Annotated in this window: 56 protein-coding genes, 1 pseudogene, 1 riboswitch and 1 other annotated feature (2 of these 59 cut by a window edge); of the genes and pseudogenes, 44 read left to right on the top strand and 13 right to left on the bottom strand. The window is 31.6% G+C overall.

What is annotated here, in order from left to right; all coding sequences use genetic code 11:
* The 4 genes from BAQ46_RS04465 to BAQ46_RS04450 all read left to right on the top strand — a co-directional run.
* Positions 1 to 808: the 3' portion of an RNaseH domain-containing protein gene (locus BAQ46_RS04465; RefSeq protein ID WP_071741678.1), read on the top strand. Its footprint begins 1580 nt before the window's first position; the window shows 808 of its 2388 coding nt (coding positions 1581–2388); its start codon lies off the left edge, out of view; it ends in the stop codon at positions 806 to 808.
* Between the two features lie 208 nt (positions 809 to 1016).
* The gene (locus tag BAQ46_RS04460) at positions 1017 to 1790 is read left to right on the top strand and encodes a DUF3959 family protein (RefSeq protein ID WP_061130282.1); all 774 of its coding nucleotides are present in this window, start codon (positions 1017 to 1019) and stop codon (positions 1788 to 1790) included.
* 126 nt (positions 1791 to 1916) lie between these two features.
* Entirely contained in the window at positions 1917 to 2333 is a 417-nt protein-coding gene (locus BAQ46_RS04455) for a DUF3995 domain-containing protein (RefSeq protein WP_000905442.1), read from the top strand.
* Between the two features lie 124 nt (positions 2334 to 2457).
* On the top strand, positions 2458 to 2661 hold the full coding sequence (locus tag BAQ46_RS04450) for a hypothetical protein (protein ID WP_000878365.1): 204 nt from the start codon (positions 2458 to 2460) through the stop codon (positions 2659 to 2661).
* A 297-nt stretch (positions 2662 to 2958) separates the two neighbouring features.
* Here BAQ46_RS04450 and BAQ46_RS04445 read toward each other — a convergent pair whose 3' ends face one another.
* Positions 2959 to 3171, bottom strand: coding sequence for a hypothetical protein (locus BAQ46_RS04445; RefSeq protein WP_000416834.1), 213 nt, complete (start codon positions 3169 to 3171; stop codon positions 2959 to 2961).
* Between the two features lie 295 nt (positions 3172 to 3466).
* Between BAQ46_RS04445 and BAQ46_RS04440 the strand changes: the two genes are divergently transcribed.
* The 6 genes from BAQ46_RS04440 (at position 3467) to BAQ46_RS04415 (ending at position 8816) form a co-directional block, all read left to right on the top strand.
* Positions 3467 to 4471, top strand: coding sequence for a DUF1835 domain-containing protein (locus tag BAQ46_RS04440; RefSeq protein ID WP_071741677.1), 1005 nt, complete (start codon positions 3467 to 3469; stop codon positions 4469 to 4471).
* Between the two features lie 146 nt (positions 4472 to 4617).
* Entirely contained in the window at positions 4618 to 5022 is a 405-nt protein-coding gene (locus BAQ46_RS04435) for a hypothetical protein (protein WP_000282712.1), read from the top strand.
* Between the two features lie 158 nt (positions 5023 to 5180).
* Complete coding sequence (gene cypA, locus BAQ46_RS04430; protein ID WP_000062100.1) at positions 5181 to 6416, top strand: cytochrome P450; 1236 nt, start codon at positions 5181 to 5183, stop codon at positions 6414 to 6416.
* Positions 6417 to 6684: 268 nt separating this feature from the next.
* Positions 6685 to 7968, top strand: coding sequence for an MFS transporter (locus BAQ46_RS04425; protein WP_071741676.1), 1284 nt, complete (start codon positions 6685 to 6687; stop codon positions 7966 to 7968).
* A complete protein-coding gene (locus BAQ46_RS04420) occupies positions 7958 to 8590 on the top strand; it encodes a Vat family streptogramin A O-acetyltransferase (RefSeq protein WP_001069232.1) in 633 nt (210 codons plus the stop codon). The genes BAQ46_RS04425 and BAQ46_RS04420 overlap by 11 nt, the downstream gene beginning before the upstream one ends.
* 70 nt (positions 8591 to 8660) lie before the next feature.
* Entirely contained in the window at positions 8661 to 8816 is a 156-nt protein-coding gene (locus BAQ46_RS04415; RefSeq protein ID WP_000046091.1) for a DUF1540 domain-containing protein, read from the top strand.
* A 100-nt stretch (positions 8817 to 8916) separates the two neighbouring features.
* Here the strand turns inward: BAQ46_RS04415 and BAQ46_RS04410 are convergent, their stop codons facing one another.
* Entirely contained in the window at positions 8917 to 9414 is a 498-nt protein-coding gene (locus BAQ46_RS04410) for a PadR family transcriptional regulator (RefSeq protein WP_071741675.1), read from the bottom strand.
* A gap of 140 nt (positions 9415 to 9554) precedes the next feature.
* On the opposite strand from BAQ46_RS04410, the gene BAQ46_RS04405 reads away from it, so the two are divergent.
* From BAQ46_RS04405 to tet, 5 genes are all read left to right on the top strand, one after another.
* Positions 9555 to 10769, top strand: a complete 1215-nt coding sequence (locus BAQ46_RS04405) for a cytochrome P450 (protein WP_000158000.1) — start codon at positions 9555 to 9557, stop codon at positions 10767 to 10769.
* A 113-nt stretch (positions 10770 to 10882) separates the two neighbouring features.
* A complete protein-coding gene (locus BAQ46_RS04400; protein WP_000954454.1) occupies positions 10883 to 11461 on the top strand; it encodes a cysteine dioxygenase family protein in 579 nt (192 codons plus the stop codon).
* A 176-nt stretch (positions 11462 to 11637) separates the two neighbouring features.
* Positions 11638 to 12489, top strand: coding sequence for a Cof-type HAD-IIB family hydrolase (locus BAQ46_RS04395; RefSeq protein WP_000766401.1), 852 nt, complete (start codon positions 11638 to 11640; stop codon positions 12487 to 12489).
* Positions 12490 to 12828: 339 nt separating this feature from the next.
* Positions 12829 to 12891 carry a tetracycline resistance efflux system leader peptide gene (locus tag BAQ46_RS31645; RefSeq protein ID WP_106081929.1) on the top strand — a complete coding sequence of 21 codons (63 nt, stop codon included), beginning with the start codon at positions 12829 to 12831 and terminating at the stop codon, positions 12889 to 12891.
* A gap of 37 nt (positions 12892 to 12928) precedes the next feature.
* On the top strand, positions 12929 to 14305 hold the full coding sequence (gene tet / locus BAQ46_RS04390; protein WP_001097891.1) for a Tet(L)/Tet(K)/Tet(45) family tetracycline efflux MFS transporter: 1377 nt from the start codon (positions 12929 to 12931) through the stop codon (positions 14303 to 14305).
* Positions 14306 to 14543: 238 nt separating this feature from the next.
* On the opposite strand, the gene BAQ46_RS04385 is transcribed toward tet, so the two are convergent.
* From BAQ46_RS04385 to BAQ46_RS04370, 4 genes are read right to left on the bottom strand one after another with little or no spacing between them, the layout of a single operon-like run.
* Positions 14544 to 15017: a hypothetical protein gene (locus BAQ46_RS04385; protein WP_001072817.1), complete on the bottom strand. Its 474-nt coding sequence runs from the start codon at positions 15015 to 15017 to the stop codon at positions 14544 to 14546.
* On the bottom strand, positions 14983 to 17124 hold the full coding sequence (locus BAQ46_RS04380) for a site-specific integrase (RefSeq protein WP_000104012.1): 2142 nt from the start codon (positions 17122 to 17124) through the stop codon (positions 14983 to 14985). Before BAQ46_RS04380 ends, BAQ46_RS04385 begins: the two co-directional genes overlap by 35 nt.
* A gap of 2 nt (positions 17125 to 17126) precedes the next feature.
* On the bottom strand, positions 17127 to 18473 hold the full coding sequence (locus BAQ46_RS04375; RefSeq protein ID WP_000529730.1) for a tyrosine-type recombinase/integrase: 1347 nt from the start codon (positions 18471 to 18473) through the stop codon (positions 17127 to 17129).
* A 34-nt stretch (positions 18474 to 18507) separates the two neighbouring features.
* Complete coding sequence (locus tag BAQ46_RS04370) at positions 18508 to 19059, bottom strand: helix-turn-helix domain-containing protein (protein ID WP_000708737.1); 552 nt, start codon at positions 19057 to 19059, stop codon at positions 18508 to 18510.
* Positions 19060 to 19752: 693 nt separating this feature from the next.
* On the opposite strand from BAQ46_RS04370, the gene BAQ46_RS04365 reads away from it, so the two are divergent.
* The 3 genes from BAQ46_RS04365 to BAQ46_RS04355 all read left to right on the top strand — a co-directional run bounded on the left by BAQ46_RS04365 (position 19753) and on the right by BAQ46_RS04355 (position 25396).
* Positions 19753 to 21540 carry a PAS domain-containing sensor histidine kinase gene (locus BAQ46_RS04365; RefSeq protein WP_071741674.1) on the top strand — a complete coding sequence of 596 codons (1788 nt, stop codon included), beginning with the start codon at positions 19753 to 19755 and terminating at the stop codon, positions 21538 to 21540.
* 214 nt (positions 21541 to 21754) lie between these two features.
* On the top strand, positions 21755 to 23848 hold the full coding sequence (locus BAQ46_RS04360; RefSeq protein WP_061130313.1) for a peptidoglycan D,D-transpeptidase FtsI family protein: 2094 nt from the start codon (positions 21755 to 21757) through the stop codon (positions 23846 to 23848).
* Between the two features lie 369 nt (positions 23849 to 24217).
* The gene (locus tag BAQ46_RS04355) at positions 24218 to 25396 is read left to right on the top strand and encodes a macrolide family glycosyltransferase (RefSeq protein ID WP_071741673.1); all 1179 of its coding nucleotides are present in this window, start codon (positions 24218 to 24220) and stop codon (positions 25394 to 25396) included.
* A 49-nt stretch (positions 25397 to 25445) separates the two neighbouring features.
* On the opposite strand, the gene BAQ46_RS04350 is transcribed toward BAQ46_RS04355, so the two are convergent.
* On the bottom strand, positions 25446 to 26126 hold the full coding sequence (locus tag BAQ46_RS04350; protein ID WP_000864406.1) for an aspartate/glutamate racemase family protein: 681 nt from the start codon (positions 26124 to 26126) through the stop codon (positions 25446 to 25448).
* Between the two features lie 153 nt (positions 26127 to 26279).
* Positions 26280 to 26395: riboswitch (SAM riboswitch) on the top strand.
* 139 nt (positions 26396 to 26534) lie between these two features.
* Between BAQ46_RS04350 and BAQ46_RS04345 the strand changes: the two genes are divergently transcribed.
* From BAQ46_RS04345 to BAQ46_RS04330, 4 genes are all read left to right on the top strand, one after another.
* On the top strand, positions 26535 to 27083 hold the full coding sequence (locus BAQ46_RS04345) for an ECF-type riboflavin transporter substrate-binding protein (protein ID WP_001038200.1): 549 nt from the start codon (positions 26535 to 26537) through the stop codon (positions 27081 to 27083).
* 10 nt (positions 27084 to 27093) lie between these two features.
* Positions 27094 to 28794, top strand: coding sequence for an ABC transporter ATP-binding protein (locus BAQ46_RS04340; RefSeq protein WP_071741672.1), 1701 nt, complete (start codon positions 27094 to 27096; stop codon positions 28792 to 28794).
* Positions 28787 to 29587: an energy-coupling factor transporter transmembrane component T family protein gene (locus tag BAQ46_RS04335; RefSeq protein ID WP_000282909.1), complete on the top strand. Its 801-nt coding sequence runs from the start codon at positions 28787 to 28789 to the stop codon at positions 29585 to 29587. The genes BAQ46_RS04340 and BAQ46_RS04335 overlap by 8 nt, the downstream gene beginning before the upstream one ends.
* A gap of 135 nt (positions 29588 to 29722) precedes the next feature.
* Entirely contained in the window at positions 29723 to 29830 is a 108-nt protein-coding gene (locus BAQ46_RS04330; protein WP_000120182.1) for a YjcZ family sporulation protein, read from the top strand.
* A 92-nt stretch (positions 29831 to 29922) separates the two neighbouring features.
* On the opposite strand, the gene BAQ46_RS04325 is transcribed toward BAQ46_RS04330, so the two are convergent.
* Together BAQ46_RS04325 and BAQ46_RS04320 are read right to left on the bottom strand one after the other, a co-directional pair.
* Positions 29923 to 31191, bottom strand: a complete 1269-nt coding sequence (locus BAQ46_RS04325) for a sensor histidine kinase (RefSeq protein WP_001012258.1) — start codon at positions 31189 to 31191, stop codon at positions 29923 to 29925.
* A gap of 88 nt (positions 31192 to 31279) precedes the next feature.
* The gene (locus BAQ46_RS04320; protein ID WP_071741671.1) at positions 31280 to 32161 is read right to left on the bottom strand and encodes a protein kinase family protein; all 882 of its coding nucleotides are present in this window, start codon (positions 32159 to 32161) and stop codon (positions 31280 to 31282) included.
* Positions 32162 to 32289: 128 nt separating this feature from the next.
* Here BAQ46_RS04320 and BAQ46_RS04315 point away from each other — a divergent pair, with 128 nt between their 5' ends.
* The 12 genes from BAQ46_RS04315 (at position 32290) to BAQ46_RS04260 (ending at position 44848) form a co-directional block, all read left to right on the top strand.
* The gene (locus tag BAQ46_RS04315; protein WP_000437686.1) at positions 32290 to 32802 is read left to right on the top strand and encodes a GrpB family protein; all 513 of its coding nucleotides are present in this window, start codon (positions 32290 to 32292) and stop codon (positions 32800 to 32802) included.
* Between the two features lie 167 nt (positions 32803 to 32969).
* A complete protein-coding gene (locus BAQ46_RS04310; RefSeq protein WP_000644319.1) occupies positions 32970 to 33959 on the top strand; it encodes a zinc-binding dehydrogenase in 990 nt (329 codons plus the stop codon).
* A gap of 261 nt (positions 33960 to 34220) precedes the next feature.
* Positions 34221 to 34820 (top strand): undecaprenyl-diphosphatase, encoded by a 600-nt coding sequence (locus tag BAQ46_RS04305; protein WP_001104979.1) that lies wholly within the window; start codon positions 34221 to 34223, stop codon positions 34818 to 34820.
* 314 nt (positions 34821 to 35134) lie between these two features.
* Positions 35135 to 37273 carry a penicillin-binding protein gene (locus BAQ46_RS04300; protein WP_000549357.1) on the top strand — a complete coding sequence of 713 codons (2139 nt, stop codon included), beginning with the start codon at positions 35135 to 35137 and terminating at the stop codon, positions 37271 to 37273.
* 180 nt (positions 37274 to 37453) lie between these two features.
* Positions 37454 to 38050 carry a TetR/AcrR family transcriptional regulator gene (locus BAQ46_RS04295; RefSeq protein WP_071741670.1) on the top strand — a complete coding sequence of 199 codons (597 nt, stop codon included), beginning with the start codon at positions 37454 to 37456 and terminating at the stop codon, positions 38048 to 38050.
* Positions 38051 to 38134: 84 nt separating this feature from the next.
* Positions 38135 to 38956: an SDR family NAD(P)-dependent oxidoreductase gene (locus tag BAQ46_RS04290; protein ID WP_000504475.1), complete on the top strand. Its 822-nt coding sequence runs from the start codon at positions 38135 to 38137 to the stop codon at positions 38954 to 38956.
* A gap of 55 nt (positions 38957 to 39011) precedes the next feature.
* Positions 39012 to 39270, top strand: a binding site (T-box leader).
* Positions 39271 to 39335: 65 nt separating this feature from the next.
* Positions 39336 to 40574: an MFS transporter gene (locus tag BAQ46_RS04285; protein ID WP_071741669.1), complete on the top strand. Its 1239-nt coding sequence runs from the start codon at positions 39336 to 39338 to the stop codon at positions 40572 to 40574.
* 111 nt (positions 40575 to 40685) lie between these two features.
* Entirely contained in the window at positions 40686 to 41708 is a 1023-nt protein-coding gene (locus BAQ46_RS04280) for a serine hydrolase domain-containing protein (protein WP_000849933.1), read from the top strand.
* A 4-nt stretch (positions 41709 to 41712) separates the two neighbouring features.
* Positions 41713 to 42306, top strand: a complete 594-nt coding sequence (locus BAQ46_RS04275; protein WP_000350625.1) for a GNAT family N-acetyltransferase — start codon at positions 41713 to 41715, stop codon at positions 42304 to 42306.
* A 142-nt stretch (positions 42307 to 42448) separates the two neighbouring features.
* On the top strand, positions 42449 to 43081 hold the full coding sequence (locus BAQ46_RS04270) for a VanZ family protein (protein WP_071741668.1): 633 nt from the start codon (positions 42449 to 42451) through the stop codon (positions 43079 to 43081).
* Between the two features lie 254 nt (positions 43082 to 43335).
* Complete coding sequence (locus tag BAQ46_RS04265; protein WP_000576329.1) at positions 43336 to 43842, top strand: DUF3189 family protein; 507 nt, start codon at positions 43336 to 43338, stop codon at positions 43840 to 43842.
* A gap of 199 nt (positions 43843 to 44041) precedes the next feature.
* Positions 44042 to 44848, top strand: a complete 807-nt coding sequence (locus tag BAQ46_RS04260; protein ID WP_000831948.1) for a DegV family protein — start codon at positions 44042 to 44044, stop codon at positions 44846 to 44848.
* Positions 44849 to 45021: 173 nt separating this feature from the next.
* Here BAQ46_RS04260 and BAQ46_RS04255 read toward each other — a convergent pair whose 3' ends face one another.
* Complete coding sequence (locus BAQ46_RS04255) at positions 45022 to 45594, bottom strand: DJ-1/PfpI family protein (RefSeq protein WP_071741667.1); 573 nt, start codon at positions 45592 to 45594, stop codon at positions 45022 to 45024.
* A gap of 567 nt (positions 45595 to 46161) precedes the next feature.
* Here BAQ46_RS04255 and BAQ46_RS04250 point away from each other — a divergent pair.
* From BAQ46_RS04250 to BAQ46_RS04220, 6 genes and pseudogenes are all read left to right on the top strand, one after another.
* A pseudogene (locus BAQ46_RS04250) lies at positions 46162 to 46731 on the top strand (recombinase family protein).
* A 63-nt stretch (positions 46732 to 46794) separates the two neighbouring features.
* Positions 46795 to 47757 (top strand): helix-turn-helix transcriptional regulator, encoded by a 963-nt coding sequence (locus tag BAQ46_RS04245; protein WP_001124123.1) that lies wholly within the window; start codon positions 46795 to 46797, stop codon positions 47755 to 47757.
* Between the two features lie 74 nt (positions 47758 to 47831).
* On the top strand, positions 47832 to 48464 hold the full coding sequence (locus BAQ46_RS04240) for a type 1 glutamine amidotransferase family protein (RefSeq protein WP_071741666.1): 633 nt from the start codon (positions 47832 to 47834) through the stop codon (positions 48462 to 48464).
* Between the two features lie 319 nt (positions 48465 to 48783).
* Entirely contained in the window at positions 48784 to 49233 is a 450-nt protein-coding gene (locus tag BAQ46_RS04235; protein WP_000072998.1) for a GNAT family N-acetyltransferase, read from the top strand.
* Positions 49234 to 50054: 821 nt separating this feature from the next.
* Entirely contained in the window at positions 50055 to 51278 is a 1224-nt protein-coding gene (locus BAQ46_RS04225) for a MerR family transcriptional regulator (RefSeq protein ID WP_071741665.1), read from the top strand.
* Between the two features lie 112 nt (positions 51279 to 51390).
* Positions 51391 to 52695 (top strand): MFS transporter, encoded by a 1305-nt coding sequence (locus BAQ46_RS04220; protein ID WP_000202837.1) that lies wholly within the window; start codon positions 51391 to 51393, stop codon positions 52693 to 52695.
* 40 nt (positions 52696 to 52735) lie between these two features.
* On the opposite strand, the gene BAQ46_RS04215 is transcribed toward BAQ46_RS04220, so the two are convergent.
* Entirely contained in the window at positions 52736 to 53434 is a 699-nt protein-coding gene (locus BAQ46_RS04215) for a hypothetical protein (RefSeq protein WP_071741664.1), read from the bottom strand.
* A gap of 509 nt (positions 53435 to 53943) precedes the next feature.
* On the opposite strand from BAQ46_RS04215, the gene BAQ46_RS04210 reads away from it, so the two are divergent.
* The 3 genes from BAQ46_RS04210 (at position 53944) to BAQ46_RS04200 (ending at position 56091) form a co-directional block, all read left to right on the top strand.
* A complete protein-coding gene (locus BAQ46_RS04210; protein ID WP_048557879.1) occupies positions 53944 to 54744 on the top strand; it encodes a GNAT family N-acetyltransferase in 801 nt (266 codons plus the stop codon).
* A gap of 45 nt (positions 54745 to 54789) precedes the next feature.
* A complete protein-coding gene (locus tag BAQ46_RS04205) occupies positions 54790 to 55656 on the top strand; it encodes a glycerophosphodiester phosphodiesterase (RefSeq protein ID WP_071741663.1) in 867 nt (288 codons plus the stop codon).
* 87 nt (positions 55657 to 55743) lie between these two features.
* Entirely contained in the window at positions 55744 to 56091 is a 348-nt protein-coding gene (locus BAQ46_RS04200; RefSeq protein WP_001022864.1) for a VOC family protein, read from the top strand.
* 156 nt (positions 56092 to 56247) lie between these two features.
* On the opposite strand, the gene BAQ46_RS04195 is transcribed toward BAQ46_RS04200, so the two are convergent.
* A complete protein-coding gene (locus BAQ46_RS04195) occupies positions 56248 to 56709 on the bottom strand; it encodes a DUF2306 domain-containing protein (protein ID WP_000021744.1) in 462 nt (153 codons plus the stop codon).
* 173 nt (positions 56710 to 56882) lie between these two features.
* On the opposite strand from BAQ46_RS04195, the gene BAQ46_RS04190 reads away from it, so the two are divergent.
* Positions 56883 to 57413 (top strand): DUF4269 domain-containing protein, encoded by a 531-nt coding sequence (locus BAQ46_RS04190; protein ID WP_071741662.1) that lies wholly within the window; start codon positions 56883 to 56885, stop codon positions 57411 to 57413.
* A gap of 44 nt (positions 57414 to 57457) precedes the next feature.
* Here BAQ46_RS04190 and norG read toward each other — a convergent pair whose 3' ends face one another.
* Positions 57458 to 57671, bottom strand: the final stretch of a protein-coding gene (norG, locus tag BAQ46_RS04185; protein WP_444551291.1) for an efflux pump transcription regulator NorG. 1223 nt of this gene lie beyond the right edge of the window; the window shows 214 of its 1437 coding nt (coding positions 1224–1437); the start codon falls outside the window, past its right edge — the gene reads right to left on this strand; it ends in the stop codon at positions 57458 to 57460.

Below are 57671 nucleotides of genomic sequence, written 5' to 3'. Positions count from 1 at the left end.
AAATTTACCTTGTACATATGTTAATTTATCAATTGAACGAATCTCGAAATTTGATTTCTTACCCATTTTTTCAAAAATAAAAGGAAAAGAAATTTCATATAAATTATATGGGAATATAGAGTGGCAAACGATTGATCGTTTATTATTAAATGTAGATAAACATAACACCTTTTTACCGCAGCCTTCAAAAAGAAATGATATGGGCATTCAATTTAAACAATTTGTTTCTGAAACATTAGCGGAAATTTTACAACCTGCAAAAGAGCAAAATGAGCAAGTATACTTCATTATAGATGCGAATGTAAGAAAATATTGGATAAAAGAGTTACAAAATGAAAAAATTGATATAGATACTTTCCCTGACATTGTTCCAGATGTGCTAAGGGTTCCAAACTTAAATGCTGTAAGAATAAATACATCTTTTGATGTACCCAAATACGGTGTGATAGAATGTGATGACGTATTAGATAGTACGAGTTTATATATAGATCAAAAGGGAATGTATTATAGCACTGGTGAGTATCTGTGTAATGATAGTGAAACATTGCATCGATATATACTTGAAATATTACCTCTAGGTGTAAAAGCTGTTGAAAGGAACTATATTGCCAAAATGGTACATTACATGTGCTGTAATTCAAGTATGCTTTTGGAAAAGAATATACACATGCCATATTCTATGCATATGGCGAAAGTAATAAAAAGTTATATGACGGATATAGATGCAAGAGAGTTTAAAGAGTTTGATGATGAATTGGATGTAGATATTATAAAGATAGAAAAGAAAGAATCGGTTATTCGGAGTTAAATAATAATAGACAAATCCTGCTCATTATATCGATCAGGATTTGTCATTTTTTCATGTAAATAAGGATATCTTTTGTCATGTATCTTCTCTTTTATATATTTACTTTATTTCCATACAGGATTAAGATGTTTTTTAGAAATAAAAAACTATATCATTTGGAAAAGCAATATGAATGAATTCAAAAGAAATTTGAAAGGAATGAGGAATTGTGAAGAAATTAGATGTGCTATTCATGCTATTGAGCGGCCTCTTTCCAGTTGCAGGAATTTTAAAGCAAATCCCACTAGAACAATCTTTATATATTGGAGGTCTTTTATTTTTTACTAGTTTCGGTAGTTATTTTGCGAAAAAAATATATTCACGTATATGTAGTTGGATAGCGTATGCGCCATTTATTACATTATTGTTAATCATTTGGCATCAAGATATTTCAACTAGTTCAATAATAGCGAATGCGAAAATTGCCTCTTGTATCGCTTTAGTCCCATGTTTATTCCGTTTTCGTACATATGGACTTACTTTCGGTTTATTTGCATTATGGTCCGCTTTACTTTGGGATATGAAAGAAGTACAGTCGTTAGTCATACTTGAACGTATGTCTAGCTTAATGACAAGCAATTTCAAATATATCATGCTTTTAGTTGGTGGACTTATATTTGGTGGATTACTTGCGATGTTAATTCACCGCAAAGAGAAAGATGATAATAAAGAAAATATAAATCTATTTAAACAAAAAAAGAAACGCAAAAAATTATCCTTTAAGATTCCACTTCCAAGATTACCTAAATTTAGGATGAAATTATTTAAGTTTGGTAAAAAAGTATCAAAACGAAAAACACCAGAAAAACTACATGAGCATAATTACGAAGAACCGGCTCCAGCTGCAACATATGAAATGAAAGAGCAAATACATCAATATAAAGAAGGTACTGTTCAAGGACAAACAAGGATGGAACGTCGTAGAAATAGGTATAATGCATAAGAAATATTAGTAAGCCTTTAATGATTTATCATTAAAGGCTTTTTTGTAATTACATATAGATTGCTAATGAGAAATTTATAGCATAATCTAAAACTGAGGACTCCAATAAAATAATGGGAGGATAAAATGCTTATTATTATATATATTGCCGTCAGTATATTATTTTTAGTTAGCTTTTTACATGTTTACTGGGCTTTCGGAGGTAAGTGGGCGACAAATAGTGTTATTCCGACTAAAGATGGAGAAAAGGCGTTTACACCAGGTGCAGGAATGACATTGATCATTGCGTTATTATTAAGTATGGCAGCAATAATTTTATTACAACAAACTAATATTGTTCATTTTGCATTTCCTAATAGTATTGTTCAAGTGGCATCCTGGGTGTGTATGATTGTATTTCTCATAAGAGTAATTGGTGAGTTTCATTATTTTGGTATTTTTAAGCGAAAAAAAGATACTCAATTTGCTAGAATGGATACTGTTTTATATATACCACTTTGTGCATTTTTATCTTTATCATTCTTATTAGCAATTATAACTTGAACATAAAATGGTGGCTGTTTTCTTCAAAATAGCAAATGTAAAAGTGAAAAATCTAGGGGTAAATAAAAAGGATGTAAGCGCCTTTTTACCGAATTATAGATTATTATGAAAGGCGGGTGACACTATGAAGTACGTAAAAGTCAGTATGAATGGTGGAAGTGAACACAAATTTTCGATGACTTTAGCTCGGTTTGAAGAACTTATTACAACAGAGAATGGGCTATTAGAAAATAAATTAGTTAGCATTGAAAATGTAATGATTAATCCTACTAATATATCTTCTGTAGTTGAAAAAATCGGTGTACCGGCTAAATTTATGGAAGCTTAAAAATGTGTACATAAAAAACATCCAGGGGGATGTTTTTTTATATGATAATTGTACAATGGATATTTGAACAAATTTTTTAACGATACCTATGCATGTATGAAGTAGCTAGATATGATATTTAATATATGCACAATAAAATAAGTACAAGTATATATTAAATAGTAGGACAAGATCTTCGTGTCTGAATCAATACTCAGAAAAAACCTCTAATCACATTAGAGCATCCAATAGCAGGGTGCTCTTATTTTTTATGAAAAATGTAGCTCTACAATGGCTTCGTTTCAATTATAGTTTTCTTTAACCTTTAATTTTAAACTTATCTTTTACGTTAATAAAAATTAAGAATAAAATGACAGCAATAATTAAATTAGACAGATAGAAATTTTGGTGAAACAGTAGTTCAAAGGTAACATCAAGTGTATACAATAAAGCGACAGCAGGTAATATACAAATAAATATAAATCTCCAATTTTTTAAATAATGTTTATAATTAGTAAGTACTTTTTCCATTAATATTGCTCCTACAGTTTTTATTTTCTATATAATTATACATTTAAATAAGTAGATTTACAAAGTGTTTAAAATTTATTTAGCAACTATTGTGATTTTGTGTGATTGATAACGTGGAAGCAAAAAATATTTTAGGTCTATAAGTTGAGGAGGAGATGGAGAAAGATTTCATTAAAAACTTAGATAGCTGCATTAATCAATGTAAGAAATGATTTGACTAAAAAGCTTTTAAAGAACGATAGTAAAATGATACACTATACTCTACGTTATTTTTGAAATGAATAGAGGGATTTACGTGATAGATAAAATTAAAAACGTTGTTGAAGATATGTATGAAGATGAAGCAAAACATTTACTTCAAAGTATTCTAATACAGTTAGATGTATTAGACGGGAATTATAATGAAGATATGATAAAAAATTTAACGAGTATTCCTAAGCAATTAACGAATGATACAACTAAGGAAAAGAATATAAGTGAAAGTATACACATTCATATCGCTTTTGATGATTCAACAGCCGGTTGTTTAAAATATATGTTGAAACAGGAAGGGTTACTCGAGGAGAGTGTGGTTTCATTCTCTGAATTCTTTTCAATTGGGCCAATACATCAATTACATACAAATGAAGGTCAGTTAGCAAGAAAAGAATGGTTAGTAAACAACTTAACCGCTTATGATAGTTATTTTGAAGATGAGTATTTACCAAGATTTAAGAAAACGGTAGAAGTTCTACATTCAATTCCGCATGAAACACCAATTACCATTTGGAAGGCAAATAACGCGCATGAACATGTAGGCTTAAGTTTTGTAATCGCGCAATTAAAAGATAAGAAAAACATTCGATTTATAAATACGTCTGAAGCGAGTAAAGAAATATTAAAACAAGAGTATGATATTCGTGGAACTGGAGAATTAGCGCCTGAAAGTTTAGCCCTAATTCAAAAAAGTTTTGTAGAACTGCCGTATTTAACTGTGGAGAAACGTATGCAGTTTGAACATGAGTGGGATAGTCTATCGAAAAGTACGGAATTTTTAAGAGTTTGGACAGACAATGAAGTGCATTCTGTACAAGAAGATTATTTTGATCAATTTATAATTGAATGTGCGAAAAGTGTAGGTGCTGATCAAGAATTTCTAAAAGCTCCGATAGTAATTGGTGAAGCACTTGGTCTTGTAGAGCAGTTAGTTGGCGATACGTTTTTAGAATATCGCTTAAAGGAATTAATTAAACAAGAAGTATTTGAATTTGTAGGTTCACTAGATGAAATGCGCTTTTATAGTGTGAAGTTAAGGAAATAATAAATACATTTTATGTTTAAAAACCTCGTATTTTTAAAAATGCGAGGTTTTTAAACTGAAGTTGGGCTATAACATAAGCTTCCTTTAGAGGGCATATCACATATGAATGTTAAAGGTACTGAATGAAAAGAAGGTGATTTGTTAACATGTATAACCAACAATATTATCCATATGATCAAGCGATGTATTATAATCCACAAAACTACGAATATGAATCTACAAATGAAGTGAGAGATATGGAACAAGAAGATTATAGACCAGATGATGCGGAAGATGCTCCAACGTCACCACCACCGTCTCAAGCTCCATCGTTACCATCTACATTTTCCTCTCCAGCACAAGCAGGCAATATGAAATCATGGATGTGTAACTGTTTAGGAAGGTGGGGCTATTTACGTTTACATCGTCCTGGACCTTTCGGAAGAGACTTATGGTTCTTTCCGACTGAAGTGAGAAGAAACGGAGTATCAGGTTACACTTGGCAAGGTGGTCGTCGTCGTAAAGTAAGTTACCGCTATCAACAAATTAGTAATTATATGTGCTTTGCATAAAAAAGTGAGAGAGTAGAAGTATTTTACTCTCTCACTTTTTTTATTTTTCAATATACGAAGTAAGATTTTGATTAAAAATTTACAATTTTCACGTTTTTATTAGAGTATAATGCATATGTTGGTTGGTTTTCAAAAACAAATGAGAGTGAGGGAATACAATGTCAATGAAAAATAAAGTTGGGCTAAGAATAGAGGATGGCATCAATTTAGCTTCAGCTCAGTTTAAAGAAGATGCATATGAAATTTATAAAGAATCTCGTAAAATGCAACCTATCTTATTTGTGAATAAAACAGAATTAGGTGCAGAGTGGCTTATAACAAGATATGAAGATGCTTTACCACTATTAAAAGATAATCGCTTAAAAAAAGATCCGGCCAATGTATTTTCTCAAGATACATTGAATGTGTTTCTTACTGTTGATAATAGTGATTATTTAACGACGCACATGTTAAATTCTGATCCACCTAACCACAATCGTTTACGGTCACTCGTACAAAAAGCTTTTACACCGAAGATGATCGCGCAATTGGAAGGAAGAATTCAGCATATCGCAGATGATTTATTGAACGAAGTCGAGCGAAAAGGTTCATTAAACCTTGTGGATGATTATTCATTCCCATTACCAATCATTGTAATAAGTGAAATGCTCGGCATTCCAAAAGAAGATCAAGCGAAATTTAGAATTTGGTCTCATGCTGTTATTGCTTACCCAGAAACACCAGAAGAAATAAAAGAAACTGAAAAGCAACTATCTGAGTTTATTACATACCTTCAATATTTAGTTGATATGAAACGAAAAGAGCCGAAAGAAGACTTGGTTAGTGCTTTAATACTTGCAGAAAGCGAAGGACATAAACTTAGCGCTCGAGAACTATATTCAATGATAATGTTATTAATTGTGGCGGGACACGAAACAACGGTAAATTTAATAACAAATACAGTATTAGCGCTTCTTGAAAATCCGAATCAATTACGGTTATTAAAGGAAAACCCAAAATTAATTGATGCAGCTATTGAGGAAGGATTACGATATTATTCTCCAGTTGAAGTAACAACTTCAAGATGGGCAGATGAACCTTTTCAAATTCACGACCAAACAATTGAAAAAGGAGATATGGTTGTCATTGCATTAGCTTCTGCAAACCGTGATGAAACCGTATTTGAGAATCCGGAAGTATTCGATATTACTCGCGAGAACAATCGTCACATTGCTTTTGGTCATGGTAGCCATTTCTGCCTAGGCGCTCCACTTGCTAGGTTGGAAGCAAAAATTGCTATTACTACTTTGTTTGAGAGAATGCCTGAACTACAAATAAAAGGGAATCGTGAAGACATTAAATGGCAAGGTAATTATTTAATGCGTTCTTTAGAGGAATTACCATTAACATTCTAGAATATTTATTGTAAGACATGCATACATAGAAAATGATTTACATAGAGTATGTATGTGTTATTTAAATTCGAAACGGAAGGGTGAAAACATCCCAATGATCAACTAATTCTATTTGTAAGAGATCTTCGTTAAAAAACGAAATATTCTTCTGAATAGGATTAGTCTGTACATTTATAGAAAAGGGATGTATTTCGCTCTGCGAAAAATATAGTCTTTTCATATGATTTGTGCTGCCTCCTGTTCAGAACATGAAATAGGAGGCTTTTTTATGTCGACAAATGTAGAAATGAAACAAAATAATGGGGTATCACAAGTATTAAAAAACAGGTTTGTACAAGGAATTTTAGCATCAGCATTATTTTTACAAATTGGAATATGGGTTCGGAACTTTGCGGTATTACTATATGTAATGGAAATGACAAAAGGTGATGCTTTTGCTATCTCGATGATTTCAGTTGCGGAGTTTGCTCCAATTTTCATCTTTTCCTTTATTGGTGGAACGTTTGCCGATAGGTGGAAGCCGAAAAAGACAATGATATGGTGTGAAACGTTAAGTTCTATTTCAGTATTTGCTGTATTAATTACTCTAATGTTCGGAACGTGGAAAATCGTATTTTTTGTAACACTTATTTCTGCAATCCTTTCGCAGTTTTCTCAACCATCTGGAATGAAATTATTTAAACAACATTTATCGGCAGAACAAATCCAATTAGCAATGTCTATTTATCAAACAATATTTGCGATATTTATGGTTTTAGGACCGATTCTTGGAACATTTATTTTTCATAGTTTTGGAATTTATATTTCAATTATTATTACAGGTATCGCTTTTTTACTTGCAGCAGCGGTGTTGTTATTTCTTCCGAAAGATCTTGAGAATGATAATGAGAAGAAAGAAATCACTCTGTTACAGGAAATGCTTGATGGTATTAAGTATGTCAAAAAGAAAAAAGCATTAACTTTGCTAGGGCTTTGTTTTATGGCAGCAGGACTAGGTATAGGTTTAATTCAGCCATTAGGCATATTTATCGTAACTGAGCAGTTAGGGCTGTCAAAAGAGAGTTTACAATGGTTACTAACAGTAAATGGTGCAGGAATGATTGTTGGCGGTGCTTTAGCGATGGTGTTTGCAAAAAACGTTGCGCCGCAAAAGATGTTAATTATCGGTATGCTCGGTCAGGCGATTGGCATCGGTATTATAGGTTATTCGACAAATTTATGGGTAACACTTACAGCGCAACTTTTTAGTGGGTTAGCTCTTCCATGTATCCAAATAGGTATTAATACGCTCATTATTCAAAATAGCGATACAGATTTTATTGGTCGTGTAAATGGCATTTTAAGTCCACTATTCACCGGTTCAATGGTAGTAACGATGAGTATTGCTGGCTCATTAAAGGAGATGTTTTCATTAAGTATGATGTATGAAGGAACGGCTTTCCTATTTATAATTGGATTATTGTTTATTTTACCTATATACAATTTAAAGCCAACGATAGCAATAGAAAGTGAAATGAATGGGAAAGGAAGTGCTATACAAAATGAATCCTAATCCAAATGTTAAATACCCTATTGAAGGAAATCAAAACGTCCATTTTATAAAAAATACAATAACAAAAGCTAATATACTCGTTGGAGACTATTCATATTATGATGCGAAAGATGGAGAAACATTTGAAGATCGAGTATTACATCATTATGAATTTCTTGGAGATCGCCTTATTATTGGAAAGTTTTGTTGTATTGCAAGTGGAGTTACCTTTATTATGAACGGAGCGAATCATCGGATGGATGGGTTTTCGGCATATCCATTTAATATATTTGGAAATGGGTGGGAGAAGTATACACCTAATTTGTCTGATTTACCTTACAAAGGCGATACAGTTATAGGAAATGACGTTTGGATCGGTATGGATGCAACCATTATGCCTGGAATAAAAATAGGGGATGGTGCAATAATAGCAGCTAAATCTGTTGTGACGAGAGACGTCGCACCATATACAATTGTTGGCGGAAACCCTGCAAATAAAATAAGGGAGAGATTTTCAAATGCAATAATAGAAGAATTATTACAAATTCAATGGTGGCATTTTGATATTGAAAAAATAACTGAAAATATAGGTGCTATTGTACAAGGAAATATAGAGCCATTAAGAAAGCTAAAAAGAGAATAAAAAATGCATAACAAAGAGTATCATACCTCCGAATTTTGTTAATGATAATAGAACAAGGAGGTGTGATACTATGGCACAAGACGTTTTATGTGAAGTAAACAACTGTAAATTTTGGGCTAACGGTAATAAATGTAGCGCAGACGCAATTTATGTAGTAAGTCATAAAGGGAAACAGGCATCGACTACAGAAGAAACAGATTGCAAAACTTTCGATCCGGAAGTATAAATTTTTAAGGGTAACCAAATCGTGGTTGCCCTTTTATTAATTATAGTATTGATAATAAATCTCATTTTCATTCATTGTTTTTAACTTTTCTTGTTATTTTTCATATTTTCTTCATAAGTGATGTAATCCAGAGCAATTCATGTTCAATACACGATTTACTAAATTCAATGACTTCTGTAATAAAAGATGAACTAGCATCTAAAGATTGAATAGCAGTAAGCTGTTTATGTAGTACGTTTTGGCGTATTGTTAAAATTTCTTTTCTAGCTTCATAATCAAGTTTTTCAAATAGCGCGATACGAACAAGAAATTCTGCATTATTTGTCGCGAGTTTTTCGGGAAACTCGCGTAACATTTCAGAAAAAATTTCTTCTCCTGCTTCAGTAATGTCATACATATTTCGGTTTGGTTTTCCGACTTGTGTATGTACCTTTTTCGTTATAGCCCCCATATTCTCAAAACGTCGAAGAGAAGGATAAAGCATATTATGATTTAATTCAAAATTCTCTCCTAACCGATTTTGGATATTTTTCTTTATTTCATACCCATATTTTGGCCCTGACGTCAATTCTGCGAGCAATAAAATATCAACATACATAAAAATCCCCCTTATTTATTTCTCAAGTTCTCCTACGAAAAATCCACTTTAGTATATGTTAAAATAACATATGTTAGATTATACAACTTTGAATTACCGACCCATCACTTTTATTGTAAAAGAAAAGGGAGGAAAGGACTATGGCTTCGCCTGAAAATGTGATTTTAGTTCATGAAATTTCAAAGCTGAAAACGAAAGAGGAATTGTGGAATCCGTATGAGTGGTATCAATTTATGAGGGATAATCACCCCGTACATTATGATGAAGAGCAAGATGTTTGGAATGTATTTTTGTATGAGGACGTAAATCGTGTTTTATCAGACTATCGCCTGTTTTCAAGTAGAAGGGAGCGAAGACAATTCTCAATCCCTCCTTTAGAAACTCGAATCAATATTAATTCTACTGATCCACCAGAACATCGCAATGTACGTTCTATCGTTTCTAAAGCATTTACTCCAAGGAGTTTAGAACAATGGAAACCTCGAATACAGGCTATCGCAAATGAACTTGTACAACATATTGGAAAATATAGTGAAGTTAATATCGTTGAAGAGTTTGCTGCTCCTTTACCCGTTACTGTTATATCCGATTTGTTAGGAGTGCCAACAACTGACCGCAAAAAAATTAAAGCATGGTCTGATATTTTATTTATGCCGTATAGTAAAGAAAAGTTTAATGATCTGGATGTAGAAAAGGGGATAGCACTAAATGAATTTAAAGCATATCTTCTACCAATCGTTCAGGAAAAGAGATACCATTTAACGGATGATATTATCTCAGATTTAATACGAGCTGAATATGAAGGCGAAAGATTAACTGATGAAGAAATTGTTACTTTTTCATTGGGTTTATTAGCGGCTGGCAATGAAACAACTACAAATTTAATTATTAATAGTTTTTACTGTTTCTTAGTGGATTCACCAGGAACATATAAAGAATTAAGAGAAGAACCTACATTAATTTCAAAAGCAATTGAGGAAGTATTACGCTATCGCTTTCCCATTACATTAGCTAGGAGAATTACAGAGGATACAAATATATTTGGCCCTTTAATGAAAAAGGATCAAATGGTGGTTGCGTGGGTAAGTGCAGCAAATTTAGATGAGAAAAAGTTTTCACAAGCCTCTAAATTTAATATACACCGAATAGGAAATGAAAAGCATTTAACATTTGGTAAAGGTCCTCACTTTTGCTTAGGGGCACCACTTGCACGTTTAGAAGCTGAGATTGCATTAACTACCTTTATAAATGCTTTTGAAAAGATAGCATTATCTCCATCGTTCAATTTAGAACAATGTATATTGGAAAATGAACAAACTTTGAAATTCTTACCTATCTGCTTAAAAACTCAATAAACTGTTCAGCAAGGTACAAATTTACTGTACCTTGTTTTTTTATTTCTCAATTGTAAAATTTTAGTTAGTTATTTAGTATGGAAGTGTGTGAATAAGAGTAGAGGAGGATGCTTATGTTAACGTGTAATGGAAGTAAGACGTTCCAAACATTTATTAAAGCTGTAACGGATTTAATAAATAGTAATTTGTTAGAAGATCAAATTGTTTGTGGGATTGAAAAATTATTAGAAGAACTTTTAGAAAAGAAAACATGGCTTCCGTTAGAAAAACAGAAGGCGAATTCGGCTCAATATGCACGACACTTGCTTTATGAAGATCCTTTAAATCGTTTTGAAGTATTAGCTCTTGTATGGAAAGATGGACAATCGACTCCTTTGCATGATCATGATGGCACATGGGGAGTAGAAGGCGTATTTACAGGAAGAATAATGGTGCAGAACTTTATACAAACGAAGCAGCTTGAAAATTCACTTGTTTATTTAACTCATACAGGAAATCTTTATTTGGGAGAAGGAGAAACAGATAAAGTCATTCCACCAGCTGATTGTCATATTCTTGAAATAGCAGAAAATGAAAGCGTTGTCACTATTCATGTTTACGGAAAACGTTTAGAAAAGTTTAAAATATATGTCCCAACTGAAGAAAAGAATGTGTACATGTGTGAGACGAAATATATTAGTTATAGTTCATAGTTTAAAATCAGAAGCTTTTCTTTAAAAAGAAAAGCTTCTGATTTTATTTTTAATTATTTCTTGACCTGAAACGCTTTTCATAAATTATAACTAAAGAGAACCTCACGAGACCAATGTGAAAACGATACCTTGAATATAGGTAGAACTCGTGTATTTTAGAAAGTGGTGAAGAAATAATGAAATTAATAGCAATTGATTTAGATGGAACCCTTCTTTCAGGGAATAAAATGATTAGTACAGAGAATGCAAAAGCAATTCGAGCATGTCAAGAAGCGGGCCATGTTGTAGCGATTTGTACAGGACGTTCTATTGTCGATATTGAACGATTATTGTTAGAAGCTGATTTAGAGTGTCCGATCATTGCAGAAAATGGTGCACTTATATATAAAGATAAAAAAATGATGAAAAGATATCCAATTCAAAATATGCAGGCACTTAAAATAGTAGAATATCTTGAAGAGAATGGTTTATATTATCAACTTTATACAGATAAAGGCGTATATGTTCCAGAATATGGAGTGGAAAGTGTACGCAGGGAAATTGAGGATTTGAAAAATTCAAAAACAAATGTGGATATACAAGAATTAGAAACAATTGCAGCATTATACCTTGAGCATACAGCATTTCATAGTACGGAAAGTTGCAAGTCAATTGTAGAAACAGAAATACACGTGCATAAATTGTTGCCATTTTCTTATGATATAGAGAAATTAAAAAAACTAAAAGAAACATTTCTTCATAATTCAGATTTAGCAATTACATCTTCATATTGGCACAATTTAGAGATTAATCATCGAGATGCTCAAAAAGGGAATGGATTATACACTTTAGCTGAATATCTTAATATTTCAGTTGAAAATACTGTTGCGATAGGTGATGGGCTAAACGATGTTTCTATGATGGAAAAAGCGAACATTTCAATTGCAATGGGAAATGCTGTTGAAGAAATAAAAGCGATGTGTAAATATGAAACATTATCTAATGAAGAACATGGTGTTGCACATGCTTTATATAAATATGTAATGTAACATAAAAAGAAAAAAAGAATCCAATTGTTTTATTAAAAGGACAGATGATTAGTAAGTCCTATAATAAACAAGGGATTCAATAAAATGTTACACATTTTATTAAGGAAAGTACATCACTATTGAATAGTGGTGTATTTTTCTTTTAAAAGACCTCTACATGACCTCATTTACTACTACAACATTTGAGTTTTATCATAAATAATTTTATTGTAAAGTGACGAAAAAGTTGCTTGATTTACAATAAAGTCGTTTAAAAAATAATAAAGTTGCTAAAAAAATGAGAGTCATTTTAAGCTATATGTGATAAAATATACAAATCAAATTTAGGAGGAGTTATTTATGAAGTGCAATAAATATAATTGGGTACATTTAAAGAGGGAAAGCGTATCAATGACCCTATAAACTACGTCTACCCTCATTATTTATTGGAGGGTTAAATGTGAATACATCTCATTCACAGTCAAATTCACGTCATAATCAAGTTTTATTATGGCTTTGTGTTCTTTCTTTTTTCAGCGTTTTAAATGAAATGGTTTTAAATGTTTCATTACCTGATATTGCTAGCGATTTTAATAAGGAACCAGCAAGTGTAAACTGGGTAAACACAGCGTTCATATTAACTTTTTCCATAGGAACAGCTATATATGGAAAGCTATCGGATCAGCTAGGCATCAAAAAGCTACTCCTATTTGGAATTATAGTGAACTGCATCGGATCAGTTATCGGATTTGTTGGGCATTCGTTCTTTTCTGTAATTATTTTGGCTCGGCTTATCCAGGGCGCGGGTGCAGCTGCATTTCCAGCACTTGTGATGGTTGTTGTGGCGCGCTATATCCCAAAAGAAGATAGGGGTAAAGCATTTGGACTTATTGGGTCCATTGTAGCAATGGGAGAAGGTGTAGGACCATTTATTGGTGGAGTGATTGCTGAATATATCCATTGGTCTTATTTACTGCTTTTACCACTTGTGACGATTATCACTGTTCCATTCCTTGCAAAATTAATGAAACAGGAAGACGTAATAAAAGGCTCTTTTGATACTGTAGGGATAATATTCATGTCCGTAGGTATTGTATTTTTTATGATGTTTACGACATCTTATAGAATTTCCTTTCTAATCGTTAGCATTATATGTTTCCTGATATTTGTTAAACATATTAGGAAAGTATCTAATCCTTTTGTTGATCCTGCGCTAGGAAGAAATGTCCCATTTATGATTGGAATCATTTGTGGAGGACTTATATTTGGAACTGTAGCAGGATTTCTTTCTATGGTTCCTTATATGATGAAAGATGTGTATCAATTAAGTACTGCTGCAATTGGAAGTGGGATTATTTTCCCTGGTGCAATGAGTGTTATTGTTTTTGGTTATATTGGTGGAGTTCTTGTTGATAAGAAAGGCTCTTTATTTGTGTTAACAACTGGAGTTGCATTTCTTTCTATCAGCTTTTTAGTAGCTGCCCTTTTTATAGAAACAACACCATGGCTCATGACAAGTATATTAATTTTTGTTTTTGGAGGGCTTTCTTTTACGAAAACAGTTATCTCCACCATTGTTTCAAGTAGTTTGGAACAAAAGGAAGCTGGTGCTGGAATGAGTTTGCTTAATTTTACAAGCTTTTTATCAGAAGGAATGGGTATTGCAATTGTAGGTGGATTATTATCGATAGGTTTGCTAGATCGAAAATTGTTACCTATAAATGCTGATCCATCCACTCATTTGTACAGTAATATGCTATTTCTTTTTGCGGGGATCATCGTCATTAGCTGGTTGGTTACTATGAATATGTATAAGCGTTCAAGAAGAAATAGCTGAACTTGACTGGGCCGCTATTGTTGAATAAAACTTAGATTTTCAAATGACTTTATCGTTATTTTTTTTAGTGTAGTGAAATATCTTACATCAAAAATTAAACAACTTTAAGTATAACCCCGTCCTAAATTTAGAACGGGGTTATATTTATTTGAGCTTTTAAAATTTAATAACTTTATTGTTATTTTACATTTATACAATGAAAAAAATTCCGAGAAGTTATTCTTCATTAAATAACTAATTATTTAAACATTTCAAAATGACCTGTAACCCACTTTTGATGATTACGAGCAAGGTATTGTTCCGTCTGAATAAGTTTATCTACAAGTTCTTCTTTAGATAATTTCATATATTTACTTCTTACTTTTAAAATATTGCGACTAGGTGAAATGTTTCTTATAGTCGATTCATCAAATGTGGTTTGTGGTGCAGTCTTTTTCTTGTTTTGTTTTATTTTAAAAGTCTTACTATATTGTTTGTAATAAGAATACAGTTCCTCATTTCTTTTTATTGTATTAGAATGGATACCTTTTCCTGTTACATCAAGTTCTTTTGATTTCTCATGAATGTTTTTGTATGTTACAGGAATTCCATTTGAAATGAGAGTATCAATTGTCAACATACCTAATTGAATAGAACGATTTTTTCTTTGTTCGTGAACAGACCTCAACCAAGAACGACTACCAGAAGGTGTTAGATTTGATAACTGGTTCATATCTCTGTTCCTCTCTATATTTTTTGATTAAATCAATTTCTTTTAATTCAATTTTAGCTTGTTTCCGCATTTCTTTTGCTTTTCTTACTTCAATTTCGAGCCCAATTTTTTTGAAACGTTTTTCCATGTCCTCTGCAACCTTAATAGCTTCTAATAGTTCATGTTCTTGTTCTGGTTGTGGGATTTTTGCTTTGCACCCTAAACATGCCATCTTCGTCGGACATACATAATCTGTCACACAAGTGCCGCCTAAAACGTTATTAAAAACTCCAACTTTTTCACTATACTCTGTAAGTTCTTTTTGAAGTTCTACTGGACTTCGTAGTAAAGCATCATCTATGTCAATATAGCTAGAAATTACATCTTGAAGTTCACCGACCGATTCAGCAATTTGACTTGGAGTTGGAGCCGAATAGTATTCAGTTACCACTAAGTCTCGTTGATGCAGAATTTTCGCCAAAATATCAATAGGCATCTTTTGACGTTGTACAGCTTCTGTTGCAAATGCATGCCGTAACAAATGTGTTTTTACAATTACAGGAGAGCCCTCTTGTGTTTCAAATCTTAACCCGTGTAGTAGAAATCGAATACAGGCATACACTGCATGAATCTTAAAAGCTTTATGATTATATTGAAAATAATAAGGCTTTTCTCCTGGAAACAAGTGCTTTCTATCATGACGATATTCAACACTGGGAATTTTTCCTCCATAATGATCCTTTAGCATTCGTGAAACAGTTTGGATAATTTGCATTGTTTGTTTACTCACATAAAATTCTTCTACAATATCTCTTCCTTTTGGAATCGCATAAAATGAATAATGAAGTTTTTCTTTTACCAATTTAGTTTGTATACATTCTTTCGTGTTGCTAATTTGTAATAGTTCATTTATTCTTGCTCCTGTTGTTGTAAGAATATCTATCGCCAATAAACCAAATGTACATCCAGCATAAAAAGGTTCTACATCAAAAAAAACACCTTTTACATTATTCCTATAACGACCTAAAAAAGCAGAAAAACTAATTATATCTTTATGACCACTAGCAAACGGAGGGGATTTACTTTCAGAATTCTTATCCATATACCCCCACAATTTTAGAAAGTCTTGTTTTTGTTTTATTTCTTCTTTGTTGGCCCTTTGAAATAAATTTCCTAGAACATCATTTTCAATTAAATCAGTAAACCATAATCCATCTACTTCGTCATCTTCATCTAAAGGTTCAGATTTTACAAATTCTAAAAAGTGGTGATTATTATTTTTCGAATAGGTTGATTTACGTTCTTGTGCTTGTTTAACTACTGTTTTGGGGAAGTATTCTTCGTGGTGTAATACAAATGACTGCTTATCCCATAAACGAAAATAAAAACGTTCTCCAATTCGTGTCGGTTCTTCGTAATGAAATTCCAGTGGAAGAGATAAGTTTTGTTCCTCAACACGTTCTATTGTTTTTTGAAAACTTTCCCTTATACGTTTTATTTGATTCCAGCGGAAATGGGCTTCCGATCGGATTTTGGGTAGAAAAGGAACTATAGCATCTGTTTCATCTTTCCGACTATTTTGTGCCTGTTCCGTCGCTAATTTTTCAAATAGAAAATCATTTGAGTTAAATAAAGGTATAGGAAAAAGAAATTGCTCAAAATATTCTTGTTGTTCGATTGATAATTTATGAGTTAACCACTTTTTCATTTGAGAGGAAAGTGCTCTATAATTTTTAAAAAAACTCATTCTCATAGAATTGGAATGTTCGGGATAAATTGTTCCTTTAAAATATTTATACAAATGTTCCATAACATCAAATTCTGACATCGTATTCAAGTTAAATGCTAAAAAAATATCTTGGAATCTTGGATTAGCATTTATTAATGTATTTCTAATTGTATGCGAATCTAGATTTTTATCCGCACTAGTAAGTATCCCTAATAAGAGATGATTTGCCCAAGGTTTATTAACACAAGCACTCAAGAAATACTTTAAGTTTCTTTCATCTAATTTATCTAAAAGAAAAATACCTCTTGAGTCTTTTAAGTGAAGAATTTTTCCGTCCACTTTTTCCTTTAACTTATCATACCATTCATTATTTGGTACATCTCTAATTATTGTTGACATACTTACTCCAACCCTTCTAACAGTTCTTGTAAATCATGATCTATTTCTTTTTGGACTTCAATTGTTGTATGTTGGAATTCGATGTTTTTCTTCATTTTTTTACTTTGTTCATATTCGATTTCATTTTTTTGCATATTTTCAAACATTTGGTCATGTGATTCTCGATGTTTTTCCTCATCGAAATAATGCTCATACACTCTAATGGTATCTGGATTTTTCCATTTCATATACTTAATAAGTTCATTCTTTCGTTGGTGGATTTCGGAATCATATTTAGAAATGTTATGAATCTCTCTAAGTCTAGTTGTGACAAACCAATGCCTTGCTTTATGTGGATTCAACTTAATATCGCCATTTGTCATTGCTTTGTTCCAATGATAGTACCAAGCATGATACGTTAAAGGTGTACCAAACTCTGAAAGGAATATAGGAGCTTCATCAGATAGTTGTTCATAATTAAAATGGTTTATATCATATTTCATTCTTTCGGTATTAATATATTGAAAAAGGCGTTTTACAGTGTCTTTGCTAAATCGAAGAAACTTTACCTTTCTTCCATAGCTACCTTTACTGAATGTAATGACTTCTTGATGACTTTTTCTTGAACGATAATCTCCAATTGTTAATTCAATGATTTCAGAAGCCCTAGCTCCAGTTTCAAAAAGCATTCGTGATATAACCGTTTCTCTTTGAGACCAATTTATATTTTTCCCCGCTTGATAGACTTGAAAGGGTAAGTGGGGATCGTCAATAATCTTAGGTTGCCATTCATCATTGATAATTTTGAAATAAGAATCCGTTAATCTACGATGTTCTAAAGGTTCTTCTGTTCCGCTAATAGCGGGCATGCGTGGTTTGTCCTTTCTAACACCTTCAACATGACTACGATAGTCATTGAGAATTGCTTCGGAATCTATTAATGGATTAGGATGATTATACTCGTCTAAACGAATAAGCGATTTATAGAATGATTTAATCGCAGATAAAAAAAGATTTACGGTATTGGGGCTTTTGTTTGTTAGATTAACAAAGCAAAAACTATCCTTTTCACGAACTCTACATTCCATTTCGCTTTTTAAATAATCTTCAATGGCTATTCGTATAATTTCTGGTGAATCATCCCATTTCACATGTCTTTCTTGATAGTTGCTATGCTGTTCTAACCAATAAAAAAAAGGTAACAGACATTGTAAATAAGATAAAGCTGAACTTTTCGATATTCTTCCTATACTATCTTGGTAAAAGTCCGTTAAAGGCAAAAATGGTTCATTATTACTATTAAAAACTAGCAATTCATATCGACTCTCAACATCCTTCGGACAATATGCATAATAATATCCTTGGCCCATTGTGCAAATCACCTTCCAGCAACTTTAAATAAAATTAATCTTCTAACCAGTTGTAGAGTGCAATCTTTGATTGGTATGTGTTTTCTGCTTTGTTTTGCATCGCATCGTAGTCTTGCTGTGTAAGATCAGATAAGTGTTTGTTTTGTTTTTTAGGTATTTTAACGAGAAGAGTAGTTGGACTCCAATTTTCACGAATCGCTTTTTTAATAAATCCATCAGGGTTTTTCACTTTTGTAGTAGACTGCTGCATAATAAGTAGTATTTCTAAAGTACGTTTAATTCCAACAATAGATAAGACTGAATGAATTTCTTTCGTAGGTGAGGTAAGTGTAACAGCTTCGTATGCTAATTTTATTAGCGTAGCTTCTTCATTTTCAAATGACTTTATGTGGGATTCTTGATGGGGTTCTTCTTTTGTGGGAACGATCTCTGTAATATGAAGCAAATCACTTTCAAGTATCCGCCATCCTTCTTTATCACTATTGCGATATGAATTAGGCAGCTTACCAGAACGTATCCACCTTTTAATCGTTTCTTCATGCTTCCCTATGAGGGAGGACACTTCTTTGACTGTGTATATTTTCATAAACACACCTCATTAAAAGTTTTTGTTTCCAGAATATTCTATTTTAATTATACAAAAATTGAATGCTGTAGTAAATCTATTTTTTTGTTGTGGTAGCAAATGAGGTCATAAAGAGGTCTTCTAAAAGAAAAATACACCACTAGAAATTAGTGATGTATTTCCGTTAATAAAATGTGCAACATTTTATTAACATAAAGGCTTATAAAAGCTTTGTGTGTTAGAACCTACTTTAATATTACATAGTAGATTCTTTTTTTCTTTTTATTAGGGGTAAGGTATTCTATGAGATTCATAGAAGCCTTATTACATTTTATTATATAGAATATATTGGAATAAATGTTTATATTTTTCATGATAATTGTGAAAATTTTATGAACTTTATATGTAATGTATTTTTATATTGCTACTAGTGTGTATAAAACTATGTCAAAACTTAACGAATGTAAGGATGTTAAGGAGAGTTCATGCAACATAAAAGATCATGATTGGCTCAGCTAATAATCAGTCGGAGATGAATAAAACTTACTAATTAGAGTTTCAATTTGCATGCATATATTTTTTGTTTTTAATTGAAAAATAAAATTTGTTCGAATAATTATTCTTCAGCTATATACCTACAGGCACATTCTTCGTATAATGGAGAAGTATGAATTTAAAGTTTGTATGAATTTTACATATTGAGGTGAAAAAGGAATGAATGCGCGGCTAATGGAACTTATTGATGTGAGTACAATAGAAACCATGGCAGAACAATTTTATCAATTAACCAACATATCACATCAACTTCTTGATGCTGAAAAAGAATGTATATTTTCATTTGGAATAAATGAAAAGAAAATATGTAAACTTCCCAAAATTGAAATCCCCATTTTTTTATACAATCAATATTTAGGATCTTTTGTTGTATGGTCTCAGAAAAGCGAAATTTTCAATTCCCAAAAATACTTTGAAATGCTTTCAAATCTAATTATAGGTGGGGTAATGAAAGGATTTCAAAATAAAAATACAACGTTACTTACTCGAAAAGAGGAGGAACTACATACAATCTTACAAAACATGCCTGTTATGGTTGATGCACTTGATTATAATGGAGATTTTGTTTTGTGGAATCGCGAATGTGAAATTGTAACAGGATATACTGCGGAAGAGGTAATTGGAAATCCAAACGCACTTCGCTTACTGTATCCTGATCATAATTATCGTCACGAGATACAAAAGAAATTTTTGGCTCGTGGAAAGAACTTTAGAGATTGGGAAATGCGCTTAACATGTAAAAATGGTGAAATTAAAACGATAATGTGGTCCAATATATCAGAACAGTTTCCTGTAAGTGGATTTAGTTATTGGGCTGTTGGTGTAGATATTACACATTTAAAAGCAATAGAAGAGAAATTAATACAACAAACGTCTGAATTGGAATTAATTTTTCAAGCTTTACCAGACTTATGTTTCTTAACAGAAGATGACGGCACAATTATTGATTATAAAGCAGGATCCCCTACAAAATTTTACGTACCCGCAGAAGCTTTTATGGGAAAAAAGTTTTACGATGTCTTACCATCTCCAGTAGCACAGCAGTTTCAGGAAGCCATTAGTCAAGTGAAGGAAAAAGGAACGAATGTAATAGTAGAATATCCACTTACACTTAATGGCAGTGTTGACTTCTTTGAAGCCAGGTGCTTACCATTATTACAGGATAAAATTATGATTATCGTACGCGATATTACAGAGCGAAAAAAGACAGAAGAATTGCTAAATAAATCAGATACGCTTGCAGCAATTGGACAATTAGCGGCTGGTGTAGCTCATGAAGTAAGAAATCCGTTAACTGTAATTAAAGGGTTTATTCAATTATTCCAAATTAATAAAGAAGATCAAGAAAAATATTTTAATCTTATGCTTTCTGAAATTGAACGGATAGAAGCAATCCTTCAAGAATTTCTATCCATTGCTAAAACGGATGAAATAAATACAGAAAAGAAAAATATTTATCAAATTTTTAAAAATGTCGTATCGCTAATGAATACAAAGGCAATTATGACGAATATTCAAGTTGAACTATTTACAGATACCAAAGATATAATCATTGAATGCTCAGAAAATCAACTGAAACAAGTATTTATTAACATTTTGCAAAATTCAATCGAAGCTATGCCAGATGGTGGGAGAATTTCAATTCACATAAAAGAAATAGGCAAAGATGGTATCATTATTAGTGTAATTGATAAAGGAATAGGAATACCTGAAGAACGAATTAAAAGATTAGGTGAACCATTCTATAGTACGAAAGAAAAAGGTACCGGTATTGGATTGATGTTAAGTTATAAAATTATTGAAAGTCATCAAGGGAATATAAGTATTATGAGTGAGGTTGGCGTCGGAACAACAGTAACGATTTACTTGCCAAAAATTCAGAGTAAAAAGCCTTTATCAAATTATGATGATAGATTAGAATCAATACGTTCAATTATTAATTCTTAAATACCCAATAACGAAAAGTTAAGCTTTTCGTTATTGGGTATTTTTGTATTTAATTTAGAAAACTTTACCTTTTCTTTAGATTTGCTTTAATTTCTATTAAGTTTTTATCAATATATTAGTATTTGTGCAAAGTAATGTATAGAAAATGTGCATTACTTTTAATATATAGATTCAATTATTAATAGAAATACAGTAAGGAGGAGATTATGACAAGGTGAAAAAACAAGAGAAAAAAAGCGGTAGAGCAGTACCGATGCGGTTAAACATTTTATTCTTATGTGTATTTATATTGTTTTCTGCCATGATTATACAATTAGGTAAAGTACAAATTATTGATGGTGAGACGTATAAAAATGAAGTGGAGAAGAGAGAAAATGCAACCGTAAGCCTTTCTGTGCCGCGGGGGAAAATATTTGACCGAGAAGGGAATCCAGTAGTTGATAATAAGTCTTTACGTACAATTACATATACAAAGATGAAAGGTGTAAAATCAGAAGAAATATTAAAAACAGCAAGACAACTTGCAGACATAATTGAAATACCAAAAGAAGATATAGATAAACTAACTGAGACGGATAAGAAAGATTTTTGGATGCAATTAAATCCGACACTAACCGAAAAATTAGTATCTAAAAAAGAAATAAATAGGTTCAGAGATAAAGATATTACCGGGAAAAATTTAGATAAAAAAATTGAAGAGTTAAAAAGAAAACGAGTTACGGATAAAAATCTTCAAGATTTAACAGATAAAGATATAAAAGTGTTAGCTATTAAAAGTAAGATGACTTCTGGTTATCAAATGGCTCCACAAATTATAAAAAAAGACGTTAGTGAAAAGGAATTTACTATAATTAGTGAAGGTTTAGCAAATCTCCCAGGTGTAGACGTGTCGGTTGATTGGGAGAGAGTGTATGTGAATGATGGATTATTCCGATCCGTTCTTGGAAATGTTTCTAATTCTGATGAAGGATTACCAAGTGAACGATTAGATTATTACTTAGTACGTGATTATAGCCGAAATGATAGGGTTGGAAAAAGTTATATCGAGCAGCAATATGAAGATGTACTTCATGGTACAAAAAAAGAAGTAAGAAGCGTTGCAGATAAACAAGGTACTACAATTAGAACGGAAACAATTTCTGAGGGAAAGAGCGGTAAGAACTTAACTTTAACGATAGATATGGAATTACAGAAAAAAGTAGAAGAAAGTATAGAAAAAATATTAAAGGCATATAAAGGATCTGAATCTATGTTGGACCGTGCTTTCGTTGTAATGATGAATCCGAAAAACGGACAAGTATTATCAATGGCTGGGAAAAGACTTGTAGAAAAAGACGGGAAAACAGAAATTGAAGACTATGCATTAGGTACAATGACTAGTTCATATGAGCTGGGATCAACAGTTAAAGGTGCCACAGTTTTAACTGGATTTGAAACGAAAGCTATAACACCAGGTACTTATTTTTATGATGCACCTATGAAGTTTAAAGGTACTAGGGAGAAGAAATCTTGGAAAGAGTTTGGAAACATTGATGATTTAAGAGCGTTACAAGTCTCTTCAAACGTTTATATGTTTCATACAGCATTAAAAATTGCAGGTGTGGATTATGTGAAAAATAGTTCATTAAATATTAAACAGGAATACTTTGATAAAATGAGGTACTATTTCAGACAATTCGGATTAGGTGTTCCAACGGGTATTGATTTACCGAATGAAACAGCTGGACAAATTGGTAAAAAAGATAATCAGCCGGGTTTCTTATTAGATTACTCAATTGGTCAGTATGACACGTATACACCACTTCAGCTCGTACAGTATATTTCAACAATTGCAAACGGTGGATATCGAATGAAGCCACAAATTGTACAAGAGGTAAGAGAGCAAACGTCGCAAAAAGATGAGATTGGTAAAGTGGTGCATGCAGTAGAACCAATTGTTTTAAATAAAATTGATATGAAAGAGGAATATATAAATCAAGTAAAAGAAGGATTTAGAAAGGTATTCCAAGAAGGTGATGGAACGGGAGTAAGGGCGTTCCAAAAAGCATCTTATAAACCAGCAGGTAAAACAGGAACAGCACAGACAGTTTACGGTGGAGAAAGCGATATTGGAAGAAATGAAAAGGGCGAGAGAAGAGAATGTTATAACTTAACGTTAGCAGGGTATGCGCCATATGATAATCCAGAAGTAGCATTCTCTGTAGTTGTGCCGTGGGTTATGAATGATAAATCTGGTATTAACTCTGATATTGGAAAAGAAGTTTTAGATGCTTATTTTGAATTAAAAAATAAGAGATTGACTGGATAAATTTTACAAATAGATAGCTCTCAAGAAGGTTAAAACATATGAAATAATATAGAAACTAGAGTCATTTAATTTAGGGATAGATTCAAAATGGGTGATAGAAAGGTAAAATCATTCTATCAATTGTTCACGTTTTATAAAATAAATCATATATTGATAGCATAGGACAAGCTGAAAAGCTTATTCTAACCTCACAGAACACTCCTTATCACGGTTAGGCATCTACTTATGTAGATGCCTTTTTTAATTAAATAACTGACAATTATTTATCAATCTAAAGTAGCAAGTATATTAGGACTATTAGGGGAAGATTGACGGTAATCATTACAGTATGATTAATAAGAGTGTTGAAATGTAAGGAGTGAGAAAGAAGTGCTAAATATTTTAATGATTAATTTTCCAGCAGAGGGACATGTAAACCCGACATTAAGTTTAGTCAAAGCCTTTACTGAACGGGGGGATCACGTACACTATATTACTACAGAACACTTTAAAGGCAGAATTGAAGATTTGGGAGCTACTGTATATACCCATCCAGATTTATTAAAGGATATTTCTATTGATACTGAAACTTCATATGGATTGAACTCTTTCTTTCATGTACATGTTCAAACTTCTTTATATATATTAGAAATTACGAAACAATTATGTGAAAGCATTAATTTTGATTTCGTAATTTATGATATATTTGGTGCTGGAGAGTTAGTAAAGGAGTATTTACAAATTCCAGGCATAGTTTCTTCTCCTATATTTTTAATTCCTACTGAATTTTTGGAGACTTTACCTTTTCATCCTAATGCAGAAATACCATTCCAACCTGATGAAATTTCTGAACAGTTACTATATCGAATGGAACATGAATTTGGACTAAAGCCTAAAAACAATCTTCAATTTATGCATAACAAGGGAGATATTACTCTTGTGTACACAAGTCGTTACTTCCAACCTAATAGCGATTTGTTTGGAGAAAATAACATTTTTATTGGACCAAGTATTTCAAAGCGTAAAACAAATGTAGAGTTTCCACTTGAATTGCTTAAAGGTAAGAAAGTTATTTATATTTCAATGGGGACACTGCTTGAAGGACTTGAACCATTCTTTAATACTTGTATTGATACTTTCTCAGATTTTAAAGGGGTAGTTGTAATGGCAATTGGTGATAGAAATGATCGTTCTAAAATTAAGAAAGCGCCAGACAATTTTATAATTGCTTCATACGTACCCCAATCAGAAATATTAAATGAAGCAGATGTTTTTATTACACATGGCGGCATGAACAGTGTACACGACGCTATTTATTTTAATGTCCCATTTGTCATCATTCCACATGATAAAGATCAACCGATGATAGCACAAAGACTAACTGAGCTGGAAGCCGCACATAGGTTATTGAAAGAGCATGTTAATGTACAAAGTTTAAAAGAAGCGGTAACAGACGTACTTTTAAATGAAAAGTATAAGCATGGTATACGAAAACTGAAGGATAGTTTTTTAGATTGTGGTGGTTCAAATGAAGCAATCACAGTGATTACATCTCTTTTAAATAAATAGTGTGGGTAATATAAAAGCATAGAGGCTCAACCTTTATGCTTTTATATGATTATCCCGCAAACTGCACAGCAGTATTTGCATGTAAAAAAGCAGTATCAAAAACAGGAACAGTAAGGTCGTTTTGGGAAATGAGCAACGGTATTTCGGTGCAACCTAGTAGTATACCTTCTGCGCCATTTTGAATTAATGATTTTGTAATTTGTAATAGCTTTTCTTTTGATGTTTCTGAAATAATTCCTTTACTTAATTCATTTAAAATAACATGATGAATAAAATTTCTTTCCTCTTCATTTGGGATGATTGTCTCAATGTTATAGTTTGCTAGACGTGATTTATAGAAGTCTTGTTCCATCGTTTGTTTCGTACCCAATAATCCGATACGCTTTATATTCTGTTCTACCATTTCTTTAGCACTTACATCACCTATGTGAAGAAGTGGAATGGATATTGCACTTTCTACTTCTTCAGCAAATAGATGGACCGTATTGGAACACATTAATAAACATTCAGCTCCGGATTTTTCAACCTTCTTTGCAACAGTAACTAATTCGTTTTTCACTTCTTCATATTGATGATTTTGTAATAAAGTCGTTACTTCACCAAAGTCCATGCTATATAAAACAAGCTTTGCATTTTGGTCGTATTGAGAGAGTGTAAGTGTATTAATATGTTTATAGTATAATGATGTAGATTCCCAACTTAGTCCACCAATTAAACCAATTACTTTCATCGTATATTCCTCCCGTAACTATTTTGAATTCATTATTTCATAATTCCGATAAGAATACAATGATTTAAATGTACTATTAAACAAAAAATAAAAATAATTAGAAAAGTGTTGAAATTTATACTTTTTAATGCCATAATACGAATTACAAATTAATACTTATCCAGAGAGGTGGAGGGAACGGCCCTATGAAACCTCAGCAACCCCTATGTAAATGTATAGGAAGGTGCTAAGTCCGCGGAGAACACGATGTGTTTTTTGGAAGATAAGAGGATTCTTAAATGTGAAAGAAAATGACCTCTTATGTAAGAGGTCATTTTTTGTTGTATAGAAAGGGAGTGTCGATGCATAATTCATTTTCAAAATAAATATAGAGTAATAAAAGTTGACTATTAAGAGGGGGGAATTGTTATGAACAAATTATCAACAAAATTAGTAGTGGCAATCGGAATTGGAGCAGCATTATACGGGATATTAGGACTTTGGGGATTTTCTATTGCACCAAATACATTTATTAAACCTGCATTAGCTATTTTAACCGTTTTTGGAGCGTTATTTGGTCCAGTGGCAGGACTGTTAATAGGACTTATCGGTCATACCGTAACAGACACAATCGCTGGCTGGGGTATTTGGTGGGGATGGGTTATTAGTTCAGGCATTATTGGCTTTGCAATGGGGTTCATTCAAAAAAGAGTTGGCTTTAGTGTGAAAAACGGGACATATAATAAGGGAGATATTTCTTATTTAGCCATTACTGGCTTAATTGGAATTGTCATTGCTATTATATTTGCTGGGGCATTCGATATTATTGTAATGGGAGAACCGTTTGACAAAATTGTTATACAAGTGTTAGGTGCAACAATTGCTGACGTTATTGTATTTTTAGTTCTTGGATTGCCAATTACAATAGGCCTAGCTAAATCGAATAAGAAACATACACATTTAAAAATTGAAAAGTAGGGATATTAAAATGCAACCAATTATTTCTTTTGAACAATTCAACTTTCAATATAAGCATGCAGCGCAGCCTACTGTGAAAGACATTACATTTCATATATATCCTGGGGAAAAAGTGCTAATTGCTGGACGAAGTGGTTCAGGGAAATCAACGTTAGCTCATTGTATGAATGGGCTAATCCCATTTTCTTATGAAGGGGCTAGTACTGGTAATATTTTAATTGCTGGAAAAGATCCGAGGAAAAAGAGTGTTTTTGAACTGAGTAAACATGTAGGCACAATTTTGCAAGATCAAGATGCACAATTTATTGGTCTTACAGTAGAAGAAGATGTAGCCTTTTATTTAGAAAATGAATGTGTAAATCAGGATGAAATGAAAAAGATTGTCTCGGAGTCATTAAAAAAGGTAGGGATGCATACTTTTCATAAACAAAGTCCGCATGAATTATCTGGAGGGCAAAAACAAACTGTTTCTTTAGCGGGTTTGTTAACAACAAATGCTCCTATATTATTGTTCGATGAACCGTTAGCAAATTTAGATCCAGCTAGCAGCTTACATACAATTGAACTTATTAAAAATATACATAAGCAATATAATAAAACAATTGTAATTATTGAACATCGAATAGAAGAAATGTTAAATCTGGATTTAGATAAAATTATTTTAATTGATGAAGGGGAAATTGTTGCGATAGGGGCACCAGATGAGATTTTAGCGTCAAATATATTACCCTCAATCGGATTAAGAGAACCTATGTACATAGAAGGATTAAAAAGATTACATTTTGATAGTAATAATGACGTAATATATCCACTTGAAAATCTTCATAAGGAAAGTATTAGTGGCGTAATAAAAGAGTGGATGGAGAAAAAAGCTTTTTGTAAAGATACTCCTACAAAAAAAGAATTATTGAAAGTAGAGAATTTATCATTTTCATATCCTAATAAACAAAAAGTATTAGAGAATGTAAAATTATCCATATATGAAGGAGAAATTGTAGCACTTTTGGGCCATAACGGAGCTGGAAAATCAACATTAGCTCATAGTCTTATAGGAATAAACAAAACAAAAAATGGAAGGATTTTAATTGATGGAGTAAATATCAATTCTTGGTCTATATGTAAACGCGGTGAGATTATATCTTATGTCATGCAAAATCCAAATCACATGATTACACAACCTACTGTTATAGAAGAGGTTTCATTCACATTAAAATTAAAAAAGGTTTCAAAGAAAGAAATTAAGTTTAGAGCGGAGGAAGCGTTAAAAATTTGTGGTTTGTATCCATTTCGAAATTGGCCAATTCAGGCGTTAAGTTATGGACAAAAAAAGAGATTAACGATTGCATCTGTACTAACAGCAAATCCAAAACTTATCATATTAGATGAACCGACAGCGGGACAAGATTATTATCATTATAAACAGTTTATGTCGTTTATTAGAAAATTAGCTAAAAAGGGAATATCATTTATTTTTATCACACACGATATGAATCTCGCATCAGAATATGCGGACAGAGCAATAGTTCTACATGAAGGGGAAATTATTGCGAATAATACCGCGTCTACTGTATTAGGGCATCCAGAAACATTAAAAAGAGCGAACTTAAAGGAGAGCTCTTTATTCAAACTCGTTAAATTTAGTGGTATTGCAAATCCTGAAAAATTTATGGAACTTTATTTTAATGATATTAGGAGGGAGGAAGGTGTATAATACATATTTCCATCGCATGGACGGAGCAGTGAAATTGTTGTTATTTATTTTTGGTATGACGCTTACCTTTTTATTTTTTGATTTTCGCGTATTGCTATTCGTATTTATAATTGGATGTATCGGACTTTTAGTTGCTAAAATTCCATTTCGTAAAATTTTCATTGTTTTTACTGTTATATTTACATTTAGTTTATTAAATTCTGTCATGATCTTATTTATTACACCAACCCATGGATCTGAATTAACTGGATCGTATACTTCATTTATGTATATTGGATATGCAACAATTACATACGAAACATTATTTTATGCAGCTACACTTTCGTTAAAGTATTTTACGTTATTACCATTTACACTTATTTTTATTTATACGACTGATCCAAGCAAATTTGTGAGTAGCTTAAGTAAATTTCGAATTCATTATAAAATTACTTATGCGATAAATATTGCATTACGTTATATACCTGATATTCAGTCCGAATATAAAGTTATTAAACATGCCCAAGAGGCGAGAGGAGTAGCTTTCGAAAAAGGAGAAGCAAGTTTATGGATCCGCATGCAAAACCGTGTCTTAATTTTTTGGCCTTTAATTATTCATTCTTTAGAGAGAATCGATACAGTTTCAAACGCAATGGATTTAAGAGGGTTCGGAAAGAAGGATACACGTACGTGGTTCTATACAAATAAAGCGAAAAGCCAGGATTTCATTGCTTTATTTGTAGGTATTTTTATTTTAATTGCTGCAGTATATGTAAAGTTACATGTATTTCAAAATTTTTGGTATCCATTTTAAAGCACTCTCAAATGAGTGCTTTTACTTATTTTTATATAGACATGCTCAAAAAAGGGATATTTACATAATGTATAATACGAACCAGTTAAAATGATCAACTACCTATTAGTTTTCAAACCAAAAGGAGGAGAAAATATGAGTTACGGTGGTTCTTGTGGTTTTGGTGGAGGTTTCGCTTTATTAGTTGTGTTATTTATTTTATTAATTATCGTTGGATGCAGCTGCTGGGGCGGAGGGTACTAATTTTTAGTTAGTCTCCACAAATGTAAAACTAAAAAACATAGAAGATACTTATGTATCGAAACAGATAAAAAAGGAGCATAATTGCTCCTTTTTTATTTATTGTTAGATGCGTTTGTATTACATTTCGGAAATGTAATTGTCAAAGTAGTACCTTTATTCATAACGCTTCGGATTTTTAAATTACCTTGCATCGTTTCAATGATCTTAACAGCAACCATTGTACCTAAACCTGTACCTTTCGTTTTTGTACTAAAATACGGTTCGCCAAATCGATTTATTTGCTCTTGTGACATACCAATTCCGCTATCTTCAATTCGTATGATAACTTTATTATTACTAATAGAAGAGGAGATATTTAAAGTACCGCCATTAGGCATTGCTTCAATACCATTTTTTAATAAGTTTAAAAAACATTGCTGAAAGTGCTGTTTATTACCAACTATTGTTGCCGTAGAGAAATCTTTTGTAATATGTATTGTATTCATATTACATAAAGGTAAGATCATATTAATAACTCGATTTAATTCTTGTTCTACTGAAATCTCATCTAATTTTTCTGAAGCAGGTTTGGCAAACGTTAAATAATCATCAATAATTCCTTGGGCGTGATGTAATTCTTCCAGTATATGCTTAATATACTCGTCTCTTGATTCTGGAGTTAAATTTGGTGTTTTTAAAAGTTGTGTAAATCCTTTTACAACAGTTAAGGGATTTCTTACTTCGTGCGATATACTAGCAGCGAGTTGGCTAACAATCTCCATTTTTTCCATTTTAATTAACTTCGATCGCATGCATACTGCATCTTTTAAAACTTCATTAAAATAAACTACAAACAACATTAAAACGGTTGGTAATATTATGAAATAAATGATGTACAAATTATTCACTTCAAAATCTGATAAAGTTAATACAATTACAGTTGTAAATATTGCTAAGAAAAATGTTAAAAACATTGCATAAGCTACTTTAATTTTTCTATTATACGTATTAAATTTTGCGGATGCGAATGCTGTAATGATAAACATTGTTCCATACACTACTATTGTTAACATACTAAATCCATAAAATGAAAATCTTGTAATTAATAAAATAGCAAACAATGTTATACCGACAGGGAAGCCACCATAAAGCGTACCTACTATAACCGGTATTTGTCTTAAATCATGAATACAATTTTCATCCATATAGATAGGATAGCGCATACATAAAATAAGAGGGATACTCGTACAAAGTATAATAAGTAGTTTTTTATATTTCTTCAAATTGCGCCCGCTATCATATATAAAATAAAAAATAAATATGCTACTTAAAATGTATAGAAGGTTATTTAACACGTGTTGATTGATATACACAAAGTTCATAATATTTGCCTCGTTATTTTTAATTTCCTTTTCATATATATTATCATGATAATAGTATAAACTATATATTTGTTTGAATAATATAGATTTATATCTTTTTAGTATTCGACACGTTTACCCACTCTTCATAAAATTCTTTAACTGATGCATATCGTTCGGTTCGATTTTCATTTACTGCGCGATACGCTATTTCATATAAATCCCTACTTGCTTCCCATTTTGTAAAGGAGCGATCTTTTCCACCACCTAAAATCGCGAAAGCCATTGCCCCCATATTAAATACATTTGTTCTCGAATCAATTATAGCGTTTAGCTCAAATTCTTCAGGAGACATAAAACGTGAGGAACCCCATAATCTTCCCATTTTATTTACGTATGGTTTTTTAGAATATAAATCAATATCACAAATTTTCGTTTCATTTGTATTAAAATTATACATAATACTACCATCATAAAAATCTATCGCTACATATTTTTTCTTTTCGACATATGTATGGAAAGAAAAAATGGAATTTAAGGATTGAACTCGTTTTCTAACAGGTAAATGCTTAAATTTATAAAATGGAGAGTTTGGATTTTTATATTTTTCAGGAGGCGGGAAACTCCAGTGCGAATGAAGACATTCACCATCAAACCAATCGAAAATTAATACATATCCAAATTGAACTGGAAAGTGTTCAATTAGTTTTATAAGCGAGTTGTGTTTTAATTCCTCGTATAGGAAAACTGAATTTTTCAAACGTTCAATAGCGTCGTTTATTGTTCCTTCGTATGCAATTGTTTGTGCCCCTGCGTATTTAATGAATTTTTTATGGCCATTTTTTTCAACACCAAAACTTATATTACCTGAATCTTGCTGGTCAAAAACTGCAAATACGGTTCCTAATTTCAATAGCCAATCAAAATTATGATGTTCTTTTAACTGGAATGTAACTTGATTTAACTGAATTTCAACTGGAATATCTTTCATATTATACCTCGCATTTATTATAATTAAGTTATATATTTCAGTATTCGACACGTTTTGTAAAAATCCTATGTGAATCACATGAAATTTATATAAATATAATAATAAGTAATTATAAAAAGGGGGATAAAATGGAACAACAAATCGTTATTAAACCATATGAAAAAGAGTGGCACGAAGAGTATTTAATAGAAAAAGAGAAATTTATTTCTTTATTCGGGGAAGATTGTATTGCTATTGAACATATAGGGAGCACATCTGTACAAGGGTTAGGAGCGAAACCTTTAATTGATATGATGATTGGCGTAACAGATTTGCAAATTATCGAAAAGTGGATTGGTGATCTATTAAAAATCGGATATGAGTATGTTCCAAAAGAAACACCTAATTGGCGTTTTTTTAGAAAGGGAAAATGGAGAGCAGGTACTCATCATTTACATGTTTATATTTATAATAGTGACGAATGGAAAAACAATCTTTTATTTCGAGACTTTCTAATAAAGCATGAATGGGCACGTAAAGAATATAGAGAACTAAAAGAGAGACTTGCAGCTACATATCCTTTTGATCGTGTTTCTTATACAAATGCAAAAGCACCATTTATTCAAAAGATATTAGAATTAGCTAAAACTCAAAAGAATTAACATTACAGATTTTTATCTGAAAAAATTTAAAAAATCCCTTCCTGCGTTATTTATAGGGAGGGATTTTTTCTTTTGTCATAACGATATACATCTAATTATTGGAGACAGATTAGTTTATTTATTTCGATATTTCTAGTACATTGAAAATATTAAGGGGGAATGAAGCAATGAAAGCAATTTTACATCAATATAAAAAAGGGGTAGAGGGGTTAGAATATAAGTTTTTATCTGAAACAAATCCTAATGCCGGGGAAGTAAAAGTAAAGTTAAAAGCAGCAGGATTAAATCATAGGGATTTATTTATTATAAACAATAGAAAAGAAATGGATCTACCGTTAGTAATAGGGTCAGATGGTGCAGGTATTGTTACAGAAATAGGAGAAGGTGTTTCAGCTGATTTATTACAAACCGAGGTCATTATTAATCCTAGTATTGGATGGGATAATATTGCCGAAGTACCAGAGTTACCAGAGGTGTTAGGGGGACCAAAAGATGGAACGTTTGCTGAATATGTAATAGTGCCCGCTGAAAATGTAGTAGGAAAACCGTCATATCTTACTTGGGAAGAGTCTGGCGTTCTATCTTTATCGGCACTAACTGCATATAGAGCGCTTTTTACAAAGGGTAGATTAAAGCGTGGGGAACATGTTTTAATTCCTGGGATAGGCGGCGGTGTAGCGACATTTGCTATGTTATTTGCAAAAGCAATTGGCGCAAAAGTAAGTGTTACTTCAAGGGTAGAGAACAAAAGAAAATTTGCCGAAGCATATGGCGCAGATTTTTCTTTTAATAGTTCTGGAAATTGGGAAGAGAGTTTATGCGGAGGGAAAGTAGATTTAATAATTGATAGTATAGGTCCAGCAACATTCTTAAAATACTTTGATGTATTAAAACCGAATGGGAGAATTGTTAATTTTGGTGCAAGCTCCGGAGATAAAATTGAATTACCTTTACGAGCGTTATTTTATAATCAAATCGATATTATGGGGACATCTATGGGTAGCAGTGAAGAATTTAATGAAATGATTAAGTTTATAGAGAAATATAAGATTAAACCAATTATGGATAAAGTTTATTCGTTAGAAGAAGCGATTCAAGCGTTAAGACGTATGGAGCAGGGAGAACAGTTTGGTAATATCGCTCTACGTATGGAATAAAAATATGATTTAATAACCTATGTTTTTATATGTATATGTTATGTAATATATACACTTTTAGTTAGTGGGTTATATGATTTTAAAGGTTTTTCCATCATATATATTTTTAATGCGTGTAAATAGTTACATAATTGTCAAATGAAAAATAGTAACATGAATAAAGTGAAAATCTAAATGTGTGTAAATGTTGTATACTGTGTAAATCAAGTAAACTTGTATCTTAATTTCAAGTGAAATAAGAAATTATAAGGAGAGAGTAATGTGAATTACGCAGTATTTCAATGGATAAACAATTTAGCAGGTACATCTGTACTCTTAGATAAGGTAATGATTGCTATTACAAATAGTGCTGCATATGTGGCTATTCTATTCATGCTTATCTTATGGTTTCATAACGGAAAGAAAGAGAATGCGATAAGAAAACAATATACAGTGTTGTATACGACACTTTCAGTAATAATTGCATTGCTAGTAAATGTTTTTATTCATTTAGTATACTATCATCCACGTCCTTTTGTATCATATGATGTGAATCAATTAGTACCCCACGCAGAAAACTCATCCTTTGTTAGTGATCATTCTGTACTTGTATTATCGATTGCATTCATGTTTATTCTTAGAGGAGAAAAGTTAAGATATATCGCACTTTTGTGGGCAGTATTAGTTTGTATATCACGTTTGTATGTAGGTGTTCATTTTCCTTTAGATGTAATGGGTGCGGCTGTCATAACGATTTTAACAAGCTGTTTATTATTGCAGAAAAAACGTATTTTTGAACCAATAGCAAAACTTGTTTTCAAAATGTATGCATTCGTAGCGAAACGAATTCGTTTTTTAGAGAAATATAACCATGTAGCTTAAATTTCATAACTAGCCTTTTATAGTTTAGGAAAAAATCCCCCTTTGGAAATTCAGAGGAGGATTTTTTGTTGTATACAAGTGAATAGATTACTTGCAATAACAATTTGAGTGTTATGCAAAAAAAAGAATGAATATTCTTAAATTTCACGTACTGTATTTTAAGTATTTAAATAACTGACAATAACTATAACTAGTTTCACACTGTTTTAAAGGAATTCATACGAAAACTTCGAAACATATAGTATTGAAAGTAAAAACTACATATTTTGTAGCACATCTTTGTAGTAATTAATGGTGAAAGAAAGGAGCGAAATATGCATAAACTTCAAACGAATAAAGGCGCGCGGTATTTTATGATTGCTTTTATTGTTTTGTTTCTTATTATGCTTTTGCGTTTTTTCTATATTCAAGCAGTAGGGGTCGTGCATAATGTGAATGTAAAGGATCTTGCAACTGAACAACATAATAAAAATGGTGTTTTGGAAGCGAATCGTGGCACGATTTATGATCAAACTGGAAAAGTGCTCGTTCAAGATTCAACAACGTATCGTGTTGTTGTGAATTTGAAAGGTAATGGCAAATTGAAAAATAAAGATGAAACCGCAGCGCAATTAGCTGATGCGCTTGAAATTAATAAAGAAGATGTGTTAAAGAATTTCCATGAAGGGCGTACGCAAGTTGAAATCGGAAAAGTTGGCCGGAATTTGTCTAGGGAAAAGAAAGAACAAATTAAAAAATTGAAAATCCCAGGTGTTTCTTTTATGCCTGAGAAAGCAAGAGTGTATCCAAATGAAGATTTTGCATCTTATATACTTGGTTTTGCTAGACCAGACGATAAAGGAAATACAGAAGGGAAGTTTGGGCTTGAAAAAAGTTTAGATAAATATTTGCGCTCGACAAATGGGAATATAGAATATGTGGGAGCGCGAGGAGGTATCCCGCTTACAAATGATATAGGAAAAATAGAACCTGCTAAACATGGAAATAACGTATATCTTACGCTTGATAAACAAATTAATAGTTTTTTAGAAGAAGCGATGAATAAGGCGCAAGAGCACTATGATCCTTCTATGTTAGTAGGTATTATAGCGGATCCAAAGACGGGGAAAGTTTTAGCTATGTCTAGTAAACCTAGTTTTAATCCTAATAAAGGGGATATTGAATACTTTTTAAATGATCCAATCGCAAATGCATATGAACCAGGTTCAACGATGAAAGTATTTACGTTAGCTGCAGCAATTAATGAAGGTGTATATAACGGGAAAGAATATTTTCAATCCGGCAAGTATTCAGTAGGTTCATCTGATATAAAAGATCATAATGGTGGATTTGGATGGGGATCTATTACATTTGATGAAGGTTTTGAAAGATCATCAAACGTAGCTTTTTCTATTTTAGAAGATCAGTTATTAAAACCAAATAAATTTAAGCAATATATGAACAAATTTGGTTTTAACCAAAAAACGGGAATAGATTTACCTGGTGAAAGTAAAAATACTTTATTATTAAATACACAAATTCAACAAGTAACAACTTCTTTCGGACAAGGTTCTACAGTAACTCCAATTCAATTAATCCAAGCTGCAACCGCTATAGCAAATGACGGGAAAATGATGCAACCATATATCGTTGACAAAGTTGTAAATCCAACAAACAAGCAAGTTATTATGGAAAATCAACCGAAAGAAGTTGGCAATCCGATAAAAAAAGAGACTGCGGACAAGGTAAGAGACTTAATGGAGCGTGTTATTACGTCTTCAAAAGGTACAGGTACAATGTATAAAGTCGATGGTTACCCAATAGGAGGCAAGACAGGAACAGCGCAAATTCCGAATCCTGAAAATGGACGATATATGGAAGGAAAAGAAAATTATATTTTTTCATTTTTAGGTATGGCTCCAATTGATGACCCAGAGTTAATTGTATACTTAGCTATTAAGCAGCCAAAGTTAAAGGGAGATGAATATGGAGCTCAGCCACTCGCTGAAATATTTAAACCAGTTGTGAAAAATAGCCTTGAATATTTAAAGGTGAAACCATATACAGAACAACAAATGACCGATGCAACGAAAAAATCCCAATTAAAAGTGCAAAACTATGTGAATCAATCAATAGATACGGTAGAGAATAATGTAAAAAAAGAGAAACTCCAACCGATAATTTTAGGAGAAGGAAAAATTAAAAAACAATATCCGCAGTCTGGTGAAGTAATGAGCGAAGGTGATCGTATATTTTTATTAGGAAACAACGCAACAATGCCCAATTTACAAGGTTGGTCCATGCGTGATGTTATGTATTTTTCTAAACTATTAAAATTAGATTTAAAAACTTCAGGTACGGGTTATGTAACAAATCAAAGTATTGAAAAAGGACAAGCTATACAAGAAGGCGATATATTAGAACTAGAATTAGAACCACCGTTACAACCGTTAGCAGAGGCAAATACAAATTAATTCAGGAAATATGAAGGGTCTATATAATAGACTCTTTTTTTTATGATTCAAGTAATTTCACGCACCGTAATTTTTAGGGGAAATAATAAACTTAACAGTTACTAAAACAGAAAAACCTACATATATTGAAATTAGAACGACTGTTCAAATTTTTGTATGAAACGACGGAAGGAGTCTACATTGAATAAAAGACGATACGATAGCGATTTAGCCAAAGAAATAATAGCAGAGAAGGCGACAGAATTATTTTCCTTAAAAGGATATACAAGAACTTCAATTGATAACATTGCAAAAGCCTCTGGTTATAGTAAAGGACATATATATTACCATTATAAAAATAAAGAAGAATTATTTGTTTATTTAGCTAAAGACAGTATGAGAAATTGGCACGATAAATGGGAATTAGCAGAAAAACAGTATACAAACGCTACTGGGAAATTATATGGGATAGCTAATTTTGTACTTTATAATTACACAACGCCATTATTAAGAGCAGGACAAGAACTTGCCTCTGATCCGAGCGCGAACCCTTCTACAATTCAACAACTCTATGGTTTAGCTGTTATCCCTTTAAAAACATATCAAAAAATTTTGGATGAAGGTATACAAAGTGGTGAATTTTATATAGAAAATGTTGAGGATTCAAGTCTTTTATTAGGTTCATGGCTAGGTGGATTATGTCAATTCATTCATTCATTTGAAACAGAGAAATTAGAAGTTTTATTTAATGAAGCCATTACGATTTTTTTACTTTCTATTTCAAACAAACATGCGTAGCATTACAAGCGAATTAGAACGATTGTTCAAATCTTTACACTCGTCCGTTTTCATTATATGTATTAACAACAGGAGGTTTTTTATATGGGTGAACAAAGAGTCGCAATTATAACTGGCGGAGCTTCTGGTATCGGTAAAGCTTTAGCTATTCAATTAGCAAATAAAGATATATTTGTAATTATCGCAGATATTAATGAAACAAGTGGTCAAGAGCTTGTGAATAATATAAAAAATAATAATCAACTAGCTAGGTTCGAATATTTAGATGTTACTAACGCTGAATCCGTAGAGGAACTTATTATAAAAATAGTTAATGAGTTTGGTAGAATTGATTATATGTTTAATAATGCTGGGATTGCTATGTATGGAGAAGTATTCGATATGTCTTTAGATAATTGGAAACATATTATTGAAATAAATTTATTAGGAGTAATTTACGGGACACAATTGGCTTACCAATTCATGAAAAAACAAGGATTTGGTCATATCATTAATACTGCGTCTGCAACAGGTTTAGGACCTGCTCCACTTTGTACCGCGTACGCAACAACAAAACATGCTATCGTCGGTTTAACAACGTCATTACATTATGAGGCAGAAGAATACGGTGTAAATGTAAGTGTACTTTGTCCAACTTTTGTAGATACACCCATATTTGAAAAATCAATTGCAATTAATATGAATAAGGGCCAAATTATAAAACAACTAAAAACAAATAAGCCGATTTCAGCAGACAAGTTTGCTGAAATTGCACTGAAAGCTATTCATAAAAATAAATTAGTTATATGTCCAATGCCGTTTAAAAAAACAATGGACGTATTCTTTACCTTATTTCCTTATCTTCATAAAAAGCTAATGCGTTTCATATGCCGAATTGGTCGAAAAGCAAAAATGAGGCAACTATAAATATCTGATTATTTTGTATTTACAGTTAAAGTGAATTGTGATAATATGGAAAAAATCAAATGCAGTGAAGAGAAGAGTAAATAAGATGAATTTTTCACAGAGAGCTCCATTTAGCTGAAAAGGAGTAAAAATTCTTTATTGAACCAAGCCTCTGAGCAGCGCATCGGAATCTATTAATAGAGGGTGGTGTGACGGGAGCTCCCGTTATAGAGCTATGGTATAAGCATGAATGAAAATGCAGTACCAGATAAGGTTAATATGGTGACATATTAACAAACTAGGGTGGCACCGCGATAATAAATCTCGTCCCTAAGATTAAAAGTCTTGGGGGTGGGATTTTTTTATTGGTTTAAAACAATTTGGAAAGCGGGGGCCAAAAATGAAAAACTTACTTAAAGATTGGAAATATCCTTTATTACTACTGTCCGGAGTTGGTATTGCAAATTTAGGGGCATGGATTTACTTAATAGCACTGAATGTACTTGTCTATCATATGGGTGGCTCAGCCTTAGCTGTTGCTACTTTATATGTAATTAAACCATTAGCTACTCTATTTACAAACGCTTGGTCAGGAAGTATGATTGATCGTTTAAATAAACGAAAATTAATGATTCACCTCGATATATATCGCGCGGTATTTATCGCTATTTTACCATTACTTCCATCACTTTGGATCGTTTATGTATTCGTATTCTTTATTAGTATGCCCAATGCAATTTATGAGCCAACTGCGATGACGTATATGACGAAATTAATACCAGTTGAACAAAGACAACGTTTCAACTCATTGCGTAGTTTAATAGGGTCTGGTGCCTCTGTAATTGGTCCATCGATAGCGGGAGCATTGTTAATAGCAAGTACACCAGAGTTTGCTATATATATGAATGCCATAGCATTTCTCTTATCAGGAGTAATTACCTTGCTACTACCTAATCTTGATAAAAAACCTGATATTCATACATCAAATGACAGGTTGTCTCTAGCTGTACTAAAAAAAGATTGGACCATCGTTTTAAATTTCAGTAAAAAATCTTTGTATATCGTTTTCGTGTACTTCTTATTTCAAGGGATGATAGTATTAACTGCCGCAAATGATTCACTTGAATTGTCATTTGCGAAAGAAGTTTTATTGTTAACAGATAGTGAATATGGTTTTTTAGTTAGTATTGCTGGAGCCGGATTTATTTTAGGAGCAATAACAAATACAATTTTATCAAAAAAATTAACACCTTCATTTTTAATTGGAATAGGATCATTTTTCATCGCAATCGGTTATATAATTTATGCTTTTTCAAATGGGTTTTTAATAGCTGCTATCGGATTTCTTATTTTATCTTTCTCTATGGCATATGCAAATACAGGATATTATACCTTTTATCAAAACAACGTTCCCGTTCACATAATGGGACGGATTGGAAGTATATATGAACTAGTAATTGCCGGCATAACCATTTTGATTACGATTCTATTCGGAGTTGCAACTCAATTTATTTCTATACAACTTGTAGTTATTGTAGGATCATTGGTAATGTTACTTATAACTATTATATTGTGTGTGTTTACTTTATTGCCTTCACATTCTAAGGTGAATTCTTCTGAGTCTATACATTCGAAATAGTTCTCTTAGTTTTGATTTAAATCTTACGATGTTCAATAGGAGGGTTATCCCTCCTATATATGGAAATATAAGAAAGGAGAACAATATTGATAAACGAGGGTGATTTTTGTAATGAAAACAAAAGATCAAATAGATAACATTGTAAAAGAAACATATCGTCATATAGATTTCTCTGGGGTAATTTTAGTGAAAGAAAAAAAGGGCATAGTTTATGAAGAAGCGTTTGGTTATGCAAATCGAAATGAGTGTATAAACAATACGCTACAAACTAGGTTTGGAATTGCCTCTGGGTGTAAAATATTCACAGCTATCGGTGTCTGTCAACTTGTTGAAAATGGGGTAATTACTTTTCAAACAAAGTTAAAAGAGTGTTTAAGTGTTAACTTTCCAAACTTTAATGAAGATATTACAATACATCACCTTTTGACGCATAGTTCGGGTATTCCAGATTATTTTGATGAAAGTATTATGGATAACTTCGAAGATCTTTGGAAACAAACACCTATGTATTTATTAAAAAGTTTAAAAGACTTTTTACCATTATTTCAAAACAGAGATATGATGTATGCACCAGGAAGTAAGTTTCACTACAACAATGCAGGTTTTATCATACTGGGATTAATAATCGAAGAACAGACAGGACTTAAATTTACGGAGTATATAGAAAAAAACATATTTAATCCAATTGGTATGAATCATTCGGGCTATTTTTCTTTAGATAGATTACCAAGGCAGACAGCTCTCGGATATATAAAAGATGAAATTAGCCAGACATGGAGAACAAATGCTTACTCTATTCCGATAAAAGGTGGTTCGGATGGTGGAGCTTTTATTACTGCGTCAGACATGCTGAAGTTTTGGGAAGCGTTATTTAACTATGAAATTATAAGCCAAGAATATACAAAAATACTTTTAACTCCTCACATCCAAGTAAATAATAATCAATCTTATGGCTATGGAATATGGATTGAAACAAGAGAAAACAAGATATTCAAATATCATGTAATGGGATATGACCCAGGCGTCAGTTTTCGTTCGGCCGTATATCCAGACTTAGGAATTACATTAGTTATTCCATCAAATAAAGAAGCAGGACCCGAAAAATTAATGATAGAAATAGAAGGAGGTTTTTAATTATATGGATATAGAAATTAGAGCGTATAGAAAAGAGGATGAAACCGGTTGGGTACGTTGCCGTGTGTTATCTTTTTTAGATACAGCTTATTACGATAATGTATTTAGAGAAAAGGAAAGATATGAACATCCGGCTATTGAACTAGTAGCTGTATATGAAAATCAAATTGTAGGTTTAATAGATATCGAATATGAATTAGAAGAACGTACAGTTTGTTCAAGAGGAACTGGTCTTGGTGGTATGATTTGGCATATTGCAGTTCATCCGGATTTCCGTAGAATGAAAATTGGTAATCAGCTATTAAAGGAAGCGGAGAAGTTAGCGAATGAACGTAACCTAAATCGCCTAGAAGCATGGACTAGGGACAATCTATGGGTACATGGATGGTATGAAAAGAACGGATTTGTAAAAGTAGATTCCTATTTACACGTATATAGCGATCATACAGACGAGATAAAAGGTGTAATGAAAAGTAATATAGATCAGTTATATCCAGTTCAAACATTTGCTCATTATACAGGTGAAAATAAAGAAGACATAAGAAAACAATTTAAACGAGTGCATGATTGTTTTTGTTTTGAAAAGTATTTTAGTTAACGAGAAACCCTTTATTTACTAAATAAAGGGTTTTCTAATTCTGCACGATTACATATGGATATATGGATTTTTAAATTAAAAAACATTACTATATAGTTATAAATTTTAATTATTAATTCATATGAAAGGATGTGTTAACAATTTGTATATGATCAACGGTAGCTTGTTTATTATTTTAGGGGTTATTTGTTATTTAATTGTACGTGGAATATTAATTGGTATCAAAAATAAAAAACATGTGATTTGGTGGAAAGAAATAATAAGTTTTTTATTCTTGGTCTACATTTGTATGGTTGTTGCAGTAACTTTATTCCCTTTACCAATCGGTTTTCCTTCTAATATTGAAAATCTGAATCGCTCGGTCAATATAATACCATTTGCATCAATTATTAAAGACATCAATCAAATTGGTAGTGCTTATGATGGAGATGCCCTATTTATGATTGGTCTAATTATAAGAAATGTAGGCGGAAATATTTTATTATTAATGCCTTTAGGATTTTTAGCACCAATCCTATGGGATAAATATAAAAAATTCAAAAATACAATTTTATTAGGATTTTCTATATCAACTAGTATTGAATTGCTACAATTAATTCAGTCTTTATTTAGTGGAGTGGGACGAGTTACTGATATTGATGATGTAATATGTAACGTTATAGGTTATATTCTTGGATACTTTATTTATAAAATCACTATTATGCTAGCTGCTAAATTTAACATTCAAGTATTTAATGAGACGGATTCTAAAAGAATAGAAACTATTGATAACTAACAATTCATACGTGTTAAAGTATACATTTATTTTGAATAAAGATGATAAAAGACGTACGAGTCAAAAGTACGTCTTTTTACTTTTATAAATAAGCTTATGGCTATTACATGGTGTAACATAATAAATAGACAATAGTATAATCGGAAATGAATAATACATTAATAAAAAAGTATAAATACATTCATCCCTTGTTTATCAATGCTGTGAACGGTAATACTAAATAACATTGAACTTTTATAACAAGGGATGATCATATGATATTCATTTACACGGATTTCGGCGGAACGCATTCAACTGCACTTGCAGCAGCTTATCATTTAAATAAATTACCAACGGATCGTAAGCTAACAAAAGAAGAAATATTAAATGTGGATTACTTTAATAAATTGAAAACTGAAGATATGGGGAAAATTATTTTTCATGGAGTAGATGAAAATGGTAACCCGGTTTATACGATTGGATGCGGCGCATCAAAAATCGTTGTACCTGCGATGAAGCATTTAGGAGAGATTCTGCAAAAACATTATCAAAGTCATGAAAAGATTATTTTTTCTAATACATCACCAACAGTGCCTTTACCAATGACTTTTGGCGGTCTGTTTTCTAGAAGGTTTCACATCGACTTTATCGGTGTACCGTTACTCGTATGGGGTGCAAAACTTAGCTGTGATAATGTACAAAGACTTGTTAGTTATACGAAAGAAGCCGGACGATTAACAAATGATTATGTTGTGATTTTAGATAATGAAACTTTTAAATAATGTAGGATAAAAGGAAAATCAAGCAAATTTCTTGATTTTCTTTTTAATTTGTGAAAAAGACAAGAAATATTCACATTTATCATCTATCTACTATAGCCAAAACAATAAAGTCCTGTTACTATTACAGGGATATTCTCTTTTCATAACATAAATATATAGAAAAATTAGAAAAGAGGAATTGAATTAAGGGAGGAACAACATGAAGCGTGTTGCTTGGATTACTGATAGTACAACTGCGAGTTTTACAACAGAAGGAGATAACTTTGTTATCCCAATTGAAGTTATTATTGATGGTGTGTCGTACAAAGATTGTGAAGAAGGTGTGCGTGAGCGCGTTTATAATGCTTTAAACGAAGGTAAAACTGTCACTACATCACAACCTAACATAGGGGAAATGGTAGAGTTATTTTCGAAATGCAAAGAAGAATATGAAGAAGGATTTGCAGTTGCTATTAGCGGAAAAGTAAGTGGAACCTATCAAAACATGAAGTTAGCTGCAGAAATGGCAGGTTTCCCATTAACGGTATTAGATAGTGAAACAACAAGTTATCCAATGGACGAACTAATTAGAAAAGCAAAATCGTTATACAATGATGGTATGACTTTACAAGATATACACAAAACATTAGTAGATGAAAAAAGAAGACCTTTCCACGTATTCCCGAAAAGTTTAAAAGGCCTTTATGCAAGTGGACGTGTAAAGGGAGTTCAATTTTTACTTGGAAGTTTATTAAGTGTCAACTTAATATTAGAAGTAAAAGGTGGAGAGCTTTTACTTGAAAAGAAAGTACGTAAAATCCAAAAATGTCGAGAATACATTAAAAATGAACTTGAAAAAGAATTGCCAAAAGTACTTCACATGTTCCATGCTAACGATAAAGATGGAGCTGAAGAATGGATTTCAGATATTAGACAAGCATTTCCTGAAATGGATTTCAAATTATATCCATTACCAATTTCATTTGCGGTACATGCAGGTGAAGGTACAATAGCAATTAGTTATTAAGAAGAAAACCCGTGAATGATACGCGGGTTTTTTTATTTATAAATGGTGCATACCACGCCACCATCAAGTTGAAGTTTTATAGCACTCTAGAACGAAATTTGTGTTAACTCGAAACAAAAATCTTATTTTATCATTTTTGGAGAGCAACCACAATTTCTTGACTTGATTTGAGATTAAAAATATAAACCTTTTCCTACTGGCTGAACAGTTTCTAGTACAATATCAACCATTTCTTCATTAAGTAGGGTCCTTATAATCCAAGCCGATAGTTCTTGAGCAGCAAAACAACCCGCAGCAGTCGATATATTTCCTTCGTTTACGAAACTTTTCTCAATAACGTCTACACCAAATTCTTTTAGCTGTTCTACTGCTGAGGGATATGTAGTAGCTTTTTTACCAGTTAGTAATTTTTTAGCTCCTAATAGTAGTGAACCAGAACACATAGATCCTATTAATTGTCTTTGAGGATCTACATGAATGCTATTCATATATTGTTGATTTTTATATAAATCCTTTACACCTTTACCACTCGCAAAAATTACAGCGTCGGCAAAAGGGATATCAGATATGCTTCCTGTCATGGGAATACGCAAGCCAGACATAGATATATGAGATTGTTCCGTCCCTAAAAGCTGGACATCCCAATCGGAAATACCACCGACTAAACGTACACGATTTAATAAATCCCATGGTAGAAAAACATCTATATCGGTAAAGTTATCGAAACAGACTATTGCAATTTTCATTTTCTAACCCTCCACTTATGTATATCATTTTATTAATAATATAAACATCTCTTTTTTATGTTCTATATCCAGTTATAAATCCCTGTATATTACACGTATATGAAGGAGGTGTAGTAATTTTTTAACGCCTCTAAACATAAAAAGATATAAAATCTTTTTCTTGGTTTCTATCGGTTTTTTGTACAAAACCAAGATCTGTAGCAATAACTCGTAAGGTATTGGGGATGAAAATCTTTAAAATCCTCAAGGAAATGAGTGTAATTTATTACACATACAAATAGAAATAAAAACGTCATCCTTTCTTATAAATTCTCAGATAGAAACACGTTTTTCGTTTTTAGGAGGGCATTTTTTCATTAGCTTGCTAATCTATATATAATATGATTTTTATAATTCCCCTAAAATAATTTTGACCTATTTATTTTTTTAATATAAAATAATATTCATCCAAATTTAACCAATATCATATAAAAGATGTATCTTTTTATATGCATAGGTATAAATCTCTTTAGTTTTTAGGAGAAAGGTTAATATGAAAGTAAAGAAACTAGTTACGCTTGCAATACCATTTATGCTATTATACGTGTCAGTTCAATTAACCAGAATACCTCAAGGCCATTTCAGCAACTGAACGAAATCGGAATGGATATTAATTTGAAGAAAAAGTTTCCGGAGCAACAAAAGATTGTAAGAAACTTCAAAAAATGTTAGAGGGTATACAAGAAGTTGACATTATTTATGTTTCGGACTTAACTCGAATTACTCGTAGTACAAAAGATTTATTTGAATTAATCAATAATATACGGAGTAAAAAGGTAAATTTAATATCCTTAAAAGATACATGGCTAGATTTATCAGAAGATAATCCCTACATCCAATTCTTAATTACTGTTATGGCGGGTGTAAACCGATTAGAACGTGATTTTATCCGTATGCGATAGCGTGAAGGAATTGAACTAGCTAAGAAAGAAGGAAAGTTGAAAGGTCGGTCAAAGAAGTACCATAAAAATCATGCAGGAATGAATTATGCAGTAAAGCTTTATAAAAAGGGAGATATGACTATAAATAAAAAACTTATGAAATTACAAATGTGTCTAGGCCTTATTATATAGAAAGCTATCGGAAAGGAACAGTTGATGAGTTATACCAAAGATCGGAAATATATAATAGAAAATAAGTTTCATATAGAGGTGAAATTATATGCCTAAAATTGACAATATGCTAGCAATTCTATGGATGCTTCGTTCAGGTGAAAAAATTACTGCAAAACAAATTTCAGAAAAGTTAGAGATAAATATAAGGACTGTGTATCGTTATATTGATACAATTTCAACTAGTGGCGTACCTATAATTTCAGAACCAGGACATAACGGTGGATACACTTTATTGAACAATTTTGTAGAGGCTCCTCTTTTTTTTGATTTTGAGGAGCAAACTTCACTATTTCACGCTGCTGTTTTTGCAGAAGAAGCCGGATATTATGGAGGTGAAGCCTTAAATAGGGCCATTTCAAAACTAAGTAAATACTCAAATCAAGAGCAAGAAACAAAGATAAACCAACATTTAACTAGTCTTGAAGTAATAAGTCGATTAAGTTCACTCTCTATAGAAACTTTTTTGAAGGAGTTGGAACAGGCCGTAGCTGACGGGTACTCAGTAAAAATTCTTTACCATAAAAGTGGCGAAAAGCAATTAAATTATAGATTGGTCGATCCATACAGAATTATCTATTGGAATAATAAATGGTATGTAATTGGATTTTGTCATCTTAGGAATGATATCCGTAGTTTTAGAGTAGATCGAATTGAAAGTTTAATACAAACCGAAAATAAGTTTAACCGGCCAGACAATTTTTCAGCAAGTGATTTTTTTATAAAAAGTCTTCTTCCAACTATAGAAGATAAGGAAAGTATTATTTCTTTGGTTATTAATGGGGATAAAAATGTATTGGCTGATATTTGCCAACATTGGTTTTTAGGACATTATTTACAAGAACGGACTTCAAATCAAGCAGTTTTTCTTCTTGAAAAAGATATGATATATAAATATGTACCTTATTTACTTTTACCGTACAATAAATCTATTAAAGTTATTGAGCCAATAAGTCTTAAGAATAGAATTATTGAAGTTCTGTCTGAATTAATAAAATTTCATCAAGTATGATAACTTCCCTGACGTTAACTGTCAGGGAAGTTATATTATAATAGCTATATAAATTGTGATTGGAGTGTTATTAGATGCAAACAAAAAAAGCTTTTTTATATGTATTTAATACAATGTCGGACTGGGAATATGGATATTTAATTGCTGAACTAAACTCAGGAAGATATTTCAAAAAAGATTTAGCACCTTTAAAAGTAATTACAGTAGGAGCTAATAAAGAAATGATTACTACTATGGGAGGGCTGAGCATAAAACCAGATATTTCCCTTGATGAATGTACTCTTGAGAGTAAAGATCTTTTAATTTTACCAGGAGGGACTACTTGGGGTGAAGAAATTCATCAACCTATCTTAGAAAGAATTGGTCAAGTTTTAAAGCTTGGCACTATTGTTGCTGCAATTTGTGGTGCAACTGATGCCCTTGCGAATATGGGATACTTGGATACTAGAAAGCATACAAGTAATAACTTAGAATATACTAAAATGGTATGTCCTAACTATAAAGGAGAAAAGTTCTATGAGTTGGGACCTGCGGTATCTGATGCGAATTTAGTTACTGCCTCAGGAATAGCTCCTCTGGAATTTGCAAGGGAGGTACTGAAAAAAATAGATGTATTTACACCAGATACATTACATTCATGGTATAACCTAAATAAGACTCATAAACCTAAATACTTCTTCCAGTTAATGAATTCAATAAAAAAATGAAATAACTAAAAAGCTCAATTTCTCTATTTTGATTTGCAGAGAAGTTAGGCTTTTTAATTTGGAATTCCCTTATCGATAACGATAAAAATGAACTTCGGTGTTATAAAAAACAAAATTCCCGTTTAGAGGATACGATAAAATCTTAGCTTGATAGGTATGTATTTGTACCCCTAGTATGTCAATTTTAATCTGTTATGAGAAAACACACGGATTTGTATCATCTTATGGTAAAATAAAGTTAAATATTCAGAAAATTCATTGTTTAAAAAAGCAGGATGATAATTAAATAAGATTTAAGTGATGGGGGTATAGTTAATACATGAGTAATGTACATTTTAGAGATATAGATGATACTAATGAATTCAAAGTTAGAAATATAAAATTAAGGTCTGGACAAGAAAAATTTATTGAAACCATAGATGAATGTTTAAATGAAGCTAATACCTATCATGAATGGCATCCGGTAGCTATATATTATGATGAAGAAATTATCGGATTTGCTATGTACGGTTCTTTTGGTCCTAATAAGGATACTTGGATTGATAGAATAATGATAGATGAAAAATATCAAGGCAAAGGCTATGGGAAAATTGCTATGATGAAACTTATTAATATAGTTTCAAAAGAATATGGGGTAAACGTTATATATTTAAGTGTCACTGAGGAAAACAGAACAGCTTATAACTTATACGAAAGTATAGGATTCGAGTTTATGAATGAAAGAGACCTAAATAATGGAGAACTCTTATTTAAGTACGCAATTAAATGAGAGCCATTTGAAATCGATTATTTCTTTACCAAAAGGTAAAGAAATGTTTACTATTCAACTCTTATAGGAGTAGCTCCCCATTGCTATTAAGATAGCAGAACAAAATTTCCTTAAATTAAAAATTACGCTATTCTATTTTTAGAATCATAGGAAAGGATGGCGTTTTTGTATGTTTATTCCTGTATCTGATGAATTACAATTATTTGCACAGGAGATTCAAAGTTTTTTATCTCCAAATGCCTTACGGGATCTTGCTAGAGATGTTGGTTTTGTATAACGAACCAGTAAGTATCCTTTGGTTAGTGGTTTATTAAGAATAAGCTTTTTATACAGAATATCTTTGATGTTCGAGATAATATATTTAGATTTATTTAATTCTAAAGAGTCCATTTCCCACCTCATAAATTATAAAATAAAGTAAATTCCCACTTAATTATATCATCATCCTAATTGAAGATTTCGCCTTTTCCTTGCTACCGATAATGAGACGTTATGTGAGCATTATACAACCTAAAATACAGAACATATCACTTTTCACTTTACCCCTATGTAATCTTCTACAGTAATCCTACTCCAATAGTTCACCGTTTATAGGTACATTTCATTAAGTAGAAATTAATAAATTTATTGAGGTTTAATAATTCTAATACTGATAATTTGACATACATTAAACCAAAAGTTGCATGTTATATTACTAGGCACAACAATATAAATGATACCATTTGTTTATTCCGTAAATATTGTTGATAAAAAAGGTGAAAGGATTTTTAAAGGTAAAAATAGAAATCTATATAAAAAAATATTTAAATGGTAGGGATATTATGAAAATCGGTAAGTTTGGAGAAGTAAATAACTTAAGTATTGATACAATTAGACATTATATGGATCTCAGTCTTATTATTCCTGAAAAAAAGGGAGGCCACTATTTTTTTGATGAGTATTGTCAAACAGATTTAGAACTTATAATACATTACAAAGATCTAGGATTTAGCTTGAATGAAATCAAAGAACTATTTTTTTATAAAAATTTAGCAAAATCTATGAATTACGAAAAAGATATCTTTTACCAATCTTTATTTAAACTAAAATATGACAAAATGGAACAGGAAATAGAACTTTTGGAGAAGAAACGGGATAAATTAAAGGGAGTGTTACATGATTTATTATTAACAAATGAAACTTCCAATACAATTATAGGGATAGATTTAAGTATACTACATTTACTTACATGTTCTAAGTGTAGACAAAAACTAATTCTTCAAGATGGAATTATTAATAACAATCAAATTACCGAGGGAAAGTTAATTTGTAATTGTGGTGAAGAATATATAATTACTTCAGGAATAATAACTGCTGGTAAATCATTTAAAGCAAATGAGCGAACGTCACTTGAAGATACTATTTCGGATTATATTCATGAAACTGATAATGCATATTTGGAAAATATGCTTAAAGAAGGGGAATGGGCGAAAAAGAAACTAATACATTTAGATTTAAATAACAAATTAATACTAGATATAGGATCAGGACTTGGGTTCTTTTTGAGGAGCATTTATGAAGAACTACCCGAAGATTGCCTATACATCGCAGTAGATAGAGATTTCAATAAACTTTTATTTTTAAAAGACGTATTAGCGAGAAAAAATCCGAGAAGAAATATTCTCTTTATCTGTGCGGATTTTTTGAACATCCCTATTCAAAATCGGTCAGTAGATATTGTAATTGATCACTCTGGTACGAGCAATTATAGTTTTGAACATGCGGATTTTTCACTTCACGAATTAAACCCACTTTTTAAATCCAATTGTTATTTATTAAGTTTATTTATTTTATTTAAAAATTTCAGCTTAAATAGCCAAATTACAAATAATTTTCGAGCAAATTTTACACTTTCCAAAATAAAGAAAGAACTCCAAAATCTACAGTTTCAATACATTGATGAAAGTACTTCAAATTATTTGGAACGAGGCGGAAAGTACGAGGATTTCTTTGTTCAAGGTGAAGAAATTTATACATATTCATTTTTCGGAAAAAGATGGGGTTAACCCCATCTTTTATTTATTTCCCCTTAAAATTATTCAAATCGTACATATTGCGATTGGGTTGACCCAAGAACTTACAATGTACGTAACACAAAATTAGGCAGGGGGAAAAGTTATGACAAGTTTACGGTTACATATAGAAAATAAAAAAAGAAACCAAGAACTAAGGAATATTTGTTTATATTCAATTGCAAAAACAGTATCAATATTCGGTAGCTCTATTTATAGTTTCGCATTAGGATTGTATGTATTACAAATAACCGGATCTGCTTTAAATTTCGCGATTACGCTTATTTTAGGAACGATTCCAATGATTGTTATGAATCCATTTGCCGGTGTAATTGCTGATAAGGTTGATAAAAAGAAACTCGTCGTTTGTATGGATGTACTAAGCGGATGCTTATTAATAACTGTTTATATAGTAAGCAACTATTATGGGTTAAACTTATTCATCATTTATACTACTACCTTTCTGATGACAGTATTTACAACATTTTTTGTAATAGGTTTAGAGGCTGCAAAACCAAATATCGTCTCTAAAGAGAGACTAATGAGTCTTAACTCTATAAGTAAAATTATCGATTCTATATCTTTAATTCTAGGGCCTATGTTAGGGGGCATTGTTTTTGCAGTCTTTGAGATGAACACTTTTATAATCATTAACGGTATTTCATTTATCCTTTCGGCTATATCCATATTGTTTATCAACTTTAAATTATGCGAGCAATACATAAATAAGGAATGTTCAATAAGGGAAATTAATTTTATGAAAGATATAAAGGAGGGATACTCTTACTTAATGGAGCGGGAGAGCTTAAAAAATACGTTTCGTATTTTAATTTCACTTAATTTTTTTCTAGGATTTTCTGTAACTGTTCCATTGCCATACATTATGAATACAGTTCTCAACATTAGTTCTAAACAATTTGGTTTGATCCAAGGGACTTTTCCAATAGGTATGATAGTTGGTGCAATAATAGTAAAAAAGATAACGAATCGTTTTTCTTATTCCTATCTATTGAAAAAAACAAGTTTTATGATGGCAATTTTTATGATAGTTTCAGGTGCACCTGTTCTATTCAAAAGTATTGAAGTGAATAAAATTGTATTTGTGACCATGTACTGCGCCATTATGTTCTTTTTAGGGTTAATGATAGCATTAATTGATATCCCTTTAATTTATTTTATGCAAAGAGAGATTCCAGATGAATATAGGGGCAGAGTGCTTAGTATTGGATTAAGTTTAGGTAAAATGATGCAGCCGATAGCACTGGCATTATCAGGTCTATTATTAAATCATATTCCATCCTACACGCTTCCAATTGGAGGAGGAATCGTATTTCTTATTTTAAATCAGGCTTACTCAAATAAATTGAATTTAGAAATTCATTCAAAAGGGTATAGTGTTGAACGTAATTAAATAATATCGAAATAGCGCAGGATCATCATCCTGCGCTTATCTATCGTAATTCAGCTGTTTTTCTAATAACAATCTTATCAATATCGTCTTCTTCATCACCAATAAATAACCCGCGTTCTTTTAAATACGCCTCAAAATATAAATCTGCTTCTGCACGTTCATCATATGGTTTTACAGATAGAACGAAACCTAATTTGTTTTGTTCCTCTAGATGAGAAGTGGAAATGTATGCCGGTACATTGTGGCGTAAAAAGAGTTCTTTAACCGGAATAATCATATCTTTCATTAATTTCGTTAACATACCCATTTCAAACTCGAAATTAAAACGATCTATACTACATAAATCGGCGAATACTACACCAATAAAACCTGTATTATATACTTCTTGATATTCTACTTCCTCGTTACCGTAAAAATTCTTTTCGATTAAATAATTTATAAAGTAAGCAACACCGTCACTTTGTTCAAAAGGCTTCGCTGAAAGAACAAATCCGATTTTCTTTTGTTTATGTAAATATACACATGACATGTATGCTGAAATGTTATGCTCTTTAAATAGAGAGCTTGTTGCCCCAGATAGACCATCTAATACGTGATGAACAATTTGAAGTTTTTTACGGGCGAAATAATAGGATTTCTTTTGTAACTCCAATGTATCAATAAAGACAGAGCCGATAAAGCCTGTATTTGAAATAATAGGTGTTTGCTTTTTTCTTCCTCTGCGCTTTGTTTGAGCCATTGTAAAAATCATCCCTTCATGTACAATTAAAATAAAAAAAGAACATTTGTTCGTATATGTATATTTTACTATTAAAACGCTCTAAAGTAAAGGGTTTTTGACGAAAAAACAACAAAAAAGACACCTGTAAAAGGTGCCTTAAACGTTGTAGGGAAGAGGGTTCATCCCAACTATTTATATTATGATACAGAAACAATCTCTTCCGTATCTTCTACATCTAAATGACAGTCCATTGTACGAACATCTTGATCTTCATGACTTCCGAAATAAATAGTAATTTTCATATGTATCGCTCCTTTATTCTAGGAATACCTAAAATAATTACTAGTAATGTTAATATTTATTATATACCACTTTTTTCATTCCGACAACGTTATATCATATTTAATTCTTTAAGGAGACAAAGAGTGATTTATAGAGATATTTTTATAGAAATAGGTATATTTCTTATATGTTATATTTAATACTGAAAGATTCGAATTTGAATTTTTATGAAAGGGGCAAAATGAATGAATTTTAAAAAGTTACTAATAGATAATTTTACATATAAAACTTCATATATTGCGCGGCAGGCACAGGGAATGAATGTAAAAGAAACGAAGGGTTACATTGCTGTCGACTGTGGTTTACCTGCAGATACATTTAATATCATTACTTTACTAAACAATAATGTAACGGAAAATATCGAGAAATTATATAAGGAGGTAGTATACTATAACCAAAAGAAATATCCAATGAGTGTTTGGTTTTGGGACGAGAAGCTAGAGGGGAATATAAAGAATGAATTAATAAAGCTTGGATTAAAAGAAACAGAACAAAATATCGCGATGGTAGCAAACTTACATACAATACATCCAACAACAAACTTGCCAGAAGGTTTTACGATACAAAAAGCATCTTCGTCAGGACAAATTAAAAAGTTTGGAGAAGCGTTAGCTAGTCTATTTGGTACATCCGAGGAAGGTATACATGTACAAGCATTCTACAATCAAACTGCTTCTTTCCATTTATGGAATAGTGAAAATATGAAACTATACTTAGGGTTTTATAAAGATGAAGTCGTATCGGTTGGTTCATTAGTGTGTACACAAGATAGTATTGGTATTTATGATATAGCAACGAAAGAAGAAATGAGAGGAAAAGGATTTGGTTCTACTATGTTTCATTACTTGCTGCAAGAAGCAAAGGAATTAAACGTTGCTCAATGTGTATTACAAGCTTCACCTGATGGGATTACTATTTATAAAAAGGCTGGTTTTCAATCTGTTGGACAAATGACGGTATTTGAAAATCGACATTTATTTGAATAAATTATCCAAGCCAAATTGCTTTCATGTAGGGGTTAATACATTATTATGAAAAAGATATATATCGTTACAATCATTTGTACATTTATAGTAATAGGTACTTTTGTTTTTCATAAAGTAAATGAACTTAAGTACACAAAAGCTATTAATCAATCGAATTATATAAAAAACATTGCACATAGAGGGGCTTCGGCGTATGCACCGGAACATACAATTGCTGCGTATAAATTGGGACAACAATTAAAAGGCGATTATATAGAAATAGATCTTCAAATGACAAAAGATGGACATTTAGTAGCTATGCATGATGAAACAGTAAATCGTACTACAAACGGTATGGGGCTAGTTAAGGAACATACATTAGAGGAATTAAAGCAATTAAATGCAGGTTCTACTTACAATAAAAAGTATCCAAATTTAGCAAAGAAAGAATATGAAAATGCTAAAGTTCCAACACTCGAAGAAGTAATTGAAGTGTTTGGGCATGACGCGAACTATTATATTGAAACAAAATCACCTGATGAATATTCAGGAATGGAAGAAAAGTTATTAGAAATTATCAATCACTATGAAATACAGGATAAAGTTATTATTCAATCATTTAGTGAAGAAAGTTTGCAAAAGCTACATAGTTTACATGTTAATATACCTCTAGTCCAATTACTATCTTACAAAAAAGCAGTTCAATTAACTGAATCAGAAATAGAGAAGTATAGTACATATTGCATAGGTCTTGGTATGAACTACAAATATATTGATGCAGCTTATGTAAAGAAAATAAAGAAACACGGATTAGAAGTTCATCCATTTACTGTAGATAATGAAGCAGATATGAAAAAGTTAATATTATGGGGAGTGGACGGGATGTTTACGAATTATCCGGATCGTTTACATTCAGTTTTGAAATTTAATTAAAAGATACTATTTTTAACGTAATAGTTTATAGAAATTTTCGATTAATATATAATTAATCTAGTTAAAATAAAAAGGAGTGTAAGTAGGATGAATATATTAGCTGTTGTTCCACGCCTCTATGTTTCAGACTTACAAACTCATCTAGAATTTTACAAAATATTATTAAAGCAAGAAAAACCACAGGAATTTCAAATGAATGGAACGCATGTAATTAGATTTACAAATTTACTTTTAATTGAAGAATTAAATGAAACAATTAAGAATCATGTTGCTGCAACGATCGTAATTGATGATCTCAACGAAGTAAAAGAACTAATCTTAAACTATAACGGCGTAATGATTACTGAACCAATACAAGTACCTACAGGTATGAAAATGATAATTCGTCATCCGGATGGTAACATTATTGAATACATAGAGCCTACATTAAAATGAAATTCGAAAAAGAATCCAATACTTTTATTGGATTCTTTTTATTTAGCTCTAAATGACTAACTTAAAGCAATACGATTTTGAATTTATAAATAAAATATTACATTGAGTATAATTTTTTATAATAATCATCAGAAAGTAACGAAAATGTAATGGATTTTAACTACGCTTTTTATATTTTTTTGATACACTGGCTACGAGAGGAATACCGATTAATGTAGGTAAAAACCAAAACCATATAGGCGGCAATAAATTAATTATGGGGATATGAATACCTACGTTTACTAATAGTGCGGTAACGGCACCAATATAAGAGCCTAACATACCTCTAATATGGTGGTGAAGCCAATTTTTCCAACGCTTTTTTCGTGCAAGGTAGCCATAAATCGCAAATGAATAAGAGAAAATTGCTACATAAAATAAATATGCAATTTTATCCCAGTTTATAATGGATAATATAATTGCAGTGAGGGTAATGACAACATAGGATGCATGATATATTTCGCCCCATTCCGTATGTTTTCCTTTCTTCTTTTGAGCAACCATCGCTACAATACCGGTGATTAAGCATATTGTCCCAAATAATATGTGGATGGTTAAAAGAATGTTAAAAATGCTCATAATAATTCCTCCTTTTTTATTTTTATAGTATTGCAGTATAGGAGAAAAGTTGAAAAACATCGTTTGTTCGTCTTAATATATTGAAATAAAGGTACTCTTAGAACAAATTTAAACGGACAAATTTTCTTGAATTTAGTGAGTCACGTATTACGTGAAATGAAGGAGAGACTTCCATGTTTACATCTATTACATATTTACAATCAGGGAATGACAAGCAACAAAAGGTTTATGATGTTTTGAATAAACTAAACATCATGGAGGATTTAGCTTTATATAATCCCGTTCTTTGTGGGACTATACCTATAAGAATTGATACGCTTCAATCTGACTTAGATATAGTAATGGAAGTACATAACTTTGATGTTTTTGAACAAGAAATGAGATCTTTATATGGCTCTTATGAAGGATTCAAAATAAAAAAGAAAAAAAGAAAAAATACCGAATCGATAAAAGTAAATTTTGAATTTGAAGGTTTTGAATTTGAATTATTTGCTCAGCCTAAGCCAGTGCGTAATCAAAATGCATATAGACATATGATAGTAGAGCATATGCTATTAATGCAGCATCCACATATAAGAGAAGAAATTATTCGCTTAAAAGAGAACGGTTTAAAAACAGAACCTGCTTTTGCTCAAGTATTAAACATTGACGGGGATCCTTATGAAGGACTTATTGTGTTGGGGCAGGAAATGCGGTTGTGGTAAATAAAATACACAAAAACTCCTCTATGGAAAAAGAGGAGTTTTTATTATGTCATTAACTTACGAATTAATTCGCTTAACAATTTAATACCGTTAGTTATTTGCTCTGGAGAAGCATATCCATATGATAAACGAATGTATTGATCTGATTCTTCTTCATAGATACGTCCCGGGTTTAATAGAATCCCTTTTGATAGTGCCTTTGAAAATAATTTCTTCATCGGAATGCTAGGTACTACCTTTAGCCATATAAAAAATCCA

It is taken from the genome of Bacillus paranthracis, assembly GCF_001883995.1.
Lineage (GTDB): Bacteria > Bacillota > Bacilli > Bacillales > Bacillaceae_G > Bacillus_A > Bacillus_A paranthracis.
This window is presented reverse-complemented; position numbering and strand designations above follow the sequence as displayed.

Bases quoted from the DNA above. Each gene is read 5' to 3' on its own strand.
- BAQ46_RS04370 (WP_000708737.1), bottom strand. From the start codon at position 19,059: ATGAAAATATACACAGTCAAAGAAGTGTCCTCCCTCATAGGGAAGCAT.
- BAQ46_RS04380 (WP_000104012.1), bottom strand. From the start codon at position 17,124: ATGTCAACAATAATTAGAGATGTACCAAATAATGAATGGTATGATAAG.
- BAQ46_RS04205 (WP_071741663.1), top strand. From the start codon at position 54,790: ATGAAAAAGATATATATCGTTACAATCATTTGTACATTTATAGTAATA.
- BAQ46_RS04200 (WP_001022864.1), top strand. From the start codon at position 55,744: ATGAATATATTAGCTGTTGTTCCACGCCTCTATGTTTCAGACTTACAA.
- BAQ46_RS04225 (WP_071741665.1), top strand. From the start codon at position 50,055: ATGAAAATCGGTAAGTTTGGAGAAGTAAATAACTTAAGTATTGATACA.
- BAQ46_RS04220 (WP_000202837.1), top strand. From the start codon at position 51,391: ATGACAAGTTTACGGTTACATATAGAAAATAAAAAAAGAAACCAAGAA.
- BAQ46_RS04445 (WP_000416834.1), bottom strand. From the start codon at position 3,171: ATGGAAAAAGTACTTACTAATTATAAACATTATTTAAAAAATTGGAGA.
- BAQ46_RS04275 (WP_000350625.1), top strand. From the start codon at position 41,713: ATGGATATAGAAATTAGAGCGTATAGAAAAGAGGATGAAACCGGTTGG.
- BAQ46_RS04285 (WP_071741669.1), top strand. From the start codon at position 39,336: ATGAAAAACTTACTTAAAGATTGGAAATATCCTTTATTACTACTGTCC.
- BAQ46_RS04435 (WP_000282712.1), top strand. From the start codon at position 4,618: ATGTATAACCAACAATATTATCCATATGATCAAGCGATGTATTATAAT.
- cypA (WP_000062100.1), top strand. From the start codon at position 5,181: ATGTCAATGAAAAATAAAGTTGGGCTAAGAATAGAGGATGGCATCAAT.
- BAQ46_RS04325 (WP_001012258.1), bottom strand. From the start codon at position 31,191: ATGAACTTTGTGTATATCAATCAACACGTGTTAAATAACCTTCTATAC.
- BAQ46_RS04345 (WP_001038200.1), top strand. From the start codon at position 26,535: ATGAACAAATTATCAACAAAATTAGTAGTGGCAATCGGAATTGGAGCA.
- BAQ46_RS04260 (WP_000831948.1), top strand. From the start codon at position 44,042: ATGAAGCGTGTTGCTTGGATTACTGATAGTACAACTGCGAGTTTTACA.
- BAQ46_RS04320 (WP_071741671.1), bottom strand. From the start codon at position 32,161: ATGAAAGATATTCCAGTTGAAATTCAGTTAAATCAAGTTACATTCCAG.
- BAQ46_RS04310 (WP_000644319.1), top strand. From the start codon at position 32,970: ATGAAAGCAATTTTACATCAATATAAAAAAGGGGTAGAGGGGTTAGAA.
- BAQ46_RS04300 (WP_000549357.1), top strand. From the start codon at position 35,135: ATGCATAAACTTCAAACGAATAAAGGCGCGCGGTATTTTATGATTGCT.
- BAQ46_RS04330 (WP_000120182.1), top strand. From the start codon at position 29,723: ATGAGTTACGGTGGTTCTTGTGGTTTTGGTGGAGGTTTCGCTTTATTA.
- BAQ46_RS04210 (WP_048557879.1), top strand. From the start codon at position 53,944: ATGAATTTTAAAAAGTTACTAATAGATAATTTTACATATAAAACTTCA.
- BAQ46_RS04195 (WP_000021744.1), bottom strand. From the start codon at position 56,709: ATGAGCATTTTTAACATTCTTTTAACCATCCACATATTATTTGGGACA.
- BAQ46_RS04425 (WP_071741676.1), top strand. From the start codon at position 6,685: ATGTCGACAAATGTAGAAATGAAACAAAATAATGGGGTATCACAAGTA.
- BAQ46_RS04255 (WP_071741667.1), bottom strand. From the start codon at position 45,594: ATGAAAATTGCAATAGTCTGTTTCGATAACTTTACCGATATAGATGTT.
- BAQ46_RS04385 (WP_001072817.1), bottom strand. From the start codon at position 15,017: ATGAACCAGTTATCAAATCTAACACCTTCTGGTAGTCGTTCTTGGTTG.
- BAQ46_RS04235 (WP_000072998.1), top strand. From the start codon at position 48,784: ATGAGTAATGTACATTTTAGAGATATAGATGATACTAATGAATTCAAA.
- BAQ46_RS04245 (WP_001124123.1), top strand. From the start codon at position 46,795: ATGCCTAAAATTGACAATATGCTAGCAATTCTATGGATGCTTCGTTCA.
- BAQ46_RS04375 (WP_000529730.1), bottom strand. From the start codon at position 18,473: ATGGGCCAAGGATATTATTATGCATATTGTCCGAAGGATGTTGAGAGT.
- BAQ46_RS04365 (WP_071741674.1), top strand. From the start codon at position 19,753: ATGAATGCGCGGCTAATGGAACTTATTGATGTGAGTACAATAGAAACC.
- BAQ46_RS04395 (WP_000766401.1), top strand. From the start codon at position 11,638: ATGAAATTAATAGCAATTGATTTAGATGGAACCCTTCTTTCAGGGAAT.
- BAQ46_RS04405 (WP_000158000.1), top strand. From the start codon at position 9,555: ATGGCTTCGCCTGAAAATGTGATTTTAGTTCATGAAATTTCAAAGCTG.
- BAQ46_RS04340 (WP_071741672.1), top strand. From the start codon at position 27,094: ATGCAACCAATTATTTCTTTTGAACAATTCAACTTTCAATATAAGCAT.
- BAQ46_RS04450 (WP_000878365.1), top strand. From the start codon at position 2,458: ATGAAGTACGTAAAAGTCAGTATGAATGGTGGAAGTGAACACAAATTT.
- BAQ46_RS04410 (WP_071741675.1), bottom strand. From the start codon at position 9,414: ATGTATGTTGATATTTTATTGCTCGCAGAATTGACGTCAGGGCCAAAA.
- BAQ46_RS04415 (WP_000046091.1), top strand. From the start codon at position 8,661: ATGGCACAAGACGTTTTATGTGAAGTAAACAACTGTAAATTTTGGGCT.
- BAQ46_RS04400 (WP_000954454.1), top strand. From the start codon at position 10,883: ATGTTAACGTGTAATGGAAGTAAGACGTTCCAAACATTTATTAAAGCT.
- BAQ46_RS04240 (WP_071741666.1), top strand. From the start codon at position 47,832: ATGCAAACAAAAAAAGCTTTTTTATATGTATTTAATACAATGTCGGAC.
- BAQ46_RS04420 (WP_001069232.1), top strand. From the start codon at position 7,958: ATGAATCCTAATCCAAATGTTAAATACCCTATTGAAGGAAATCAAAAC.
- BAQ46_RS04315 (WP_000437686.1), top strand. From the start codon at position 32,290: ATGGAACAACAAATCGTTATTAAACCATATGAAAAAGAGTGGCACGAA.
- BAQ46_RS04190 (WP_071741662.1), top strand. From the start codon at position 56,883: ATGTTTACATCTATTACATATTTACAATCAGGGAATGACAAGCAACAA.
- BAQ46_RS04455 (WP_000905442.1), top strand. From the start codon at position 1,917: ATGCTTATTATTATATATATTGCCGTCAGTATATTATTTTTAGTTAGC.
- BAQ46_RS04350 (WP_000864406.1), bottom strand. From the start codon at position 26,126: ATGAAAGTAATTGGTTTAATTGGTGGACTAAGTTGGGAATCTACATCA.
- BAQ46_RS04280 (WP_000849933.1), top strand. From the start codon at position 40,686: ATGAAAACAAAAGATCAAATAGATAACATTGTAAAAGAAACATATCGT.
- BAQ46_RS04265 (WP_000576329.1), top strand. From the start codon at position 43,336: ATGATATTCATTTACACGGATTTCGGCGGAACGCATTCAACTGCACTT.
- BAQ46_RS04215 (WP_071741664.1), bottom strand. From the start codon at position 53,434: ATGGCTCAAACAAAGCGCAGAGGAAGAAAAAAGCAAACACCTATTATT.
- BAQ46_RS04290 (WP_000504475.1), top strand. From the start codon at position 38,135: ATGGGTGAACAAAGAGTCGCAATTATAACTGGCGGAGCTTCTGGTATC.